Annotated in this window: 51 protein-coding genes (1 of these 51 only partly in view); 33 read left to right on the top strand and 18 right to left on the bottom strand. The window is 71.1% G+C overall.

What is annotated here, in order from left to right:
- The first annotated feature begins 68 nt into the window (after nt 1–68).
- Genes AC2D8W_RS08975 through AC2D8W_RS08960 form a run of 4 tightly spaced genes read left to right on the top strand, consistent with a single transcriptional unit; the run spans nt 69 to nt 2,858 of the window.
- Nucleotides 69–548 carry a tRNA (cytidine(34)-2'-O)-methyltransferase gene (locus AC2D8W_RS08975; RefSeq protein ID WP_293484139.1) on the top strand — a complete coding sequence of 160 codons (480 nt, stop codon included), beginning with the start codon at nt 69–71 and terminating at the stop codon, nt 546–548.
- Nucleotides 545–1,429, top strand: coding sequence for an oxygen-dependent coproporphyrinogen oxidase (gene hemF / locus AC2D8W_RS08970; RefSeq protein WP_484671262.1), 885 nt, complete (start codon nt 545–547; stop codon nt 1,427–1,429). The genes AC2D8W_RS08975 and hemF overlap by 4 nt, the downstream gene beginning before the upstream one ends.
- Before the next feature lie 2 nt (nt 1,430–1,431).
- Complete coding sequence (locus AC2D8W_RS08965) at nt 1,432–2,265, top strand: ChbG/HpnK family deacetylase (protein ID WP_484671261.1); 834 nt, start codon at nt 1,432–1,434, stop codon at nt 2,263–2,265.
- On the top strand, nt 2,262–2,858 hold the full coding sequence (locus AC2D8W_RS08960) for a GNAT family N-acetyltransferase (protein WP_484671260.1): 597 nt from the start codon (nt 2,262–2,264) through the stop codon (nt 2,856–2,858). The genes AC2D8W_RS08965 and AC2D8W_RS08960 overlap by 4 nt, the downstream gene beginning before the upstream one ends.
- Before the next feature lie 2 nt (nt 2,859–2,860).
- Here AC2D8W_RS08960 and AC2D8W_RS08955 read toward each other — a convergent pair whose 3' ends face one another.
- The 6 genes from AC2D8W_RS08955 to AC2D8W_RS08930 all read right to left on the bottom strand — a co-directional run bounded on the left by AC2D8W_RS08955 (nt 2,861) and on the right by AC2D8W_RS08930 (nt 7,853).
- The gene (locus AC2D8W_RS08955) at nt 2,861–4,033 is read right to left on the bottom strand and encodes a serine hydrolase domain-containing protein (protein ID WP_484671259.1); all 1,173 of its coding nucleotides are present in this window, start codon (nt 4,031–4,033) and stop codon (nt 2,861–2,863) included.
- 108 nt (nt 4,034–4,141) lie between these two features.
- Nucleotides 4,142–4,837: a type 1 glutamine amidotransferase gene (locus AC2D8W_RS08950; protein ID WP_484671258.1), complete on the bottom strand. Its 696-nt coding sequence runs from the start codon at nt 4,835–4,837 to the stop codon at nt 4,142–4,144.
- Nucleotides 4,837–6,087 (bottom strand): CCA tRNA nucleotidyltransferase, encoded by a 1,251-nt coding sequence (locus AC2D8W_RS08945; protein WP_484671257.1) that lies wholly within the window; start codon nt 6,085–6,087, stop codon nt 4,837–4,839. Before AC2D8W_RS08945 ends, AC2D8W_RS08950 begins: the two co-directional genes overlap by 1 nt.
- A gap of 11 nt (nt 6,088–6,098) precedes the next feature.
- Nucleotides 6,099–6,752, bottom strand: a complete 654-nt coding sequence (locus AC2D8W_RS08940) for a CoA pyrophosphatase (RefSeq protein WP_484671256.1) — start codon at nt 6,750–6,752, stop codon at nt 6,099–6,101.
- Nucleotides 6,749–7,303 (bottom strand): DUF1285 domain-containing protein, encoded by a 555-nt coding sequence (locus AC2D8W_RS08935; protein WP_484671255.1) that lies wholly within the window; start codon nt 7,301–7,303, stop codon nt 6,749–6,751. Before AC2D8W_RS08935 ends, AC2D8W_RS08940 begins: the two co-directional genes overlap by 4 nt.
- A 31-nt stretch (nt 7,304–7,334) precedes the next feature.
- Nucleotides 7,335–7,853, bottom strand: a complete 519-nt coding sequence (locus AC2D8W_RS08930) for a GNAT family N-acetyltransferase (protein WP_484671254.1) — start codon at nt 7,851–7,853, stop codon at nt 7,335–7,337.
- 212 nt (nt 7,854–8,065) lie between these two features.
- Here AC2D8W_RS08930 and AC2D8W_RS08925 point away from each other — a divergent pair, with 212 nt between their 5' ends.
- The 5 genes from AC2D8W_RS08925 to AC2D8W_RS08905 all read left to right on the top strand — a co-directional run bounded on the left by AC2D8W_RS08925 (nt 8,066) and on the right by AC2D8W_RS08905 (nt 12,430).
- Nucleotides 8,066–9,322, top strand: a complete 1,257-nt coding sequence (locus AC2D8W_RS08925) for an MFS transporter (RefSeq protein WP_484671253.1) — start codon at nt 8,066–8,068, stop codon at nt 9,320–9,322.
- Between the two features lie 33 nt (nt 9,323–9,355).
- Nucleotides 9,356–10,288 carry an SDR family NAD(P)-dependent oxidoreductase gene (locus AC2D8W_RS08920; RefSeq protein ID WP_293484075.1) on the top strand — a complete coding sequence of 311 codons (933 nt, stop codon included), beginning with the start codon at nt 9,356–9,358 and terminating at the stop codon, nt 10,286–10,288.
- Nucleotides 10,289–10,407: 119 nt separating this feature from the next.
- On the top strand, nt 10,408–10,593 hold the full coding sequence (locus AC2D8W_RS08915) for a hypothetical protein (RefSeq protein ID WP_484671252.1): 186 nt from the start codon (nt 10,408–10,410) through the stop codon (nt 10,591–10,593).
- Between the two features lie 46 nt (nt 10,594–10,639).
- A complete protein-coding gene (gene aroC, locus AC2D8W_RS08910) occupies nt 10,640–11,758 on the top strand; it encodes a chorismate synthase (RefSeq protein ID WP_484671251.1) in 1,119 nt (372 codons plus the stop codon).
- A gap of 171 nt (nt 11,759–11,929) precedes the next feature.
- Nucleotides 11,930–12,430, top strand: coding sequence for a response regulator (locus tag AC2D8W_RS08905; protein WP_484671250.1), 501 nt, complete (start codon nt 11,930–11,932; stop codon nt 12,428–12,430).
- On the opposite strand, the gene AC2D8W_RS08900 is transcribed toward AC2D8W_RS08905, so the two are convergent.
- Genes AC2D8W_RS08900 through queC form a run of 3 tightly spaced genes read right to left on the bottom strand, consistent with a single transcriptional unit; the run spans nt 12,427 to nt 14,182 of the window.
- On the bottom strand, nt 12,427–12,798 hold the full coding sequence (locus AC2D8W_RS08900; RefSeq protein ID WP_293484067.1) for a 6-pyruvoyl trahydropterin synthase family protein: 372 nt from the start codon (nt 12,796–12,798) through the stop codon (nt 12,427–12,429). The two genes, AC2D8W_RS08905 and AC2D8W_RS08900, sit on opposite strands and share 4 nt — an antisense overlap.
- A 29-nt stretch (nt 12,799–12,827) precedes the next feature.
- Entirely contained in the window at nt 12,828–13,460 is a 633-nt protein-coding gene (gene queE / locus AC2D8W_RS08895; protein ID WP_484671249.1) for a 7-carboxy-7-deazaguanine synthase, read from the bottom strand.
- Nucleotides 13,457–14,182, bottom strand: a complete 726-nt coding sequence (gene queC / locus AC2D8W_RS08890; protein WP_484671248.1) for a 7-cyano-7-deazaguanine synthase QueC — start codon at nt 14,180–14,182, stop codon at nt 13,457–13,459. The genes queE and queC overlap by 4 nt, the downstream gene beginning before the upstream one ends.
- Before the next feature lie 263 nt (nt 14,183–14,445).
- Between queC and AC2D8W_RS08885 the strand changes: the two genes are divergently transcribed.
- The 8 genes from AC2D8W_RS08885 to AC2D8W_RS08850 all read left to right on the top strand — a co-directional run bounded on the left by AC2D8W_RS08885 (nt 14,446) and on the right by AC2D8W_RS08850 (nt 27,806).
- Nucleotides 14,446–17,274: a TonB-dependent receptor gene (locus AC2D8W_RS08885; RefSeq protein ID WP_484671247.1), complete on the top strand. Its 2,829-nt coding sequence runs from the start codon at nt 14,446–14,448 to the stop codon at nt 17,272–17,274.
- 299 nt (nt 17,275–17,573) lie between these two features.
- Nucleotides 17,574–20,294, top strand: coding sequence for a TonB-dependent receptor (locus AC2D8W_RS08880; RefSeq protein WP_484671246.1), 2,721 nt, complete (start codon nt 17,574–17,576; stop codon nt 20,292–20,294).
- Between the two features lie 368 nt (nt 20,295–20,662).
- Nucleotides 20,663–23,149, top strand: a complete 2,487-nt coding sequence (locus AC2D8W_RS08875) for a TonB-dependent receptor (RefSeq protein ID WP_484671245.1) — start codon at nt 20,663–20,665, stop codon at nt 23,147–23,149.
- 214 nt (nt 23,150–23,363) lie between these two features.
- Nucleotides 23,364–24,473: a hybrid sensor histidine kinase/response regulator gene (locus tag AC2D8W_RS08870; RefSeq protein WP_484671244.1), complete on the top strand. Its 1,110-nt coding sequence runs from the start codon at nt 23,364–23,366 to the stop codon at nt 24,471–24,473.
- Nucleotides 24,474–24,570: 97 nt separating this feature from the next.
- Nucleotides 24,571–25,377, top strand: a complete 807-nt coding sequence (locus tag AC2D8W_RS08865) for a chorismate mutase (protein ID WP_484671243.1) — start codon at nt 24,571–24,573, stop codon at nt 25,375–25,377.
- Between the two features lie 35 nt (nt 25,378–25,412).
- Nucleotides 25,413–26,543: a pyridoxal phosphate-dependent aminotransferase gene (locus AC2D8W_RS08860; protein WP_484671242.1), complete on the top strand. Its 1,131-nt coding sequence runs from the start codon at nt 25,413–25,415 to the stop codon at nt 26,541–26,543.
- A gap of 3 nt (nt 26,544–26,546) precedes the next feature.
- Nucleotides 26,547–27,482, top strand: coding sequence for a prephenate/arogenate dehydrogenase family protein (locus AC2D8W_RS08855; RefSeq protein ID WP_484671241.1), 936 nt, complete (start codon nt 26,547–26,549; stop codon nt 27,480–27,482).
- Nucleotides 27,483–27,554: 72 nt separating this feature from the next.
- Nucleotides 27,555–27,806: an EF-hand domain-containing protein gene (locus tag AC2D8W_RS08850; RefSeq protein WP_293484056.1), complete on the top strand. Its 252-nt coding sequence runs from the start codon at nt 27,555–27,557 to the stop codon at nt 27,804–27,806.
- 71 nt (nt 27,807–27,877) lie between these two features.
- On the opposite strand, the gene AC2D8W_RS08845 is transcribed toward AC2D8W_RS08850, so the two are convergent.
- Both AC2D8W_RS08845 and AC2D8W_RS08840 read right to left on the bottom strand, forming a co-directional pair.
- Nucleotides 27,878–29,464 carry a S1C family serine protease gene (locus AC2D8W_RS08845; RefSeq protein WP_484671240.1) on the bottom strand — a complete coding sequence of 529 codons (1,587 nt, stop codon included), beginning with the start codon at nt 29,462–29,464 and terminating at the stop codon, nt 27,878–27,880.
- Nucleotides 29,465–29,555: 91 nt separating this feature from the next.
- On the bottom strand, nt 29,556–32,366 hold the full coding sequence (locus AC2D8W_RS08840; protein WP_484671239.1) for a helicase C-terminal domain-containing protein: 2,811 nt from the start codon (nt 32,364–32,366) through the stop codon (nt 29,556–29,558).
- Between the two features lie 404 nt (nt 32,367–32,770).
- Here AC2D8W_RS08840 and AC2D8W_RS08835 point away from each other — a divergent pair, with 404 nt between their 5' ends.
- On the top strand, nt 32,771–33,865 hold the full coding sequence (locus AC2D8W_RS08835; protein ID WP_484671238.1) for a helix-turn-helix transcriptional regulator: 1,095 nt from the start codon (nt 32,771–32,773) through the stop codon (nt 33,863–33,865).
- Nucleotides 33,866–34,061: 196 nt separating this feature from the next.
- Here AC2D8W_RS08835 and AC2D8W_RS08830 read toward each other — a convergent pair whose 3' ends face one another.
- Nucleotides 34,062–34,913 (bottom strand): PEPxxWA-CTERM sorting domain-containing protein, encoded by an 852-nt coding sequence (locus AC2D8W_RS08830; protein ID WP_484671237.1) that lies wholly within the window; start codon nt 34,911–34,913, stop codon nt 34,062–34,064.
- Between the two features lie 244 nt (nt 34,914–35,157).
- Here AC2D8W_RS08830 and AC2D8W_RS08825 point away from each other — a divergent pair, with 244 nt between their 5' ends.
- The 4 genes from AC2D8W_RS08825 to AC2D8W_RS08810 all read left to right on the top strand — a co-directional run bounded on the left by AC2D8W_RS08825 (nt 35,158) and on the right by AC2D8W_RS08810 (nt 38,544).
- Nucleotides 35,158–36,231 (top strand): helix-turn-helix transcriptional regulator, encoded by a 1,074-nt coding sequence (locus tag AC2D8W_RS08825; RefSeq protein ID WP_484671236.1) that lies wholly within the window; start codon nt 35,158–35,160, stop codon nt 36,229–36,231.
- A 176-nt stretch (nt 36,232–36,407) separates the two neighbouring features.
- Complete coding sequence (locus tag AC2D8W_RS08820; RefSeq protein WP_484671235.1) at nt 36,408–36,806, top strand: hypothetical protein; 399 nt, start codon at nt 36,408–36,410, stop codon at nt 36,804–36,806.
- 293 nt (nt 36,807–37,099) lie between these two features.
- The gene (locus tag AC2D8W_RS08815; protein WP_484671234.1) at nt 37,100–37,294 is read left to right on the top strand and encodes a hypothetical protein; all 195 of its coding nucleotides are present in this window, start codon (nt 37,100–37,102) and stop codon (nt 37,292–37,294) included.
- Between the two features lie 470 nt (nt 37,295–37,764).
- Nucleotides 37,765–38,544: a terminase small subunit-like protein gene (locus tag AC2D8W_RS08810; RefSeq protein WP_484671233.1), complete on the top strand. Its 780-nt coding sequence runs from the start codon at nt 37,765–37,767 to the stop codon at nt 38,542–38,544.
- Here the strand turns inward: AC2D8W_RS08810 and AC2D8W_RS08805 are convergent.
- Nucleotides 38,541–39,587: an alpha/beta fold hydrolase gene (locus AC2D8W_RS08805; protein WP_484671232.1), complete on the bottom strand. Its 1,047-nt coding sequence runs from the start codon at nt 39,585–39,587 to the stop codon at nt 38,541–38,543. The genes AC2D8W_RS08810 and AC2D8W_RS08805 overlap by 4 nt on opposite strands.
- A gap of 435 nt (nt 39,588–40,022) precedes the next feature.
- Here AC2D8W_RS08805 and AC2D8W_RS08800 point away from each other — a divergent pair, with 435 nt between their 5' ends.
- Nucleotides 40,023–40,811: a calcium-binding protein gene (locus AC2D8W_RS08800; protein WP_484671231.1), complete on the top strand. Its 789-nt coding sequence runs from the start codon at nt 40,023–40,025 to the stop codon at nt 40,809–40,811.
- Here the strand turns inward: AC2D8W_RS08800 and AC2D8W_RS08795 are convergent.
- The gene (locus tag AC2D8W_RS08795) at nt 40,801–42,060 is read right to left on the bottom strand and encodes an MFS transporter (protein ID WP_484671230.1); all 1,260 of its coding nucleotides are present in this window, start codon (nt 42,058–42,060) and stop codon (nt 40,801–40,803) included. The two genes, AC2D8W_RS08800 and AC2D8W_RS08795, sit on opposite strands and share 11 nt — an antisense overlap.
- A 161-nt stretch (nt 42,061–42,221) precedes the next feature.
- A complete protein-coding gene (locus AC2D8W_RS08790; RefSeq protein WP_293482787.1) occupies nt 42,222–43,019 on the bottom strand; it encodes an SDR family NAD(P)-dependent oxidoreductase in 798 nt (265 codons plus the stop codon).
- Nucleotides 43,020–43,144: 125 nt separating this feature from the next.
- Here AC2D8W_RS08790 and AC2D8W_RS08785 point away from each other — a divergent pair, with 125 nt between their 5' ends.
- The 4 genes from AC2D8W_RS08785 (at nt 43,145) to glcF (ending at nt 48,222) form a co-directional block, all read left to right on the top strand.
- Complete coding sequence (locus AC2D8W_RS08785; protein ID WP_484671229.1) at nt 43,145–44,632, top strand: FAD-linked oxidase C-terminal domain-containing protein; 1,488 nt, start codon at nt 43,145–43,147, stop codon at nt 44,630–44,632.
- Nucleotides 44,632–45,801, top strand: a complete 1,170-nt coding sequence (gene glcE, locus AC2D8W_RS08780) for a glycolate oxidase subunit GlcE (protein WP_484671228.1) — start codon at nt 44,632–44,634, stop codon at nt 45,799–45,801. The genes AC2D8W_RS08785 and glcE overlap by 1 nt, the downstream gene beginning before the upstream one ends.
- Before the next feature lie 84 nt (nt 45,802–45,885).
- On the top strand, nt 45,886–46,926 hold the full coding sequence (locus tag AC2D8W_RS08775) for an HWE histidine kinase domain-containing protein (RefSeq protein WP_484671227.1): 1,041 nt from the start codon (nt 45,886–45,888) through the stop codon (nt 46,924–46,926).
- A 15-nt stretch (nt 46,927–46,941) separates the two neighbouring features.
- On the top strand, nt 46,942–48,222 hold the full coding sequence (gene glcF, locus AC2D8W_RS08770) for a glycolate oxidase subunit GlcF (RefSeq protein WP_484671226.1): 1,281 nt from the start codon (nt 46,942–46,944) through the stop codon (nt 48,220–48,222).
- Between the two features lie 40 nt (nt 48,223–48,262).
- Here glcF and AC2D8W_RS08765 read toward each other — a convergent pair whose 3' ends face one another.
- Nucleotides 48,263–50,455, bottom strand: a complete 2,193-nt coding sequence (locus AC2D8W_RS08765) for a TonB-dependent receptor plug domain-containing protein (RefSeq protein ID WP_484671225.1) — start codon at nt 50,453–50,455, stop codon at nt 48,263–48,265.
- Nucleotides 50,456–50,562: 107 nt separating this feature from the next.
- On the opposite strand from AC2D8W_RS08765, the gene AC2D8W_RS08760 reads away from it, so the two are divergent.
- Complete coding sequence (locus AC2D8W_RS08760) at nt 50,563–51,018, top strand: winged helix-turn-helix transcriptional regulator (RefSeq protein WP_484671224.1); 456 nt, start codon at nt 50,563–50,565, stop codon at nt 51,016–51,018.
- A gap of 50 nt (nt 51,019–51,068) precedes the next feature.
- The gene (locus AC2D8W_RS08755; protein WP_484671223.1) at nt 51,069–51,491 is read left to right on the top strand and encodes a RidA family protein; all 423 of its coding nucleotides are present in this window, start codon (nt 51,069–51,071) and stop codon (nt 51,489–51,491) included.
- Between the two features lie 10 nt (nt 51,492–51,501).
- Here the strand turns inward: AC2D8W_RS08755 and AC2D8W_RS08750 are convergent, their stop codons facing one another.
- Nucleotides 51,502–51,927: a PaaI family thioesterase gene (locus tag AC2D8W_RS08750; protein WP_484671222.1), complete on the bottom strand. Its 426-nt coding sequence runs from the start codon at nt 51,925–51,927 to the stop codon at nt 51,502–51,504.
- Between the two features lie 107 nt (nt 51,928–52,034).
- On the opposite strand from AC2D8W_RS08750, the gene AC2D8W_RS08745 reads away from it, so the two are divergent.
- Nucleotides 52,035–52,283: a hypothetical protein gene (locus AC2D8W_RS08745; RefSeq protein ID WP_484671221.1), complete on the top strand. Its 249-nt coding sequence runs from the start codon at nt 52,035–52,037 to the stop codon at nt 52,281–52,283.
- Between the two features lie 642 nt (nt 52,284–52,925).
- Nucleotides 52,926–53,219: a hypothetical protein gene (locus AC2D8W_RS08740; protein WP_484671220.1), complete on the top strand. Its 294-nt coding sequence runs from the start codon at nt 52,926–52,928 to the stop codon at nt 53,217–53,219.
- A 71-nt stretch (nt 53,220–53,290) separates the two neighbouring features.
- Here the strand turns inward: AC2D8W_RS08740 and AC2D8W_RS08735 are convergent, their stop codons facing one another.
- Entirely contained in the window at nt 53,291–54,112 is an 822-nt protein-coding gene (locus AC2D8W_RS08735) for a carbonic anhydrase (RefSeq protein ID WP_484671219.1), read from the bottom strand.
- 477 nt (nt 54,113–54,589) lie between these two features.
- Between AC2D8W_RS08735 and AC2D8W_RS08730 the strand changes: the two genes are divergently transcribed.
- Both AC2D8W_RS08730 and AC2D8W_RS08725 read left to right on the top strand, forming a co-directional pair.
- The gene (locus AC2D8W_RS08730) at nt 54,590–54,748 is read left to right on the top strand and encodes a DUF3309 family protein (protein ID WP_293481571.1); all 159 of its coding nucleotides are present in this window, start codon (nt 54,590–54,592) and stop codon (nt 54,746–54,748) included.
- Nucleotides 54,749–54,824: 76 nt separating this feature from the next.
- On the top strand, nt 54,825–55,873 hold the 5' portion of the coding sequence (locus AC2D8W_RS08725) for an MFS transporter (protein ID WP_293481570.1). The gene runs 286 nt beyond the window's last position; the window shows 1,049 of its 1,335 coding nt (coding positions 1–1,049); it begins with the start codon at nt 54,825–54,827; its stop codon lies off the right edge, out of view.

The raw sequence follows: 55,873 nt of genomic DNA, 5'->3' as shown, positions 1-55,873 counted from the left end.
CTCGCGTCCGCGCCCCAATGATTCGTGCCCTGTCGCCCCGGCCACTCCCGATGGCGAGAGGCCTTAGAATGCGTTTGGCGCTTTTTCAACCGGACATTCCGCAAAACCTGGGCGCGGCCCTCCGCCTGACGGCCTGCCTGGGCGTTCCGCTCGACGTGATCGAGCCCTGCGGCTTCCCGCTCAGCGACGCCGCGATACGCCGCGCGGCGATGGACTATGCCGCCCTCGCCCAGGTGAAACGGCACGCCGGCTGGACCGATTTCCGCGCCGCGTCCGCGGGCCAGGGGCGGCTGGTGCTGTTCACCACGCGCGCGGCCGAGCCCTTCCACGACTTCGCCTTCGCCGCGTCGGACATCCTGCTCTTCGGCCGCGAAAGCGCGGGCGTCCCCGAGGATGTGCACGTCGCGGCCGATGCGCGCCTGCGCATCCCGATCGCGCCGGGCGCCCGCTCGCTGAACGTGGTGACCGCCGCCGCGCTGGCGCTCGGCGAGGGCTTGAGGCAGATCAGGGCCTTCCCGGCCGCATCCGCCGCAGAACAGGCCCCATGACCGACACGACCCTGCCCCCGGAGATCCTCGAACGCCGCGGCCGCGCGCAGGCGTGGTTCGAGTCGCTGCAGCGCCGGATCTTCGCCGCCCTGGAAACCCTGGAGGACGAGGCGCCGCCCGAACTCTATCCCGGCCCCGCCGGCCGCGCCGAGTACAAGCCCTGGACCCGCGAGACGGGCGTGGGCGGCGGCACGGGCGGCTTTCTGCGCGGCCGCCTGATCGAGAAGGCGGGGATCCACACCTCGGCGGCGACGGCCCGGTTCTCGCCCGAGATGGCCGCCCAGATGCCGGGCGCCGACAAGGACCCGTCCTACGTCTCGGCCAGCATCAGCCTGATCATCCACCCGCTGAACCCGTGGGTCCCCACGGTGCACATGAACACTAGGTTCCTCTCGACCGCGGAGAGCTGGTTCGGCGGCGGCGCCGACCTGACGCCCATGCTGGACGTCCAGCGCAGCCAGGACGCCGACGACACCAGGCTGTTCCACGCGGCCATGCAGTCGGCGTGCGATCCCTACGACCCCGAGTGGTACCCGAAGTACAAGGCCTGGTGCGACGAGTACTTCTACCTGCCGCACCGGGGCGAGATGCGCGGGATCGGCGGCATCTTCTACGACCGGCACAACAGCGGCGACTTCGAGAAGGACTTCGCCTTCACCCGCGCGGTCGGCGAGGCGTTCCTGGACGTCTATCCGAAGATCGTCCGCGGCCAGATGTCGAAGCCCTGGGGCGAGGATGAGCGCCTGCAGCAGATGGTCCGCCGCGGCCGCTATGTGGAGTTCAACCTGCTCTACGACCGCGGGACCATGTTCGGCCTGAAGGCCGGCGGAAACATCGAGACGATCCTGTCGTCCATGCCGCCGCGCGTGGCCTGGCCCTGACCTTGGCCAGCCTCGCCGAGCGTCTGGGCGGCCGGCCGGACGAGAAGCTGCTGATCGTCAACTGCGACGACCTGGGCAGTTCGGCGTCCGCCAATCGCGCGATCGGCGACGTGGTCGGCCGCGGCCTGGCGACCAGCGCCACCCTGATGGTCCCCTGCCCCTGGGCGCTGGACGGCGTGGCGCGCGCCCGGGACGGCGGGATCGGCGTGCACCTGACCCTGACCTGCGAGTATCCGGCCTACCGCTGGCGCGCCCTGACCGGGGCGGCCTCGCTCCACGACGCGCAGGGCTTCCTGCCCGCGACGATCCAGGAGGTGTGGGCCAACGCCCGACTGGACGACGTGCGCGCCGAATGCCGCGCCCAGATCGAGCAGGCCCTCGCCTGGGGCGTCGACGTGACGCACCTCGACGCGCACATGGGGACGATGCAGCTCGAGCCCCGCTACGCGGCGCTCTACCTGGAGCTTGCGCTGGCCTACCGGCTGCCGGTGCGGATGATCGGCGCGCGGGGCGCGGCGCTCTACGGACTCGACACCCGCGACCGCGCGGCCGAGGCGGGCGTGGTCTTTCCGGATTCGCTCGTCGATCTGTGGGGCCGCGAACGGGGGACCTTCGCCCAGCGGATGGCCGCGCTGCGGCCGGGCGTCACCGAGGTGTTCTTCCATCCGGCCGAGGACGGACCCGAGCTGCGCGGCTACGACCTGCGCGAGGCGGACCAGCGCGCGGGCGACTACGCCGAGATGCTGTCGTCCGGCTATCGCGACGCCATCGCGCAGGCCGGCGCGCGGCTGATCAGCTTCGCCCCGCTGCGCGACCTGATGCGGGCGGCATCATGACGCAGATCCGGCCCTATCGCCCCGACGACCTGCCGGCGCTCTACGAGATCTGCCTGAAGACCGGGGACAACGGCGCCGACGGCACGCATCTCTACGAGGACCCGCGGATCATCGGGGAGATCTTCGCCGCGCCCTACGGCGTGCTGGAGCCCCGGCATGCCTTCGTCGCCGAGGATGCGGCGGGCGTGGCGGGCTACATCCTCGGGACCGCCGACACCCGCGCCTTCGAGGCGCGGCTCGAGGCCGAGTGGTGGCCGGCGCGCCGGGCCCGCTACCCCGACACCGCCCACGTCCCGCCGCGCGAACGCACCCGCGATCAGTGGGACGCCTTCCTCATCCATCATCCGCCGGCGAACCCGCAGGCGGTCGTCGACCTCGCGCCCGCGCACCTGCACATCGACCTCCTGCCGCGCCTGCAGGGCCAGGGCGTGGGCCGGCGGCTGATGGACGCCTTCCTCGCCACCGTCGGCGGGCGGGCGCACCTGGGCTGCCAGGCGCCCAACCTGCGCGCCCAGCGCTTCTACGAAGCCTACGGCTTCCGCCGGCTCGACGACGTTCCGCCCCGCAGCGTCGTGTGGATGGTGATTGGCTAGGGTCACGCCTGAAGCGCGCGCAGGATCGCTCGGATCAGTAGGACCGTCTCCGCTTCAGCCTCCGGGTCGCTGGGCTGACGCCACGCGCTCTGGATGGCCACGACCAGGCGCTCGCCAGGATTGACGTAGATTCGTTGCCCGAACGCCCCCAGCGCCAGGAACGCGCCGGCGTGCATCCCCTCGGCGAACGGCGCCCCGGGAAGCGCCCACCAATGGTAGCCGTAGCCCGCGGGCGAGCCGGGCATGAGCCGCCCGAAGGCCGTGGCCGCGCTGTCGGGCTGGCCAGCCAGGTCGCGCCACCCTGGCGGCAGGACCCGCTGCCCGGCGAACGCGGCGCCGTTCTCCATGGCCAACAGCCCGAAGCGACCGGCGTCGCGCAGGCGCAGGCTGATCCCGAAGCCGCCCAGCTCCAGCCCGTCGTCGGACTCCAGCTGCCACAGGGCGTCGGCCTCCATTCCGGCCGGTCCCCAGATGCGCGCGGCGCCGTAGTCCGCCAGCGGCCGGCCCACTGCGGCCGCGATCACCGCCGCCAGCAGGCAGCTCTCCCCGGTCGAATAGTTGAACACCGTCCCCTGCGGATGCGCCCGCGGCAGGTCGGCCACGAGCTCCAGGATGGCGCCCGGCCGACGTTCACCCATGGCGCGGCCCAGCCGCCGCACGTCGCGGCCGTCGGAGTTTCCGCCCTCGTCCCACGCCACGCCCGAGCACATCCGGAGGAGGTTGCAGATGGTGACGTCGGCGTAGGCCGAACCGCGCAGCCCCGGTAGGTACTGGGCGCAGGGGTCGTCCAGGCTGGCGATCGCGCCGTCGTAGAGCGCCGCGCCCGCGAGCGTCCCGACGACCGACTTTGCCGTCGAGAAGCTGGTCCAGCGGCTCTGCGGCCCGCTGCCCAGCCCGTATCGCTCCAATGCGACCTCGCCGTCCTTGAGGACGAGGAACCCTGCCGTTCGCCGCCGCGCCATGAAATCGTCCACGCTCACGTCGGCGGCGCCGACGCGGAAGCTCCGGCCCTCCAGCGAGCAGGCATGCGGCGGCAAGGGCCGGACCACCGGCCCGCGCCGCATCGCGCGGTGCGGCCAGACCTGGTGCTGGTTGCGGAAGGTCGCAGCCTGGGTCTGCGGCGTCGTGACCATGATGTTGGGCTCGGCGCGCTCGTTCGACAGCTCGGCAGGCATGCGATCCCCCTGTTTTCAAACAGGGAATTGCGCCCCTCCGCCGCAGCGGCAACACAACGTAATTTGGTTTGCTCCGGCCGCCCCGCCCTGGCACGGTTACGGGGTCGCCTACACCTCCAGGAACGCCCGGATCCAGCCGCCCACCCGCGCGCGGTCGTCGGGGCCGCCGAGGCTCTCGAGCGCGCGATCGGCCTCGTCGTCGGCGTAGACCTTTCCCCGGCGCGCCTCGATGAGCGCGGCGGCGTAGGCCGGGTCGAACTCGGGGTGCGGCTGCATGGAGATCGCCGGCTGGTCCCGCCACGCCAGGGCGGCGATGGGCGTGAAGGCGCTCGCGGCGACCACCTCCGCGCCGGGCGGGACCTCCACCACCTGGTCCTGGTGCGAGGCCGGGAGGCGGATCGCGGCGGCGCCGTCCATCCAGGGCTCGTGCGAGACGATGTCGTAGGCATGCTCGCCGATGCCCCAGCCCTTGGGCGACTTGACCACCTGGCCGCCGAACGCCTGCGCCATGGCCTGGTGGCCGAAGCAGACGCCGACCAGCTTCGCCCGCCCCTTCGCGGCGCGGAGGAAGTCGAACAGCTGGGCGATCCAGGGATCGTCCTCGTACACGCCCGCGGCCGAGCCGGTGACGATGTAGGCGTCGCAGGCGTCGGGCCGATCCGGGTACTCGCCCTCGTCGGCGGCGTAGACCCGCCAGTCGTAGGCGTCGCGGCCCAGCAGGTTCATGAACATTTCCGGGTAGGTCCCGAACCGCGGGATGGCCGGCTTCGGCGGGCGACCGGTCTTGAGGATGCCGATGCGCATCAGTAGGCCATGCCCTGGGCGACCGCCTTCAGCTTCTCGATCGCCGAGAACTTGTCGTCGAGGAAGTCGTGGTCGATCCACCAGTCCTCGACCTCCTTCAGCACCTGGCCGACCAGCGGCCCCTTGGGCACGCCGGCCTTCATGACGTCGGCGCCGGTGAGCGGGAACGGCGGCGGCGTCCAGCCCTCGGCCAGGGCGATCAGGCCTCGCCACTGCATGGTCGCCGCCGTCCCCGGCGCGGCCGCCCAGGCCAGCTTGGCCCGGTCGCGCAGCGTCTTGCCGCCGGTCCTGTAGACCTCGCGGCGGATCTCGCGCGGGCTCATCCAGCTCTTCAGGGCCGGCGTCGGGGCGAGGGCCGCCACCAGGCGGTCCCGGTCGCCGTTGGAAAGCCGCAGGCGGGCCGCCAGGCGCCCGGCGGCCACCTGGTCGTCCGGCAGCAGGGCGGCCAGCCGCAGGATCGGCTCGCACTCGAACAGCTGATCGGTCTCCACCGCGACGAAGCCGTCGAAGCGGGCGAGGTTCGCCGGCGTCTTGAGGATCACCTCCAGCACGCCGGTCTCGTGCATGAGCCGCACCGCGTCGCGCGGATCGTCGGCCGCCAGCAGCTTGAGCAGCTCCTTCGAGATGCGCTCCGCCGCCAGGCCTTCGATGCCGTCCCGCAGCCTGGCGCACGCGGCCACCGCGGACGGATCGGGATCGCCCTTCCCGAACCACGCATGGAAGCGGAAGAAGCGCAGGTTGCGCAGGTGATCCTCGCGCAGGCGCTGTTCGGGATCGCCGACGAAGACGATGCGCCCGGCGCGGGCGTCGTCCACGCCGTGGCCCGTGGGATCGAAGATCGTCCCGTCGCGGCGCGCGTAGAGCGCGTTGAGGGTGAAGTCGCGCCGCTGCGCGTCCTCGGCCCAGTCGGTGGTGAAGGCGACGGTGGCCCGGCGGCCGTCTGTGGAGACGTCGCGCCGCAGGGTGGTGATCTCGTGCGGAACGTGGGCGCTGATCGCGGTGACGGTGCCGTGGTCGATGCCGGTGGGCACGGCGCGGATGCGGGCCGCCTTGAGCGCCAGGATCACGCGATCGGGCGTCAGGGTGGTGGCGATGTCGATGTCGTCGACGGGCCGGCCGACGATGGTGTTGCGGACGCAGCCGCCGACGAACCGCGCGCAGTCCGGGCCGCCCTCGGCCTCGAGCGCATCCAGCACCGCCGCGGTCGCCGGCAGGGTCATCCACGGGCGCTGGCCGAGGCTCTCCGTCATGGCCTGGTCCGCTACTGCGCCATCGCCGCGCCGTACAGCCGCTCGTAGAGCGCCCGCAGGATCCCGGCCGTGGCCCCCCAGATGTACTGCTCCGCGTGCGTGGTGGCGTAGAAGCGGCGCTTCTCGCCCGTGGGCAGTTCGCGCTCGTGCTCCTCGTAGTTGGCCATGTCCATGAGATAGGCGAACGGCGTCTCGAAGATGTGCGCCACCTCGGCCGGGTTGGCGGCGAGGCTGAAGCCCGGCCGGATCAGTCCCACCACCGGCGTGATGAGGTAGCCCGTGCCGGTCTGGTAGGGCGTGGAGAGGCCCAGGGGGCTCACGAACCGCGGTTCCAGGCCGACTTCCTCGTGGGCCTCGCGCAGCGCCGTCTGGACGTGAGTCTCGCCGGGATCGCGCCGGCCGCCCGGCAGTGCGACCTGTCCCGTGTGGCGGCGCAGGGTGTCGGCCCGACGGGTGAGCAGGACGTTCACGCCGGCCTCCCGCTGCACCAGTCCGATCAGCACCGCGGCCGGCTTCAGCTCCTCGTGCGGCATGTCCGACCAGCCGCCGGGGCTGAGGTCGAAGTCCGACCGGAGCGGGCCGCCCTCCACCGCATGGTCGTGCAGCGGGTCGAGGTGCTGGGCGAGCCAGTCGCTGAGCTCGTGGACCGGCGCGTGGGCGTTCATGCGCGCCCCAGCGGGAAGCTGGCCCCGTTCGACGCGACCTCGAGCACCGGCCCCTCGGGCGTCTCCCGTTCCTGCGCCATCTCGACGAGTTCGTAGAACACGGGGCGGGTCACCAGCGCCTCCAGCCCGCGGCGCACGTGGACGTACGGCCGGGGCTCGCCGTCCGCGGCCGTCTCGACCCGCAGGGGATTCTCGGGGCCCGCCTCGACCACGTCGCCCACGTTGGTGGTGAACGTAAGCGCGTCGCCCTCGCGGTCGACGCGGACCGCGACGAACGGAGCGTCTTCGACGGTCACGCGCATCTTCTCGACCGGCGTGACCAGCCAGTAGCCGTCGGGATCCTTCCGCAGGACGGTCGAGAAGAGCCGAACCAGCGCTTCGCGCGAGATCACGGCGCCTTCGTGGACCCAGCGTCCGTCGCTCTTGATGACGATGTCGATCTCGCCCGAATGCGCCGGATTCCACAGGTGCACGGGCGGCAGGCCGCGGCCAGGAGCCTGCCTGGCGGCCTGGGCGATCGCGTCGAGCGCGGGCTTCGGATCGTTCGTCACCCGCCGAAGGTAGGGGGCGGCGGGAGTCGTCTCAAGCGCGCAAGGATCTGGCGCGGGGACGGACCATGCCCGCCAGCGCGACGTCCGAGAACCTGCGGCTGAGCACCCGCTTCGGGTCGACCGGCCCCGGCAGATCGACGCCGGGCGCGACCTCGAACCCGACCCGCTGGAAGTACGGCAGGTCCCCCACCAGGACGACAGCCGCCTCTCCGGCGGCCCGGCTGGCCTCGCACGCGCGTTCGACGAGCATCGCGCCCAGGCCGGAGCGGCGCTCGGTCTCCTCCACCGCCAGGGGGCCCAGGAAGACGATCGGCTGGTCGCCGACGGCGACGCGCCACATCCGCACCACGCCCGCGACCTTGCCGCCTTCCAGGGCGCAGAAGGAGAGTTCGGGCGCGAACTCGGCGAACTCGCGGACGCGTTCCGAGGCCTTCGCGAAACGGCCGGGCCCGAAGGCGCGGTCGAGCAGCGCCTCGATCTCGGCGCCGTGGGCGGGGGCTTCGTTGACGAAGATGAGCGCCGGCGGCGGCCGGCAGGGCTGGAGAGACATGGCAGGCTCGAAGAAAGCGGCGACGGTGGGGCGGGTTCCCGCCCGGCAGGTTCGGGTGGCCTCAGGCCAGCGGACGTCGTCGCATTCGAGGGCCCTCCGGGCCGCAGGCCCCGAGGGGGCCCAGTTGGGAGCGCGCAGATAGGGCCTTGCGCCCCGCCCGTCAATTGGATTGCGGGGGCGGGCGGCGCACGGCAGGGTCCGTCACGCCCGCGATGTCCGACACCCCCGCCGACGAGCCTGTCCCCTCCGCCCGCGCCCTGCTCAAGGAGCGCGACTATCTCGTATTCTGGGGCTCGCGCTGGACCGGCAGCTTCGCCGCCCAGATCCAGAGCGTGGCCATGGGCTGGCAGATGTACGCCATCGCCCGCGAGACCCGCTCGGTCGAGGAGAGCGCCTTCCTGGTGGGGATGATCGGGCTGGCGGCCTTCATCCCGGTCTTCGTCCTGACGCTGCCGGCCGGCGAGGCCGCCGACCGCTATGACCGCAAGAAGGTGCTGCTGATCTGCCTGACGGGCGAGATCGCGAGCGTGCTGGCGCTTGCGCTGGCCACCGTCAACGGCCTCGCCTCGCCCGCCCTGCTGCTGGTGATCGCCGCCCTGTTCGGGGCCGCCCGGGCGTTCTTCGCGCCGGCGAACACCGCGCTGGGCCCGATGCTGGTGCCGCGCAAGCTTCTGCCGCGGGCGATCGCCTGGAACTCGCTGGCCTGGCAGACGGCCTCGATCGCGGGCCCTGCGGCCGCGGGCCTGCTCGTCGCGCGCTCGGCGGAGACCGCCTACTTCACCACCTTCGCGCTCTACGGCCTGTCGGCGATGTTCGTGCTGTCCATCCGCGGCAACGCCAAGCCGGACGCCAACCCCGGCTCGCGGTGGCAGCTGATGAAGGAGGGGCTGGCCTATGTGTGGCGGCAGAAGATCGTCTTCGGCGCGATCTCGCTCGACCTGTTCGCCGTGCTGCTGGGCGGCGCGACGGCGCTGCTGCCGGTCTTCGCGCGCGACGTGCTGCACGTGGGGCCGGAAGGGTTCGGCATCCTGCGCGCCGGGCCCGCCATAGGCGCCACCATCGTCGCGCTCTACCTGGCGGCCAACCCCATCCGGCGGCACGCGGGCCCGATCATGTTCCTGGGCGTCGCCGTGTTCGGGGCGGCGACGGTCGTGTTCGGCCTCTCGAAGTCCCTCTGGCTCTCCGTCGTGGCGCTCGCAGTCCTCGGGGGGGCCGACATGCTGTCGGTCTTCGTGCGCCAGACCCTGGTCCAGCTCGTGACGCCGGACCACATGCGTGGCCGCGTCGCCTCGGTGTCGTCGGTGTTCATCGGCGCCTCGAACGAGCTCGGCGAGTTCGAGAGCGGCGTCGTGGCGCGTTTCCTGGGACCGGTCGGCGCGGCGGTGTTCGGAGGCGTGGGGGCCATGGCCGTCACCGCCCTGTGGGCTCGCCTCTTCCCCGACTTGCGCCGGGCCGACCGCCTCGAATAGAGGTCTCCCATTCATTCGGGAGGATTTTCGGTCATGGGCGCATTGGACGGACGCGTCGTCCTGGTCACGGGCGGCGGGAACGGCATCGGGCGCGATTGCGCGCTGATCGCGGCGCAGGAAGGCGCCATGGTCGTGGTCAACGACCTGGGCGGTGGCCTGAAGGGCGAGGACGAGGGCTCCGCGGGCCCCGCCGAGGCGGTCGCCGCCGAGATCCGCGCCGCCGGCGGCCAGGCGGTCTCGAACTCCGACAGCGTCACCGACCTCGACGCCTGCTACGGCATGCTCGAGCTGGCGAAGAAGGAATTCGGCGGCCTGCACGCGGTGATCAATCCCGCCGGCATCCTGCGCGACGTCATGTTCCACAAGATGACCGAGGCCGAGTGGGACGCCGTCATCGCCGTGCACATGCGCGGGTCGTTCAACGTGGCCCGCGCCACGATCGAGCACTTCCGCGATCAGAACGACGGCGCCTACATGTTCTTCACGTCCACGTCCGGCCTGTTCGGCAACATCGGCCAGGCGAACTACGGGGCGGCGAAGATGGGCATCGCGGGCCTGTCGCGGATCATCGCCATGGAAGGCGCGCGCAACAACGTGCGCTCCAACTGCCTGGCGCCCGTCGCCTGGACGCGCATGACCCAGTCGGTGCCCGTGAAGGACGAGGCCGCGGCGGCGCGCCGGGCCGTGATGGCCGAGAAGATCCGCCCCGACCAGCCGGCCCGCTTCTCGGTGGCCATGGTCGCCCCGGCGGCCGCGCACGTCAGCGGCCAGATCTTCGGCTCCTCGGGCGAGAACATCATCCTCTACAGCCAGCCGCGGCCGATCGAGACCTGCACCAAGGAAGAGGGCTGGACGGTGCAGTCGATCCTGGACGAGGCCGTGCCGCAGATGGCGCCCAAGTTCTTCGACCTGAACCGGGGCCCGCTGCCCGGCAACCAGAACCAGCAGCAGAAGCAGCCGGCCTGACGGCGCCTGCGCGCTGACGAACGAGCGGCGGCGGACACCGGTCCGCCGCCGTTTTCGCGTCCGGCGCCCGGCTTGCGACGGGTGGGAGCATGACGCTCGGCCTGTCCCAGATTGGCGCAATGCCCCGCCACGCGGCTCCGCCGCCGCGGATGGACGAGCTCGCCCTCTTCCGCATGGGCTCGCAGGACCGCATCCAGGCCGAGACGCAGATGCGGGTCGAGGCGGCCCGCCGCGACCTCGCCCTCGGCAACCAGGCGCGCGCCGAGGTGCGGGCCGTGGGCGCCTTCATCGACCTGCGCGTCTGAGCCGGGGTTTGGTGAGGCCGCGCGGGTCGGCTATCTAGCCTGCGCCATGAGCCACAACACCTTCGGCCACCTGTTCCGCGTGACCACCTGGGGCGAGAGCCACGGACCGGCCCTGGGCTGCGTGGTCGACGGCTGCCCGCCCGGCATCCCGCTGACTGAGGCCGACATCCAGCCCTGGCTGGACCGCCGGCGGCCCGGCCAGGGCAAGTTCGTGACCCAGCGGCAGGAGCCGGACGCGGTGCGCATCCTGTCGGGCGTCTTCGGCGACGATCGGACCCCGGGGCCCGTCACGACCGGCACGCCGATCTCCATGATCATCGAGAACGTGGACCAGCGCTCGCGCGACTACTCCGAGATCGCCCAGGCGTTCCGCCCGGGCCACGCCGACTACGCCTACTTCGCGAAGTACGGCGTGCGGGACTACCGGGGCGGGGGCCGGCAGTCGGCCCGCGAGACGGCGGCGCGCGTGGCCGCCGGCGCGGTCGCCCGCAAGATCCTGGAGGGGATCACGATCCGCGGCGCGGTGGTGCAGATCGGCCCGCACGCCGTCGACCCCGGGCGCATCGACTACGGCGTCACCGGCGACAACCCCTTCTGGGCGCCCGATCCCGACATCGTCCCCGTCTGGGAGGAGCATCTGGAGAAGATCCGGAAGGCGGGTTCCTCGACCGGGGCCGTGGTCGCGGTCGAGGCGGTTGGCGCGCCGGCCGGCTGGGGCGCGCCGCTCTACGGCAAGCTCGACGCGGAGCTCGCGGCGGCCCTGATGTCGATCAACGCCGCCAAGGGCGTGGAGATCGGGGCCGGGTTCGCCGCTGCGGCGCTGACGGGCGAGGAGAACGCGGACGAGATGCGCATGGGCAACGACGGCCCGCTGTTCCTCTCGAACCATGCCGGCGGCGTGCTGGGCGGCATTTCCACCGGCCAGGCGATCACCGCCCGCGTCGCGTTCAAGCCGACCTCGTCCATCCTCACGCCGCGCCGGACGCTGAACGAAGCCGGCGAGGAGATCGAGCTGCGGACCAAGGGCCGCCACGATCCCTGCGTCGGCCTGCGCGCGGTGCCGGTGGTCGAGGCCATGGTCGCCTGCGTGCTGGCGGACGCGTTCCTCCGGCACCGGGCTCAGACGGGCGGCGCGGCCCATCCCTTGGCAGCCCCCGGCGGTTGAACCGCCCCATGGCGACTACCAGGAGGGGTAAGTCGCTGATCCTGCATCTGAAAGCGGCTCGGATACCGCCGATATCATCGTTGACCGGTCGTATCCGGCTATCCTATTCCAGCGCACTGCTTCACGGTTGACGGCCTCGAAGCGCCAGTACCCCAGCCGGCAGGGAGCCGCGTGCGTTACGACCTCCTCAGAATCCTGCTGGTGGACGACAACCACTACATGCGCATTCTCCTGGCCGAGATTCTGCGCGCGCTGGGCATCACCCAGATCCGCGAGGCCAACGACGGCGCCGAAGGCCTGCAGATGATGCGGGACCACCCGATCGATCTCGTGATGACCGATCTTTCCATGCAGCCGCTGGACGGGATCGACTTCGTGCGGCTGCTGCGCAATTCGCCGGACAGCCCCAACCAGATGGCGCCGGTGATCATGATCACCGGGCACTCGACCCTGCAGCGGGTCAACGAGGCGCGCGACGCCGGCGTGAACGAGTTCCTGGCCAAGCCGCTCACCGCGCGCGGGGTGGTCGAGCGGCTGCACAACGCGATCGAGAAGCCCCGGCCCTTCGTGCGCACAGACGACTATTTCGGTCCCGACCGGCGGCGGCGCAGCGATCCGGACTACAAGGGCCCCCTGCGCCGGTCGGACGACGCCAAGCAGAAGACAGGCTAGAGCGCGAGCGCGCAGCTCTCGCCGATCGTGGGACGCGACACCACGATGCGCGACAGGCCCGGGAACTGAGGCCTCAGCCGCTGGGCGAAGTAGACGCAGAGGTGCTCGAGGGTCGGCCGTTCCAGGCCCGGCTTCTCGTTCAGCAAGCCGTGGTCGAGTTCGCCGGCGACGCCCTTGAGCGCAGCCTCGAGGTCGGCCAGGTCGGCCACCCAGCCCACCGGTTCCTGCGCGGGCCCGCTGACGGTGGCTTCCACGCGGAACGAGTGGCCGTGCAGATTGGTGTAGGGACGGTGCTTCGGCCCCTCGGCCAGGTAGTGGGCCGCATCGAAGGTCGCGGCCTTGGTGATCTCGAACGTGGGCTGGTTCATAGCGGATGGTCGCCGAGGCGGGTCGGGCCTCAGGCGATGCCGAGGTACTTGTGGGTTTGCACGCTTAAACGCCACCGAGGGTGGGCGAGGCAATAGTCTATGGCGGCGCGGGTGTTGGCTTCGCGCTCCGGGCCGTCCATCGGCTGCAGCAGGAACCGCTCGAAATCCAGGTGCTCGAAGCGTTCGGGCGAGGCCGTCGCCTGCGGAAAGACCAGCTTCAGCTCCTGGCCCGAGGTCTGCGCCAGCGGCGCATCGGCCTTCGGGCTCACGCAGATCCAGTCGATGCCCGGCGGCGCCGGCAGGGTCCCATTGGTCTCCAGCGCGATCGAGAATCCCCGCGCGTGCAGCGCGTCGATCAGGGCGGCGTCGACCTGCAGCAGGGGCTCGCCGCCGGTGAGCACCGTCAGCCGCGACTCGGGTCCGCCCGCCCAGGCCGCCTCGATGGCGGCCGCCAGGGCCGCGGCGTCGGCGAAACGTCCCCCGCCCGGCCCGTCCATCCCCACGAAGTCGGTGTCGCAGAAGGCGCACACGGCCGAAGCGCGATCGCGTTCCAGCCCGCTCCAGAGGTTGCATCCCGCAAACCGGCAGAACACCGCCGGCCGGCCCGCCTGACCGCCCTCGCCCTGGAGCGTCAGGAAGATCTCCTTCACGGCGTAGCTCATGACTCGAGCGCCGGACGTCCGTCGGCGACCCAGGCCTCGAAGCCGGCGCGACGGAGCTCGCACGCCGGGCAGGCGCCGCAGCCGAAGCCCCACGGGTGCAGCTCCCCGCGCTCCCCGAGGTAGCAGGTATGGCTCTCCTCGACGGTCAGGGCCACGAGCGGCTCCCCGCCAAGCCCCTTCGCCAGCGCCCAGGTTTCCGCCTTGGTGAGGCGCATCAGCGGCGTCTCGATCCCGAAGTCCTGCGCCATGCCCAGGTTCAACGCCTGCTCCAGGGCGTCGAGCGTATCGCGGCGGCAGTCGGGATAGCCGGAGTAGTCGGTTTCGCACATGCCGCCGACCAGCCGGCCAAGTCCGCGGCGGTCGGCGAGCGCGGCCGCGTAGGTCAGGAACACCAGGTTGCGGCCGGGCACGAAGGTGGAGGGCAACCCCTTCTCGGTGATCGCGATCTCGCGCTCCGTCGTCATCGCGGTGTCGGACAACGCCCCGAAGCTGCGGATGTCGATCATGTGGTCGTCGCCCAGGCGCGGCCCCCATGCGGGGAACTCGCGCGCCAGACGCTCGCGCACCGCCCGGCGCGCCTCCAGCTCGACCGCGTGCCGCTGCCCGTAGTCGAATCCCACCGTCTCGACGCGCGCGAACCGGCTCAGGGCCCACGCGAGGCACGCCGTGGAGTCCTGGCCGCCGGAGAAGAGCACGAGCGCGCCGTCGTTCATGGGCGCCATATGGCGCTTTCGGCCTTCGCAGGGAAGCGACGCTAAGGAAACTTGGGTGTCCGCGGCGCCACACCTCCGCAACGCAATCCCTTACCGGGCAAGGCGTCCGTTGACATAACACCGTCGCATCGCGAGCTTGGCCGCGCCGATTGGGGGGCGCGCCGCCACCCCGTCGGCGTCCGCTATGGCGGCGTATCGGCGATCACGGGCCGCTGACAAGAGCCTGGACGCCCTGGGAGAACAGGATGTCAGAATCTCGCGCTCTTCGGAGCTTGCTGGCTGTTGGCGTTTCCGCCGCGGCCCTCACTGCGTTTGCCGGTCCGGCCTGGTCGCAGACCGCCGGCTCGAACGTGATCGAGGAACTCGTCGTCACGGCGCAGAAGAAGGAGGAAGCCCTCCAGGACGTGCCGATCGCGGTTTCCGCGTTCGACCAGAACGCCCTCGAGAAGTCCAAGATCGACGGCGGCCCGAACCTCGTGCTCGCGGTGCCGAACGTGAACTTCTCCAAGGGGAACTTCACGGGCTACAACTTCCAGATCCGCGGCATCGGCTCGAAGCTGGTGGCGGGCTCGGGCGACGCCGGCACCGGCATTCACCTGAACAACGCCCCGCTGATCGCGAACAACCTGTTCGAGACCGAATTCTACGACGTCGAGCGCGTCGAAGTCCTGCGGGGCCCGCAGGGCACCCTCTACGGCCGTAACGCCACCGGCGGCGTGGTCAACCTGATCACCGCCAAGCCCACGGACGTCTTCGAAGGCAATGTCCGCGGCGAGTACGGCAACTACAACTCGATCAAGGTCCGCGGGATGATCAACATCCCCCTGGGCGAAATGTTCGCGGCGCGCCTGGCGGGCAACTACCTGAAGCGCGACGGCTTCGGCGAGAACCTGGTGACCGGCAACGACGCCGACGACCGCGACCTCTACGGGGTGCGGGCTTCGCTGTCGTTCAAGCCCAGCGACCGCTTCCGCGCCTGGGGCGTCTGGGACCACTTCGAGGAAGACGACAACCGCTCGCGCATCGGCAAGCAGTACTGCACGAAGGACGTGGGCCCGGCCAGCGTCGGCGGCCTGGGCTTCTCGGCGGTGCCGGTGATCGCGCAGATCCAGCGCGGCCTGTTCAGCCAGGGCTGCTCGCCCACCTCGCTCTATTCGGCCAACGCCCTCGGCACCGTGAACTCCCAGGCGACGCTGGGCGGCCTGTTCGGCGCGCTGGGCGGCTTCCAGACGGGTGACGCCTACGCCGGCAAGATCCAGACGCCGAACATCCGCGACATCGAGTCGACCTTCGATCCGATCTACAAGTCGAAGACCGACATCTATCAGTTCAACGCGCAGTTCGACGTCGCCGACAACCTGACCCTGAACTGGCTCACCAGCTACACGTTCTACAAGCTGTACACGCGGCAGGACTACAACCGCTACACGCCCAGCGTGCCGTTCAACACCACGCCGAACCCCGTGAACGCGTTCGCGGCGGTCCCGGGCTTCGCTTCGATCTATGCCGGCCTGTTCCCCGGCGGCGTCATCCGCGACCCGCAGAACGGTCCCTTCAACCGGTTCACCACCAGCGACATCTCGTCGGCCTACACGGAGAACTGGAGCCACGAGGTCCGGCTGCAGTCCGACTTCGACGGGCCGTTCAACTTCAACGTCGGCGTCTTCATGCTGCGCTATCAGGCGACCGGCGACTACTACGTGATGTTCAACACGGGCACCGGCTTCTACCAGTTGAACAACCTGCTCACGACCGGCAACGCCAACTGCGTCGGCGCCGCCCCCTGCGTGAGCATCGACCCGAACGTCGATCCGAACCGCTCGGGCCACAACTACTATGACAGCTACGGCCCGTACGACCTGACCAGCTACGCCGCGTTCGGCGAGTTCTACTGGCAGATGACCGACACGTTCAAATGGACGCTCGGCCTGCGCTACACGGTCGACAAGAAGGACGTCGAGAACCACGGCGTCGTCCTGGGCACGCCCGGCGTCGGCATCGGCGGGCCTGCGCCCGGTCAGCCGGCGAACCTGAAGGCGAAGTTCAAGGAGCCCACGGGCCGCTTCGGGTTCGACTGGAAGCCGGACCTCGACTTCACCAACGACACCCTGGTCTATGCCTTCTACTCGCGCGGCTACAAGGGCGGCGGCCTGAACCCGCCGTTCAGCCCCGGCATCGGCACCGTTCCGCAGTCGCCGACGTTCGAGCCCGAGTTCATCAACGCCTACGAGATCGGCACGAAGAACACGCTGCTCGACGGCACGATGCAGCTGAACCTCACGGGCTTCTACTACGACTACAAGGGCTATCAGGTTTCGAAGATCATCAACCGGACCTCGATCAACGAGAACATCGACGCCCGCAACATGGGCCTCGAACTCGAATCGATCTGGCAGCCGATCGATGGCCTCCGCCTGAACGTCGCCCTCGGCTACCTCGACACCAAGATCAAGAACGCGACCTCGATCGACACGTTCAACCGGACGCAGGGCAACCCCCTGCTGACGCTGATCAAGTCGGGCAGCGCCTCCAACTGCGTCGTCTCGACGGCGCATGCGGCCCAGGCGCTGGCGATCTCCAGCGGCCTCGTGCCCGGCATCGCCGCCAATCCGTTCAACCTGCTCGGCGTCTGCACCCCGACCACGGCGGCGGGCTTCGGGACGAACATCCTGGGCACCGGCGCGCTCGCGGCGGGCACCAACGTGTTCGGCGGCCTGCTCTCGGAAGGCGTTCCGGTCGATCTGTCGGGCAACGACCTGCCGAACGCGCCGAAGTGGACCATCTCGCTGGGGGCCCAGTACACCTGGACCTTCGGAGAGTGGGACGCGACGCTGCGTGGCGACTATTACCGCCAGACCAAGACGTTCGCCCGGATCTACAACTCCGACGCCGATCGGATCAAAGGCTGGGATAACGTCAACCTGACGCTCACGGTGGAGAACCGTGACCTGGGCGTCGAGGTCGGCGGCTTCATCAAGAACGCCACCAACGAGAAGGCGATCACCGACTTCTATCTGACGGACGACAGCTCCGGCCTGTTCCGGAACGTCTTCTACACCGAACCGCGCACCTACGGCGTCTCGGTCACCAAGCGCTGGTAAGACCCGGCGCAACTCCCAGGGAATGCCTTGTCGGGGGCGGCGGAGCGATCCGCCGCCCCTTCCTTGTGCGAGGGCAGGCGCAGCACGGGCTCCGTCAGTTTCTGCGGCCCGGCGCCCTTACTGTGTAAAGCGTCGATTGACAGGCGCTACTCCGGCGGGCGAGCTTCGTCATGTTGGACGGGGGGCGCGCCGCCACCTCTTCAGCATCCGCGATGGCGGCGCATGGGCGATCACGGGCCGTACAAGAGCCTGGACGCGCTGGGAGGAAATTGATGTCGGAAACTCACGCTCTTCGGAGCTTGCTGGCCGTTGGCGCATCCGCGGCGGCCCTCGTCGCGCTCGCAGGCCCCGCGTGGTCGCAGAGCGCCAGCTCGACCCTGATCGAGGAACTGGTGGTCACCGCCGAGAAGCGGGAACAGAGTCTGCAGGACGTTCCGGTCGCGATCTCGGCCTTCACGAGCGAACAGCGCGACATCGTCGGCATCAACACGGTTCAGGACCTGACGAACTTCACGCCGGGCTTCGTCTACCAGTCGTCGAACGACCGGGCGAGCATGCGCGGCATCGGACGCCTGACCAACGTGCACTCGGTGGACGGCGCGGTGTCGATCTACATCGACTCGCTGTTCACCACGTCGACGGTTCTGGCCGGCGGCCCGCCGCTGGATGTGGACCGTGTCGAAATCCTGCGCGGTCCGCAGGGCACGCTCTACGGCCGCAACGCCATCGGCGGCACCGTCAATGTCATCTCGCGCCGGCCGACCGAGGACTTCTACGCCGAGGTCCGGGCCATCGCCGAGAACTACAGCTTCACCAACCTGCAGGCGGCGGTCTCGGGCCCGATCAACGACAAGCTGCGGTTTCGCTTCTCGGGCTACAAGCTGGACCAGCGCAAGGGTTACTTCACGAACATCGCCGGCGGCCCGTCCGAAGGCAGCAAGCGCGACGAGTACCAGGCGCAGTTCCAGATCGAGGCCGACCTCGGCGAGAACGCCGACCTCTGGGTGTCGTACAAGACTCTCGTCTGGCACAACCGCGGCGGCCCCGGCGCGCGCTCGGGCTATCTCGGGGATCGCTACGAGACGGGACGCACCGATCCCAACTTCTCGATCGTCTACAACTCGGCCCACGCCTTTACGCCCGAGACCGGCCTGAACGGCATCGTGCCGGGCAGCCTGCGCACCGTCGGAACGGGCATCAACACGAACCCGGCGCTCGACGACTCCCGCGACTTCCAGACGAACATCCCGCAGCGGGTGCGCCTGCGCGACGTCAACTCGCTGACGACCAACTTCGTCTACCACCTGCCGACCGTCGACATCCGCTATGTGGGCGGCATCCAGGAGTACAAGTACGACCTCTACGGCGACACCGACGCCACCAACGTCCTGTCGTACCAGATTCCGCTGGCCCCCGGTTCGGTCTGCGGCAATGTCGCCGCCCTGTTCGCGGCCGGACGGTCGACGGTGAACTGCTCGCCGCTCACCGTGAACGCCAACAATGGCTATCACTACTTCGAGTACCCGACCTGGTTCAGCCACGAGATCAACATCTCGTCGACACATGACGGGCCGGTGCAGTGGATCGTCGGCGCGTTCTACTACAACGAGGAATACACCGGGACTGGCAGCACGGCCGACTTCTTCCTGGTCGGCCCCTCTTCGCTGCAGACCCCGGTGCTCGGCGCCGCCCCGAACCCTCAGAATTTCTGGTCGACTGGCAACTACTCGCTGACGACCCGAAGCAAGGCGGTGTTCGGCCAGGTGGACTGGCAAGCGACCGAGACGCTGAAGATCACCGGCGGGCTGCGCTACACCAAGGACAAGAAGTTCGGCACCGAGTTCCGGCGGATCGTCTGCAACTCGGACGCCTGCTACCCGGGCCTCTATGCGGCTCTCGGCCTCGGGTCCCTGGGTCCGGGGACCGCGGCCAACTACGGCAGCCTGCTGGGCAACCTGAGCGCCTTGCCGGCGGTCGGCCAGGCCTTCGGCCTCGGCAATGCGCTGGCGCCGCTCGGCGCTCTCGGCAACGGCGCCTTCGATCTCACCGACACGCTTGCGCCCAAGAGCACGGCGGGACTGATCGAGGGCGTAAAGACGCCGTCGGTCTGCGTCTCCGGCGTCTGCCGCCAGTACGTCATCGGCCCCAACGGCGTCGCCAGCCGCGACCTCAGCGACACCTCGTCGGCGGTCACCGGCACGGCGGGCATCCAGTGGGATCCGGATCCGGACACCATGGCCTATGCCCGCTACAGCCGAGGCTACAAGGCGTTCGGCTTCTCCGCGGGCGGCTTCTTGGCCGTGCCCAAGGCCGACAAGGAGACGGTCAACTCCTACGAAATCGGCCTCAAGAAGAACTTCGGCCGCGCGCTGCAGGTGAACGTCGCGGCCTTCTACCTCGACTACCGCGACCTGCAGGCTCCGGTCGCCGTGCGCGTCGGGGCGACCAACGTCACCCAGTTCGTGAACATCGCGAAGTCCGAGTCCTACGGGGTCGAACTGAGCACGATCTGGCAACCCACCGAGGCGCTGCGCCTGAGCCTGGACTACGGCTACAACCCGACCAACATCAAGAAGAGCAGCCTGCTCGTCGATGTGAACGACAACGTGAACACCGGCGCGGTCAGCGTGGTGGGCAACGCCCTGCCGCAGGCCCCTGAGCACAAGCTGGCCCTGAACGGCCTCTACACGTTCAACATGGACGCCGGGAAGCTGACGTTCGGCGCGACCTACCTCTACCGCTCCAAGTCGTACGCCAACGTGTTCGAGCGCCAGTACAACGCCGCGCCGTCCTGGGATCAGGTGGACCTGCGCGCCATCTGGCAGCCCGAGGACGACAAGTACACCGTCATTGCCTACGTGAAGAACGCGTTCGACACCGAGGGCTACGCGGCGGCGGTCGCGGCCTCCCAGAGGAACAACAATCCGCTGGTGCCCTCCGACCAGTTCCGTAACGGCGCTCGCAACTACGAGCTGACCCCGCCGCGGCTCTACGGCATCGAGCTTCAGTACCGCTTCTGACCACAGCGGCTTTTGACGCCATACCGGGGCGGCGGAGCGATCCGCCGCCCCGTTTTCATGCCCAGGTGGACACCGGCTCTCCGATTTTGAGGATGTGGTATGGGGCGACTGGGATTTCTGCGTTCGCCGAACCCTTATGCGGCAAAGGATCGCGGAGCTGCGTCCGGAATTGTACTCGCAATTCGAAAATGCGGTCTTTCGGCCACAGTGCGTCCGAAAGTCATGCTGCAGCCACGGCATTCCATTTGACGGCTTGACCGCGGCGCCCTGAGGGTCCGCGCCCCGGTGCGCCTCCCCGCGCCCGTTCCGACAATCAGCAGAAACACGGGGCTCGGCGCGTGAGCAGCGCGGACCCCGGGAGGACCTTCATGTCTCGCAAAACCACGCCGGCTCGCGCGGCCCTGACCGCCAGCGCCTCGTTCCTGGCCCTATCGGCCATCGCCCTCCCCGCCCTGGCGCAGACTGCCGACGATGGCGGCGCGGTCGTCGAGGAACTCGTCGTCACCGCCGAGAAGCGTGAGCAGTCGCTGCAGGACGTCCCGGTGGCGGTGTCCGCCTTCACGTCGGAGAGCCGTGACGTTCGCGGGATCACCGGCATCCAGGACTTCGTGAACTTCACGCCCGGCATGAACTATTCCGGCACGGACCGCGTCAGCCTGCGGGGCGCCGGCCGCAACACCTTCTACATCGGCAACGACCCGGGCGTGGCGTCGTACTCGGACGGCTTCTACTCGGCCTCGTCGTCCGAGCTGTTCAAGACGCCGCTCTTCATCGAGCGCACCGAAATCCTCCGTGGGCCCCAGGGCACGCTCTACGGGCGCAACGCCATCGGCGGCGCGATCAACCAGGTTTCCAAGCGGCCCGCGAAAGAGTTCGGCGGCGAGATCCGCGCCAGCTACGGCAACTACGACCGCACGCGCATCGAGGCCGTCGTCTCGCTGCCGGTGGCGGAAAACCTGCGCTTCAAGGTCGGCGGCAGCCAGGACCACCAGCGCGACGGCTACATCAAGAACATCGGCCCCGCGAACGAGGGCGCGACCATCAAGCGCACCTACTTCGAGTTCATGATGGAGGCCGAGCCCACCGAGCGGCTGTCCATCTTCGCCCGCTACAACCGCTCGTCCTGGGACGACACCCTGGGCGTTGGCGACCGCCTGAACAACCTGGTCACGCCCTACGACACCACGCGCGCGTTCGGCCTGATCGGCGCCCTGCAGCCGAACCCGCAGTTCGGCTACGCGACGCCGAATCCCGGCGTCACCGACCCCTACGTGATGAACACCAACACCGACGGCTACGGCCAGCTGCGCGGCAACCACCTGCTCACCACGACGGTGACCTATGACCTCGGCTTCGCGGAGCTGAAGTACATCGGCGGCTTCCAGCAGTACAACTTCCAGACCGGCGGCGACTACGACGGGACGAGCCGGACGGGTCCCATCGCCATCCCGGGCATGGCGGTCCCCTACTTCCCGACCCAGACCACCGACTTCAATGAAAAGAAGCGCTACTACTCGAACGAGGTGAACCTCACCTCGACGGGCGACGGGCCCCTGCGCTGGATCCTCGGTCTCTACCAGTACGAGGAGGAGTACCGTCAGCGCATCCAGCTCGCCAACCCCAACCAGGTCCAGCTGGCTACGCCGCTGACCCTGGCGGGCACGCCGGCGGCCGCGAACCCGCTGCGCAACTTCTTCGACGCCCAGGCCACGCTGAACTCCAAGGCCTACGCGGTGTTCGGCCAGGCCACCTACGAGTTCAGCGACCAGTTCGCCCTGACGGCCGGCCTCCGCTACACCAAGGACAAGAAGTCGGGCACCGAGTTCCAGCGCCTCATCATCCTGTCGCCGGCGATCGCCTTCGGCGCTGCGGCCTTCGACGTGTCGACCGACGCGGATCCCGCCACACCGGGCGTGCAGAACTTCCGCGCGCTGAAGGACAGCTGGGACGCCGTCACCGGGACGCTGAACCTCGACTGGACCCCCGATGCCGACACGCTCGTCTACGGCAAGTACAGCCGCGGCTATAAGTCGGGCGGCTTCCTGCTGGGCACGCTGGCCCCGCAGCCGCAGGCCGACCAGGAGCAGGTGGACGCCTTCGAGCTCGGCCTGAAGAAGACCATCGGCCGCCGGCTCCAGGTGAACGCCGCCGCCTTCTACAACGACTACAAGGACCTGCAGCTGAACCTGTCGCAGCTGAACCCGGCCGGCACGGCGGCGTCCAATAACTTCGTCAACGTCGACGCCGAGGCCTACGGCCTGGAACTCGAGGCGGTGTGGCGTCCGATCGGGGCGCTCGACCTCTCGGCCAGCTATGGCTACCTGCACACCGAGATCACCCGGGGCTGCTGCTTCTACGATCCCGCCGACCCGGGCGCGCTTGACCCCAACGCCACCCCCGCGGGCGGCTCGGTGATCTCGAACGGCACGCGGCTGGTGTTCCAGACGCTGAAGGGCTCGCGCATCTACCAGTCGCCGAAGCACAAGTTCGCGGGCAATGCGAACTACACCTTCGACTTCGCGCCTGGCTCGCTGATCCTGTCGGCCACCTACACCTGGACCGACGAGACCTACTACCAGCCGTTCAAGAGCGCGGCGAACAAGGTGAAGGCCTACGACACCACGGACTTCCGGGTGCTGTGGAACGACGCCGACGACCGCTTCACGATCATCGGCTTCGTGAAGAACGCCTTCGATCAGAACGGCTTCACGTCCAACGGATCGACGACTCCGACGGCGATCTTCGACGTCCCGGGCTCGGGCGTCGCGCCGAACATCACGCAGACGCGGACCGCCATCACGCGGGGCCTGATCCAGCCGCGCACCTACGGGGCCGAGCTGCAGGTGCGTTTCTAAACCTCTGATCTGACGCGACCTTCTCTCCCGCTCGCGTCGACCTTGGGGCGGCGGACCTTCACGGTCCGCCGCCCTTGTTCTTTCTGGCGCGGCCGCCCCTGGAGCCCCAGGCGCCTGCCGGCCAGCGCAATGCACGCACCCGCTGCCCGGATTTAACCTATGGGCAAGCGCTATCACTCAGAATGAGTATTCAGTTTCGTCGCGCCGGCGGGTCATGTCGCTTCCCGACTTCTTCTTCGATCGCGTCACCGCCGACATCCGTCAGCAGATGGACGGCGTGATCGCCCTGACCGAGCAGCTGGCCCGCCAGCGGCTGACGGCGGATGGCGAAGCGTGCCTGGCAAGCGTGGCCGAGGCGGCGGCGGGCGTCAGCCGCATGCTGGACGCTGCGCGCGACCTGCGAAGGACCACCTCCAAGGACGTGCAGTTGGACCTCGAGCCGATCCGGCTCCGAGAGGTGATGGACGAGATCCATGACCGCTGGCAGCCGCGGGCGGCGGCGGCCGGGGTGACGCTGCTGGTGTCGTATGACGGCGAGCCCGAAACGGCGGCCATGGCCGACCGCAAGCGCCTGTTGCAGATCTTCGACGGCTTCATCGGCGAAGCCGTCGGCGCCCAGGCGCGCGGCGCCGTGGAAGCCAGCCTGCAGGCGCGCTCCGGCCCGGATGGCGTGACCCTCCTGGGTCGGGTTCGCGGCCCTCGGGACGGCGGCTGGGACGAGCAGGACGTGGAGGCCCGGATCCGCAGCATCGAGGGTCGGCTGGGGCTGGAGGCGGCGATCGGGGCGATGCTCTCGCGCCGCCTGCTCGCCGGCATGGAAGGCCAGCTGCGGCGGGAAGCCAACGCCGGCGCCTCCGACACGGCCGCCTTCGAGATCCGGCTCGCGCCGGTCGTGGAAGCGGCGGGCGAGGCTCCTGCCGAGGATGCAGGCCGTCCGGCCCACATCCTCGTGGTGGACGACAACGCGACCAACCGCATGGTGGCGCAGTCCCTCGTCGAGATGTTCGACTGCACGAGCGAGGCGGCCGAGGACGGCGAGGAGGCCGTCGAGGCGGCGCGCTCAGGCCGCTTCGATCTGATCCTCATGGACATCAAGATGCCGCGCATGGACGGCGTCGCCGCCACCCGCGCGATCCGCGCGCTTCCCGGTCCCGTCGCCCAGACGCCGATCATCGCCCTGACCGCGAACGCCGACCCCGAGGACGCGGAGAGCTATCTCGCGGCCGGCATGAACGGCGTCGTCGAGAAGCCGATGAAGCCCGAGCACCTGCTCCAGGCTCTACAGGATGCGCTGGCGCCCGGCGCCGCGGCCGCGGCGGCCTAAAGCCCCGTTACAACTGCAACTTTCTTGCTCTGGGCGCCGCTATTGCACGGGCGTCCGCAATGACATAGGTCGCGGGCTGCTGTTTCGGGGTTGGATTATGTCCGAGGCGAAGTCGGCGGCTCAGCCGCCCTCATTGGAGGCCGTGCGCCAGCGCATCGACGCGCTGGACACTGAGCTTCTGCGCCTCATCGACGAGCGGGCTGCGCTCGCCCGGGTGGTCGCCGAGGCCAAGCGCGCGGCCGGCGACGGCGACAAGTTCGGGCTTCGACCCGGCCGCGAGGCGGCGATCCTGCGGCGGCTCATCGCCACCGAGCGGCGGGCCGCCAGTCCGGCGCTGATCGTGCGCATATGGCGCGAGCTGATCGGCGACAGCCTGGCCTCGCAGGGCCCGTTCCATCTTTCGGTCTGGGGCGGGAAGGATCCGGGCCGCGCCGTCGAGCTGGCGCGTCACAGGTTCGGCGCCGCCCCTCCCATGGTGCAGGTCGCCAAGGCCGAGGACGCGGTCGCCGCGGCGCGCACCCGCGGCGGCGTCGGGATCTGCGCGCTCACGGCCGACAGCGCCTGGTGGGGCCGGCTGCTCGCCGAACCCCGCCTAAAGGTCTTCGCCGCCCTGCCGTGCCTGGGCGCCTGGGGTCCCCTGTCGGCGCTCGCCGTGGCCGAGGTCGCCGTGGAGCCCACCGGCGAGGACGTGACCTTCTGGGTCACCGATGCCGCGGGCGCAGCCGACGCCGTCATCGACGCCCTTTCACGCGATGGGGTTGCGGCCGAGCTGCTGGCCGAGGCGGGCGGTCTGAAGCTGTTCGGCCTGGCAGGCTTCTATCAGGCCGAGGATGCGCGGCTCGCCCGCGCGCCGGGGCGCCTCGCAGGCGTGATTGGGGCTGCGCCAGCGCCGCTGGACGTGTAGAGCGTCCAGATTGGTTTCATCTGAAACGAACCCCCATGACCCATACCTCCGAACCCGATGATCGGGCCCGCGCCGCCCGCCCGCTGCCCAAGCCCGGGATCATGGAGATCCACGCCTATGTCCCCGGCAAGGCCAAGGCCGACAGCGGTGTGGAAGCGGTCAAGCTCAGCGCGAACGAGAATGTCCTCGGCTCGAGCGAGAAGGCCCGCGAGGTCTATGTTTCCGCGGCGAGCCAGCTCCACGTCTACCCGGACAGCCGCACGACGATCGTGCGCGACGCCATCGCGGAACACTACCGTCTCGAACCCGAACGGCTGATCTTCGGATGCGGGTCGGACGAGGTCTTCGCGCTGCTCAACCAGACCTTCCTCGAGCCGGGCGACAACATCGTGCAGGGCGAGTACGCGTTCGCGGCCTTCGCGATCGGCGCCCGCGCGTGCCAGGCCGAGGTCCGCAGCGCCCGCGAACCGGGCTACCGGATCGACGTCGACGAGATCCTGAAGTGCGTGGACGGACGGACACGGCTCGTCTTCCTCGCCAACCCCGGCAACCCCACCGGCACGTGGATCCCATTCAGCGAGGTGCGGCGGCTGCATGAGCGCCTGCCGCCCAGCGTGGTGCTGGTGCTGGACGGGGCCTACAGCGAGTTTGCCAACGATCCGGCCTTCGACGACGGCCTCGACTATGCGCGGACGTCCGAGAACGTGGTGGTGACGCACACCTTCTCGAAGCTGCACGGCCTGGCCGCCTTGCGGGTGGGGTGGGGCTATGCGCCGGCCGCGATCGCTGCGGCGGTGGATCGGATCCGGCTCCCGTTCAATGTGTCGATCCCCGCGCAGCTCGCCGCCGTCGAGGCGCTGAAGGATACCGAGTTCCAGGCGCGGTCGATCGCTCACGTCGACCAGTGGCGCGCGTGGCTGACCCAGCAGCTGGGCGGCCTCGGGTTCGAGGTCGTCGGGCCGTCGGCCGCCAACTTCGTGCTCGTGGGCTTCCCTGACAGGCCGGGGCGGACCGCCGCGGACGCCGACGCCTTCCTCAGTGCGCGGGGCCTGCTGACGCGCCGGCTCCTGAACTACGGGATGCCGGATCACCTGCGGATCACGATCGGTCTCGAGGCGCACAACCGCGCGCTGGTCGAGGCGCTGACCGACTTCATCAAGGGCTGAGGAATGAACGAGCCGATCTACGCGAAGATGGCGGTGATCGGCTGCGGCCTCATCGGCTCGTCTGTGGCGCGCGCCGCGCGCGAGGCCGGCGGAGCGGTCGGCGAGATTGCCATCGCCGAAACCTCGGACGCCGCGCGGGCGCGGATCCTGGAGCTGGGGCTCGGCGACGTGGTCACGTCCGACCCGGCCGAGGCGGTGCGCGACGCCGACCTGGTGGTGTTCGCTGTCCCGGTGATGTCGATGGAGGCGGCCGCGCGCGCGGCGGCGCCCGGACTGAAGCCGGGCGCCACGGTGACCGACGTGGGTTCGGTGAAGGCGCATGTGGCGGACGCCCTCGCCGCGGCGTGTCCCGAAGACGTCTTCATCGTACCCGGCCACCCCATCGCCGGAACCGAGCAGTCCGGCCCCGACGCCGGCTTTGCAGAGCTGTTCCAGAACCGCTGGACGATCCTGACGCCGCAGGAGCGCGACGATGCGGCCTATCGCTCGGCCGTTGACCGGCTCAGCCGCTTCTGGACGGCGCTCGGCGCCCGGGTGGAGGAGATGGAGGTCAAGCACCACGACCTGGTCCTGGCCATCACGAGCCACCTTCCTCACCTGATCGCCTACAACATCGTCGGCACGGCTCACGACCTCGAGGGCGTCGCCGAGGCCGAGGTGATGAAGTACTCCGCCGGCGGCTTCCGCGATTTCACCCGCATCGCCGCGTCGGACCCCACCATGTGGCGCGATGTGTTCCTGACCAACAAGGACGCGGTGCTCGAGGTGCTGGGGCGGTTCACCGAGGACCTGCAGGCGCTGTCGCGCGCCATCCGCTGGGGTGAAGGCGACAAGCTGTTCGACCTGTTCAGCCGCACCCGCGAGATCCGCCGCGGCATCGTCGCCATGGGGCAGGAAAGCGCCGAGCCCAACTTCGGGCGCGACCGCGGGAAGCACTGAAGCGCCACAATCGCGAAACACGGCCGCAATGGGCGTGGCGCGAGATCAGGCGACACAAGCTGGAGACACTCGATGCGCAACACGATCCTTGCTGCTGCCGCCCTGCTGGCCGCCGCGGGCGCAGCACAGGCGCAGATGCCGGCCCCGGCCGACCTCATCAAGCGCTGGGACACCAATGGCGACGGCGCGGTCGACAAGGCGGAATGGACGGCGGCGGGGCGGCAGGCCGACCGGTTCGACCTGATCGACGCGAACAAGGACGGCAAGGTCACCGCCGCCGAGCTCGAGGCCGCGATGGCGGCGATGCGCCAGCGCGGAGGCTGACGCGCCCGAACACCGCTGCCAACCCCGAACTGAGCCGTGGGGGCGCGGGACGCCCCCGGGCCGCTCGACGTTCAGCGCCGGCAGACCAAGCTGAAGGTGACACTCGTCAGAGGCGCGGCCGCGGGACCGTTCGGAGCGCCTGCGCCGCCCACCGTCCTGTAGGCCACCCCGTTCTCATCCAGGAAGGCCTGCAGCAGGGTCACGGGGACCGCGAAGTTGATGTTCTGCGGGAACTCGCCGGTGGCTCGCAAGAGGGTTACCTCATCTAGCTTGGACACCGTCACGCCGATCAGCCGCCCGTTCGCATCGACCACGGGGCCACCGCTGTTGCCTGGCTGAATCTGGGCCGAGATCTGGACGAGGCTGCGGTCGCCTTCGGGGCCGCTCAGGCCGCTCACGACGCCCGTGGTGATCTTCAGGCCTGACCCGATGAGGCCGCCCAGCGGATAGCCGCCCGCGGTGAGCGACTCTCCGAGCCGCGGACCGCGATCGCGCAGCATGAGGAACTGGCCACCCGCAGTCGACGTCTTAAGGATGGCGAGGTCGGCCCGCTTGTCGAGCGCGACGACTTTGACGGCGCCCCAACGCGGAGATTCGACCGCCTTGCAGTTCGCGACGACGTGGGCCGCCGTCATGGCGAGCCCGTCGGCCGAGATGAAGAATCCCGTACCGCTGCCGTCGCCGGCATCGTCCTCCGAGCTCCCGGCGGCGTCCGCGCCCTCGGAACCGAGACCCGGCCCCCACCATCCATCTTCGCCGGACGCGCAGTCGACCAGAGCGTCGAGCACGCCATCCACGCCGGAGCCCTCCAGCGTCATATCTGCGATCCGCCGTCCATCCACGGAAATCCGCAGCACCCGCGCAAGCCGGAGCGCCGCCAGCGCTTTCTGGCCGATAGGGCCGTCAAGGTAGAGGTAGTTGTCGTCATAGGACGGCTCGAAGTCGAAAGCATAGGCCTCTGTCGAGAAGAGTCCCTTTCGGCCCGGCTTGAGGGTCTTGTTGGCGCTGACCCCGAAGGAGGTGCCCTCCTTGGTCGTCACCAGGACGATCGCGGGTCCACCCTTCATGGCGGCGTAGGCGGTGCAGGACTCCTCCTCCGCGTTGGCGCGAACCCGCCAGAACCCCTCGGGATTGAGCGCCCCCCGCACGTCCGCGGTCGAAGGCGAGGCCACGCCGGCCCCCCACCACCCCTGCTGGCCCTTCGAACACGCGATGACGGCGTCGAGCGCGCCCTCGAGCCCGGTTTTCTCCACATCGGCGCTGAACACTACGCGGCCATCGAGCTTGACGGCGATCTCGCGGGCCAGCCGCAGCGCCGCGATGGAGCTCTCGTTCATCTCCTCTTCGCTCACCAGTACGCCGCCGCGGCCGAAGGCCGGCGTGAATGAGAAACTATAGGCTTCAGTCGAGAACGCCGCCCGTCGGCCCTTGAGCGGCCGCTTTCCACCCACGGCGAGCGCGAGAGCTCCGTTTTCCGCGTGCAGCATGAACACCTGGCCGGACTCGGCCTCCAAGGTGGCCAGGCAGCTGGTGCTGTCGCTCTCTCCGCGGCCGACCGTCCAGAAGCCCTCCTTGTTGAGTGCGCTCTCGTCTGCCGCCACAGGTCCGGCGACCGCCAAGAGCCCGACGACCAGCGCGGTCAGCAAACTGCGAAACACGGCACACGCCTCCAGATTGAAAGCTCGGCCTTAGCACGCAGCGCGCGGCGAGAACATTAAGCGAACGGATAGCTTGACAGATGGCGCGCGGCTAAGCAGCCAGGAAGGCGCCGACGGTCTCGATCGCCTCCACCAGGGTGACCCGCTTCAGCTCAACCCCTTCAGGCAGGCCGGAGAACAGCCGCGTGGGCGAACTCGCGTCCAGCATGACGAAGCAGCCCCGGTCGTCGGCCCTGCGGATGAGCCTTCCAAAGGCCTGCGCGATGCGGGCGCGGGCGATGGCGTCGTCGTAGCTCTTGTTGCCAAAGCGGGCGCGGCGGGCCTTGTGCAGGATGTCGGGGCGCGGCCAGGGGATGCGGTCGAAGACCAGCAGGCGCAGACTGCGGCCCGGCACGTCGACCCCGTCGCGCACCGCGTCGGTGCCCAGCAGGCAGGCGTCCTCCTCGGCGCGGAAGATGTCGACCAGCGCGCCCACCTCGAGGGGGTCCACGTGCTGGGCGTAGAGGGCGAGGCCGCGATCGGCCAGCGGGGCCGCGATCCGCTCGTGCACCGCGCGCAGGCGGCGAATGGCGGTGAACAGGCCGAGGCCGCCGCCGCCTGCGGCCAGGAACAGCTCGCGCATGGCCGCGGCGATCTGGCGGGCGTCGTCCTTGCTCACGTCGGTGACGACGAGGGCGCGGGCGTTGGCGGCGTAGTCGAACGGCGAGGCCACCTTGAGCGTCTTCGGACGCTCGGGCAGGCGCGCGGCGCCTGTGCGCATCTCGGCCAGGGCGAAGGGGTCCTCGAGCGTGGGGTCGGCCAGCGTGGCGGAGGTGACCAGCACGCCGTGCGCAGGGGCGATCACGGCGTTGGTCAGGGGCTCGGTGGGGTCGATCCAGTGGCGGCGGCAGGCGGCGTCGACGACCCTCCCGAACATCATGTGCGCGTCGAACCAGTCGACGAAGTCGGGGTCGTCCTCGGCGCCCTCGTCGATGGCCTGCAGCATGGCGCGCCAGGCGGGCAGCTGCATGCGGGCGCGGCGGTCGAGGCCCCGGAGGGCGCCTTCGATGCGGGCGCGCTCGGAGGCCGAGAGCGTCTCGGCCTCGGCGTCCATGACGTCCTCGAGCGCCCGGGCCAGCGCCAGCAGCGGCGCCTCCACGGCCGCCAGCGCCGCGGCCGCCTCGCGCGCCGTGTCGCGCACCAGGTCCAGCGCCGGCCGCGCCTGGCACTCCATGCCCACCTCGGACGGCGCCGCCCGCGCGCGCAGCTGCTCCAGCACCGCCACCAGGAACGCCTCCACCGGCCCCAGCGGGTTCACCTCCCCGGTCGGCGGCGCGATCCGGCCGCTCCAGCCCTCCCCCGGCAGCGCCGAGGCCGCCCCGATGCACCGCGCCAGCGCCTCGCGCGCGTCCTCCCGGTCGCCCAGGATGTCGAGCAGCCGGTTCTCCAGGCCCCGCCCGCGCCGTCCCCGCCCCTCCGGCCCCCGGATCCAGCGCCGCAGCTCGGCCGCCTCCTGCCCCGACAGCGCCGCCGAGAACGCCGAGTCGGCCGCGTCGAACAGGTGGTGCCCCTCGTCGAACACGATGCGCTTCAGGTGCGTCGTCTCGGCGTCGCCCTTGGATCCGCGCGCCGCCCGCGCCCCGTCGAACGCCGCCTGGCTCAGCACCAGCGCGTGGTTGGCGATCACCAGGTCCGCGCGCCGGCTGCCGCGGATCGCCTTCTCCACGAAGCAGGCGCGGTAGTGCGGGCAGCCGGCGTGGACGCACTCGCCCCGCCGGTCCACCAGGTTGGCGGGCGAGGCCTGGGCCGCGGGCGGCGTGGCGAACAGCGTCGGCAGCCAGGCCGGGAAGTCGCCGCCGGTCATGTCGCCGTCGCGGGTGGCCCGCGCCCACCGGGCCGCCAGCCCCATGCCCACCAGGTCGCCGCCCCCCGAAACCCCGACGCCCATCTGGGCCGCGTTCGCCTGCTCCTGGAAGTTCAGTAGGCAGAGGTAGTTCTCGCGCCCCTTGCGCACCACGGCCTTCTTCGCCCGCACCGCCGCGTCGGGGTAGACGGCGCGGCTCTCGCGCTCGATCTGGCGCTGCAGCGCGCGCGTGTAGGTCGAGACCCACACCGCCGGCCCGTTGGCCTCGGCCCACAGCGAGGCGGGCGCCAGGTAACCCAGGGTCTTGCCCACGCCGGTCCCCGCCTCGGCCAGCATCATGTTGGGCTCGCCCTCCCGTTCGCGCGTGGCGAAGACGTGGGCGGTCTCGGCGGCGTATTCGCGCTGCGCCGGCCGCGCCTCGTCGAGGCCGGCGGTCTCGAGCAGCGAACGCAGCCGCGCCTGGGCCGCCTCGGGCGCCACGGGCTTGCTGCCCGGCTCGCCGGGCGGCGCCTCGGCCTCCCACTCGGGAATGCGCTGCCAGACGTCGAGGCCGGACGAGCGGAACTGGTTGCCGGCGGGCTGGGACCGCAGCGCGCCGATCGCCGCCGGGCCCCACGGCCAGCCGGCCCGCGCCAGGGTCTCGGCCAGCGCCAGCGCCTCCTCGCGGCTGGGCGTGGGCGCCGCCGCCAGCTCGGCCAGCAGCACGCGCGCGGCCGCGTGCAGGCTGGCGGCCTGCTCTGGCCCGCCCGCGGGCGCCGGCAGGTCCAGCGCCTGGGCCAGGCCCGCCGCGCTGGGGGCGGTGAAGCGCGCGGGCCGCACGAAGGCGAAGAGCTCCAGGACGTCGAAGATGCGCGGCGTGCGCGGCGGCGGGGCTAGGCCCAGGCGCCGCGCCGTCATCGCCGCATGGGCGACCAGCACCGGCGCCGACTGCAGAAGGTCGCGCGCGTCCGGGGGACGGATCTGGGCGGCCGGGCCCTCAGGGGGCGCGAGCGCGCAGCGGGGACCCGGCAGGACGACGAGTGCGGGGGCGAGGGCCAGGGCAGGCGGCGGAGCGGACACCGCCCTGGGCTAGCGCAGAATCGTTGGGAACGGAATGGGAACGGTGAGGGTGGGCGCGAAAGTTCGGCGGTGGAACAACACGGACCGTCCACACTGCGCCCTTAATCCCACGGACAGAGTTTGCCTGGGGGCTGAGCCGTCTCAAGGACGACGCCGCAGGCGTCGCCGCGGCGCGGTCGCGCCGGAGGCGCGATCCTTGACACGGCTCAGCCCCCAGGCTCGCAATCAACCATGGGATCGAAGGACGCCTCCCTGCCCGGTCGGGCAGCGGGGCGGCAGGGTTGGGGGGTAGCGATTGGTCTCCATGCACTGGACGCGACACTGCAGAGGGGAAGCGGGTTGCCTCGACGCACCAAGTTCGGTGAACGTCTGGTTGGAACCCAGCATGGACAGCGGTCTCGAGCGTGTCTGAACCCTCCTCGCGCCTCCTCAATCCCGACGTTCTGACGCGCATCTACGAAGCAGCCGCCCTTCCCGAAGCGTGGCCGGCCATTCTCGGCGAACTGGGTCAGGGCGTGGGCGCCCGCGGCGGCCTGTTGTTCAACATTGGCGGGGCCCGGATGGTGGGATCACGCGACGAGTTGGCGATGGGCAGTGATTTTGTCGCCGCGGGATACATGGACCAGAATCCCCGTCCCCAGAACATTCTGAGACGCCGCACCGCAGGGTTCGATACCGACCTGGACGTGTGCACAGCCGACGAGCTGCGGACGCTGCCGATGTTCACCGACTTTCTGCATCCGCGCGGCTACTTCGCCGCCGCGGGCACGGCCATCCTCGGCGCCGGGTTCGAAGACCTTGTTCTCACCATCGAAGGCTATCCCAGCCATGAGGCGATGCTCGCCAGCGTGCCGACGCTCGATGCGTTGCGGCCGCACTTGGCCCGCGCGGCAGCCTTGTCCGCCCAATTGAGAATGGAACAGGCGCGGGCAGCCGTCGCGGCCCTCGAAGTGATCGATGTGCCGGCCGCCATGCTGTCGGTGCGCGGAAAGCTGCTTGCCGCCAACAGCCTCTTCGGGGACCGGCTGGGCGCTGAGGTCTTCGACCTTCGAGCCGGCGTAAGACTCGGGGACGCCCGCGCGGACGCCCTACTGAAGCGTGTGCTTCGAGCGGTAGAGGTCGGAGAGGTGGTCGGGCGCTCGATCGCCATGCCGGCGACCGAGACAGCAGCCGCCAGGGTCCTCCACGTCGTGCCCGTCTCCGGACTGGCGCGCGACATCTTCACGTCCGGTGCGGTTCTTCTGACGCTGACGTCGACGGATCGTCGGGCGCCCCCCGGAGTCGATCTCCTTCAGGCGCTTTTTGACCTGACCAAGGCGGAGGCCCGCGTTGCGCGGACCCTCGCAGCCGGCGCTACAGTGGCTGAGATTGCACGAGCCACCGGTACATCCGAACAGACTATCCGCGTCCATGTCCGCAGCCTGCTCTCGAAGAGCGGCGTTCGACGGCAGGTGGAGCTGGTGCAGATATTGACCGGCCTCGCGCTGTCGCACACCTAAAATGGCCAGTTGCGAGGTCGCTACCCGACTTTGGGTACGACCGTGCACCGGGTGTACCCAACGAGTGCTCGGGGATTGCGGTGACAGGTCCAGGGTCCTGGGGCGGGGGCTGGGCAAGTGTATCCTTAACCGCCCCCCCAGGCTCCTGGGCATCGCGATGCCTGGGGCGGCGTGTGGCCGGGCGGCGCTCCGCCGCTCAGCAGGCGCGGGATGTGGCGCCGCAGGGGCGCCGGCGGCGCAGGGTTGCGCCGGCAAACCCGAAACCCAGGATCATCAGCGCCCAGGCAGACGGCTCCGGCACGCCGCCGGGCGTCGGCTCGGCGATCCCCGCAGCGTAGGCCAGTCCGCCAACCGTGCTGTCCAGGCCCGTTGCACCGACGAGCGTCACCGCCGCTGTCGTGGGGTCGATCCGGTAGAGGTTGCGGTCACGGTTCGACACCATGAAGAGCGTGCCGAGGTCGGAGTCATAGGCCAGGCCGGCGCCGTTTGCGTTGACGCCAATGCTGCCGATAAAGGTGCGGGCGAGCGTAGCGGGGTTGGTCGCGTAGAGCGCGCCAGCGTTCGAGAGCGTATAGAGGCGGCCGTTGCCCATATCCGCGCCCTCGTAATCCCCGGCCCGGACGTCGCTTGTCACGGTGGTGAACGCGCTCCCGTTGAAGCTGTAGACCGCGAGCACCCCGTCGGTGGTGGCATAGAGGCGGTTGGTCGCCAGGTCGTAGGCGAGGCCTTCCGGCGGATAGAAGAAGCCGCCGACGTGGGGCAGGCCGAAGCTGGCGATCTGGTTGCCGGCGGCGTCAAGTTGTAGGATCTGGGCTTGCGCGGCCGGGGCGCCGGGAGAGGCCGCAAAAAGCGTGTCGCCCGGGCCGACCGCCAGACCCACGTTCTGCTGCAAGACTCCGTTGTTGGCGACGAAGGTCGCGGCGCCGGTGGTCCTGTTCAACCGGTATAGACCCGTGTCGGTGTTGAAGAACAACGTCCCGGCCTGGGCGGCGGGAGCGGCCAACAGGCCGACGGCGATCAGAGACGAAACCCACAGGTGCTTTTGCATTGCCCCCCCAAGGCGCGAGCGCCGGCCCGGCCGGCATCGGCCCACGCTTAAGGGGCGGCGGCGCGGGGCGCATACCCAGTATTGGGTAGGCGGAGAGATGCCCGGCCACGCAGATGCCGAGGCTGCCGGTAGGATCACGGGGACATCAGGATCCCTAACCGGATGCCTCTAGCGAATCCCAGACAGCCCGTGCGCATAGTCTGGCGACGCTTCAACCGAAACGGCGCGTTGCGTGGAAGACTTGTTGGACAGAATCTATGAGGCGGCCGCGGTCCCGGAGATGTGGCCAGGAGTGCTCAGCGCCCTGAAGGACCGTCATGGGGCCAAGGTGGCCCACCTCTTCCGCATCACACCCCACGGTGTGGGCAACGTCTCGGTGGGACATACCCAGGCGGAGTTGGACTTCATGTTCGGCCATCCGCTATTGCGCGAGAACCCGCGACTGAAGGGTGTGGTCGGCCGACAACATGCCGGCTTCCTGTCGGATTCCGACATGTACACCGACGCAGAGATCCGCCACCTGCCCTACTACACCGAGGTGGTGATGCCATTCGGCGCCTTCCCGGGCGTCGGGACGCTGCTGCGCGGGGCCCTGGACGACGCCGTCGTGCTGAGCCTGGAGGGTTTTGCCGGCCACCCGGAAAGCCGCGCGGCGGTCCCCGAACTCGATCGACTGCGACCACACCTCGCGAGAGCCGCCGCATTGGCGTCGCAACTGTACGGACAGCGCGACCGGGCGGTCGTGAACGCCCTCGGGCGCATCGGCGCCGCCGCCGGCGTCCTGGACCGGCGCGGCGTGTTGCGAAGCGCCAACGAGGCCTTCGGGGCCGACCTCGGCGGCCGCTATTATGACCACCGCCAGCGCCTCCGGCTGGACGACCCCGACGCCGACAGGTTGTTGCTGGACGCCCTGCAGCGACTGGACCAGGGCGGATGGGGAAGTCGCTCGATCCCGCTGCCCGGCAACGATCAGCATCCTCCAGCCGTGCTTCACCTCGTGCCCATTCGTCGCGCGGGGCAGGACATCTTTGGCGACTCCGCGATCCTGGCGCTGCTGTGCGAAGCCCGCCCGGGGCCGTTTCCAGGCCTCGATCTGCTTCAGGCGCTCTTCGACTTGACCCCCGCTGAGAGCCGGATCGCCAGGGGGCTGGCCGAGGGGGTCAGCCCTGCCGAGCTGGCCACACGCTTCAACCTGTCGCTCCTGACCGTTCGCACACACGTCCGCGCCATACTGGCCAAAACCGGCCAACGGCGCGCGTCCTCGCTGATTGCGCTCCTGTCGAACCTGGCCATCCCCGCCCAGCCCGACGACAGGTGATCGTCCTCCGCAGGTGCGCAGGTTTCCGAGACGCGACGCCCACCTCGCGCCCGGGGCTCGCCCCCTCCACCATCCGCTCTTCGGCGGATGGTCCCCCTCCCCGCTTTGCGGGGGAGATGCGGCGGGTGGGAAACCTGGGGGTGGTGTCCGGGGTTGCTGAGGCAGGAGGGACGCCGATGACGCTGGAAACCGAGCTGTACCGCATCGAGGAGGGGTTCTGGCTGCTGGGCGAGGCGCATTTCCTGGCGCATCTGGACGCGCATTGCCTGCTGGCCTTTCCCCAGGCCGGCGAGATGCACGGGGTCTTCGACCGGACGGACGTGGCCGCCACGGCGACGCCCTCGAACCGGTGGCGGGACCTGCGGATGAGCGGCCGGAGCCTGCTGGAGGCCGGAGAGGTGGCGATCATCAGCTACCGGGCTGATGTGACGCGCGCCGACGGCCAGCCCTACGCCGCGCTGGTCAGCTCGGGCTACGTGCGCCGGCCCGACGGGTGGAAGCTGGCGTTTCACCAGCATTCGCCGGTTCCGGTCCAGGAAGGGGGCGGTGCGGCCCCGGCGGAGGCTCAGGGGTGATCGGGGTGGGCGTCGCGTCTCGGGCGCACTCTGTATTGATGAGCGTTCGGACGCCGGAAGGTGCAGACCTACTTACGGTAAGTATCCGGAAGACTGTCGATCCAGGCGAGTTAAGGATAACCGATCGTTTACGTTTTCATCTGGAAAACTTTCTCCCAATTTGGGTAATCAGGTCGAGGTAACAGGATTACATTCCCGCGATATGAGTTCTATGTCGCACTGCTGATGACACGGGGGCTGAGTTGCATATCTTGTCGGGAGAGCAGATCCGCGCGGCGCGTTCCATCCTGAGGATGGACCAGGTGGACCTCGCCACCCAAACGGGGCTGAGCGTGGAGACGATCAAGCGTCTCGAGAGCATCCGGGGGCCGATCGGCGCCCACGTCACCACGCTGCGGGCGCTGGTGGCGGCGTTCCGGGAGCTGGGGGTGAACTTCGACGCCTCGCCCGAGGGCGAGGGCGTCTGGCGGGTTCATACGGCGGCCTAGGGGGCGCCCCCTCCACTATCCGCTCTTCGTCGGGGAAGAAGCGATGCGGGCGGCCGGTTTGGGCCCTTCAATCCATGGACGGAGTTTGCCTTGAGGCCGAGCCGTCTCAAGGACGAGCCCGCAGGGCTCGCCGCGGCGCGGCGCGGGCAGGCTGCCCGCGTCCTTGACACGGCTCGGCCCCAAGGCTCGCAATCAACCATGGGATTGACGGGGGGCTCCGCGCCCCTTGGGCGCCGCAGCGGCGGCCCTGGGCGGCGCGCTCAGCGCTTGGGGCTCGCCCCCTCCACCATCCGCGCTTCGGCGGATGGTCCCCCTCCCCCGCGCGCGGGGGAGGAGCAGGGGGCGGAATGTTCTATTTTTGTTCTTGACTCCGCGACACGTTTCCGGCAGGTTATGGGCAGGGTTCGGTGGTGCGCCTGCGGGCGGCTCCGGGCCCTTTTCGTTTCCGGACAGAAGCAGGAGGGCCTCGGATGGAAGAGGAGGTTTTGGCGCGGCCGCCGCAGCGGGGGCTGTTGCGGCGGATGGGCGGGCCGGCGAATGCGGTGCGGTTTTCGGCCACGGTGGCGCGGCGGATCTGCGCGCGGCTGGAGTCGGGCGACAACCTGCGCAACATCTGCCGCGACGCGGACATGCCGCACCGCTCGACGGTGACGGCCTGGGGCAAGGCGCTGCCCAAGTTCGGCGAGGCGATGGAGCGGGCGCGGCGGGCGGCCGGCTGGCACGGCCGCGGCGGGCATCCGCCGAAGTGGTGTCCCTACACCGCCATGGAGGTGTGCCGGCGGGTGTCGGAGGGCCAGCGGCTGCGCGACATCTGCGACGACCCGGAGATGCCGTCGCTGGGGCTGGTGGAGAAGTGGCGGCGCGAGCGGCCGGAATTCGCGGCGGTGATGCGCGAGGCCCGCGCGATCGTGGCCGAGCGGATCTGCGAGGACAGCTGGGAGACGATGCGGGCCGTGACGCCGCAGACCGCGTTCGCCACGCACGTGCAGCTCCTGCACATGCGCTGGATGAGCGCGTGCTTCGACCCCTCGCGGTTCGGGCGGTTCCGGGCCGTGCCGCACGAGAGCGCCGAGGCCGTGGCGGCGCGTGGCGAGCCCACCGAGGTGGTGTTCCGCGCCCGGCGGTTCGAGAAGTACGTGGACGAGACGGGCCGCGCGCGCCTGCGCGAGCTGTTCCCGGACGGGGAGGCTCCGGCGCTGAGCGACGGCCAGGGCGCGGCTGGGGTGAGCGAGCCCCCTGCCCGCGCCTAGCCGCCGCAGGCGAAGCGGGCGAGGTCGGCGGCGGTGTCGCGGCTGATCTCGGGGCAGGCGATGGAGAAGATCTCGGTCCCGTGGATCGTGCCCATGAGCTGGCGGCAGCGGGCGGGCTGGCCGGCGCGCAGGAGCAGCCGGTAGAAGTTCACGCCCTCGTCCCGCAGCGGATCGCACTCGTTGACGCTGATGACCACCGGCGGGAGCCCGCGCACGTCGGCCTCGGTGGCGAAGCCGGGCCAGGCCAGCGGGTTCTTCGCGTGCAGCTGCTCGATGCCGTAGGCCATGGCGCCGCGGTTGTTGTGCAGCTCCAGCAGCAGGCCGTTGTTCTCGACGGACGAGGGGTTGTCGGGGTGGGGCCACTGGCCGGCGATGTAGGGGCACAGGGCGTAGAGGCCCTGGATCAGGCCGATGTCGCCGTCCTTCAGCAGCTTCAGCCCGGTGGCCAGCGTGAGGTTGCCGCCGCCGCTCTCGCCGGCGACGACGATGCGGCCGGGGTCGATGTTGAGCGCCTCGGCGTTCGCCGCCACCCACTTCACGGCCGAGACGCAGTCGTTCAGGCCGGCGGGGAACGGCAGCACCTCGGGCGCGGACGACGGCCGCAGGGCGTTGCGGAAGTCGGGCATCACCACGCAGACCCCGGCGGCGGCGATGATCCGGCCCCAGGACGCGTACATGCCGTTGAAGGCGCTCATGGACTGCATGCCGCCGCCGTGGAGGTAGACCACGCAGGCGAGGCGCTCGGCCGTGTCGGGGCGGATGACCGCGGCCTGGATGGTGTTGCCGTCGGGCTGGGAGACGTAGGTCTCGCGGCGGATGGAGAGGCCGGCGCTCGACGCGTTGGCCTCGCTGTCGCACGCGTCGAACAGCGCCTGCATGGCCGCCTCGGCGGCCAGGGCCGCGGGGGTGTTGGCCTCGGCGATCAGGGCCTCGCGCGAGGCGATGTCGCCCACGGGCGGACGGTCGGGCCAGCCGAAGACCGCCTTGATGCGCGGATCGATGCGCGGGTCGCGGGCGAGCTTGGAGGCGGGCACGTCGTTCATGGCGAAGGTCCTTGGCGTGGGTCCTCGGCACCTTCGCAGGGCGACGACGGGGAAGTCCAGGCCCACGGGGTCGGCGCCGCCCCGTGGTCTTCCGCCGCAAGGTGAAGAGTCGCCGGCGCCCCGGCGGGCCACCTCCGCCGCCTTCGGCTGCTCCTCCCTGCGGGGGTAAGCCGGGCGGGCGTGAGGGGCGGTAGAGCCGCCCCGTTCAACCGCAGAGATCGCGGAGGCGGCGCGGAGGGCGCGGAGATCTCTGCGCGCTCTGCGTCTTCTCTGCGTCCTCCGCGGTTCAACCGAGCGCCTGCGGCGGCCGCAGGGGGGCCGTCGAATCTGCAACGGCTCCGCCACCCCTGATCGGGGGAAGCTGCGGGCCGCGGGCGCCTGTACCCAGGGCGCCGGCGCGGGACGGGCCGCGCACAGTGGCATGGGGCAGTTTCGATGGCGCGCATCACCTACAATCCGGCGACGACGACCGTGAACTTCGGCGACATCGCCGCGCTGCAGATCGGGCAGGCGCAGATCGTCACCTCCAACGCGACGACGCTGGCGGTGCGGACGACGGTCTCCGGGGTGATCAACGGAACCCTCGACGTGGTCTTCACGGGCGACTTCCAGGTCCTGGGCGGCGTGCCGGTGGGCGGCGCGTTCACAGGGCTGCGGGTGGACTTCAACGGCCAGACCCTGCTGACCATCACCGACTTCTCGCTGCCGCTGTCGGCCACCCAGGCGCCCGACCTGGACAGCCTGATGGCCACGATCCTGGGCGGCAGCGACGTGCTCACGGGCGCGGGGCTGGCCGACGTGCTGGAAGGCTTCGCCGGGCTGGACAGCATCGACGCGGGCGCAGGCGCCGACTTCGTGCAGGGCAACGCCGGCAACGATTCGCTGGTGGCCGGCGACGGCGACGACGTGGTCCGAGGCGGCCGCGACGACGACGTTCTGGCGGGCGGCGCGGGCAACGACTTCCTCTCCGGCGACCGGGGCTCGGATACGGTGACCGGCGGAACCGGGGCCGATATCTTCCACACCTTCGCGGGCGCGGGCGTGGACCGGGTGACCGACTTCAACCGCGCCGAGGGCGATCGTGTGGCGGTGCTGTCGGGCCAGACCTACACGGTGAGCCAGCAGGGCGCCGACGTGGTGATCGACCTCGGCAACGGCGACCGCATGACCCTGGTGGGCGTGCAGCAGTCGGCGCTGACCGGCGACTGGATCTTCAGCTTCTGAGCTGGAGCAGGCGCGAGCGGGCGGCGACGGCGGCGACGATCGCGCCCATCAGCAGGGCCGGCGCCACGATGGCCAGGCGCGGCCCGACCGCGTGCGCCAGGACGCCGTAGACGACAGCGCCCACCGGCGCGCCGCCCATCTGGCCGAGGGTGAAGATGGACAGCACCCGCGCCCGCGTCTCGGGCGGGGCGTGTTCCTGGACGAAGCCGCGGCCCAGGGTCATGGCGACCCCGCCGCCGAGACCCCAGGCGAAGTTCAGCGCGCAGAGGGTCCAGAGCGGCATGGGCAGGGCGCAGGCGAGCAGCACCAGCGCGCCGGACGCCAGGGCGGCGAGATAGGCCGCGCCCTTCCGGCGCGGCGCGCCGCGGCGCATCAGCAGCACCGCCGAGACCGTGGAGCCGCCCCAGAAGCAGAGCGTGAAGGCGCCGAGGGCGGTGGCGATCGCCGGGTTCGCGCGGCCGTCGGCGGTGTCCGGGAAGTATCCCTGGACGATGAGCGGCAGGAGCACCGAGAAGGCGCCGAAGAAGCAGACGCCCATGCCGATGGAGAGCAGCAGCACCGGCGCGATCACCGGCGAGGCGAGCACGGCGGCGAAGCCTTCGGCGATCTGGCGGCCGAGGAAGCGGAACGGATGGCCTTCGCGCGGCGGCCGCTCGCCGCTCGCCCGGGGCCGCATGCGCGTGGCCGCGACGCCCGCGAGCCCCAGCAGGCCAGCCTGCCCCAGCAGCAGCGCGGTCACCCCGATGATCGGCGTCGCCATGGCGAGCAGCATGCCGAGGATCTGCCCCACGAACTGGGCCAGGAAGGCGCCGGAGACGGCGCGCTGGATGTTCGCCGGGTCGGGCGCCACGTGGCTGAGGAGCGCGTCGCGGGCGGGGGTGGCGAAGGCGCCGATCACGCCCACGATCAGGGCGTAGGCGATCATCAGGCCGTAGGTGAGCCGTCCGGCGGCGACGGCGAGGCCGAGCCCCAGGAAGGTGACGGTGGCCGCGACGCAGGCGACGACGACGATGCGGCGGCCGTCGGCGCGGTCGGCCACGAAGCCCCCCAGCAGGATCAGCAGCGTGGTGGGCAGCTGCAGGCACATCTGGGCCACGCCGAAGCGGACCTCGTTCTCCTGCAGGACCACCCGCACGAGGTAGGGGAAGATGACCATCTGGACGCCGAACGCCAGGAACCAGGCGCCGTGCGCGAAGAGGTAGGCCGGAAAGCCGGCGGCGTTGCGGGCGGTTGCGCCGCTGCTGTTCATCGCCCCACCCCGCTCATGTCCAGGCCGCGAGCCCTCGCCCGAAGCGGCATGGCAGGCCGCGGCCCGGCGGACAAGCGCGACGCCCCGGCCGCGTCGCCGACGCGGTCATTCCGCCGACCGCGAAGCGCCGCGCGGGATGACAGCGGTTGGAGGCAGACGTCCTACAGCGCGAACGAGAAGCCGCCGTTCACGGGATAGACCTGGCCGGTGATCCAGCTGGAGGCGTCGGAGGCCAGGAACAGCACCATGTTGGCCACGTCGTCGGGCTGGCCAGGGCGGCGGATGATGTACTTCTCCAGGGTGCGCTTCAGCCGCTCGGGGTCGCCCTTGAGGGTCCGCTCGACGGCCGGCGTGGCGGTGAGCGCGATGGCCACCGAGTTGGCAGTGATGCCGTAGCGGCCCAGCGAGCGGGCGCAGCTGCGCATGAAGCCGGCCGCGCCCGCCTTGGCGCCCGCGTAGATCTCGAGACCCGCGTCGCCCCAGCGGCTGGCGTCGGAGATGATGGTGACGATGCGCCCGGGGGCCTGGCGCTGCAGCATGCCCGGGATGACCGCCGCGGTGCAGTTCATGACCCCGTACAGGTTGACGCCGATGAAGCTCTGCCAGACGTCGGGGCCGGTCTCCCAGAAGGGCTTGCCCAGTTCGGCCGAGGGGGTCGCGCCCGCATTGCCGGCGTTGTTGACCAGGATGCCGATGGGGCCGAGGTCGGCGGACGCCTTGGCCACCATGGCCTTCACCGCCTCGTGGTTCGAGACGTCGCACTGGGCGGCGACCGCCTTGCCGCCGGCGGCGCGGATCTCCTCGGCCACCGCCTCGGCGCGGTCGAGGACGTAGTCGTTCACCACCACGCCGCCGCTGCCGGTGGCGCCGCCCAGGTGCAGGGCGATCTGGCGGCCGACGCCCTGCCCGGCGCCGGTGACGAGGGCCACGCGGCCCGAAAGGTCGAGGATGTCGGTCATGGATGCCTTCCTGCAGGGGTCTGGAGCCGCGCGAGCGCGAGTATTCCGGCCCTGCCGTGGGGTCACGCCAGAGCCTGGCGCCGGCGCGCTGGCGCGGGGTCGAGTCTGCGCCTACGGTCCCGCGCATGAGGATGCCCGCGCCCGACGATGCGCTGATCGCCCGCAAGGCCGAGATCGTCCGCGCCCTGCGGCGGATCGTGCCCGGCGAGGGCGTGGTGTCGGACCCCGCGTCGCTGGTCCCGTTCGAGAGCGACGGCCTGTCGGCCTATCGGCAGACGCCGCTGGCCGTCGTGCTGCCCGAGACGACGGCGCAGGTGTCGCAGGTGCTGCGGTGGTGCCAGGCGAACGGCGTGAAGGTGGTGCCGCGCGGGGCCGGGACCTCGCTGTCGGGCGGGGCGCTCCCGCTGGCCGACGGGGTCGTGCTGGGCCTGTCCAAGTTCAACCGCGTGCTCGAGGTGGACTACGCCAACCGCTGCGCCGTGGTGCAGCCGGGGGTCACGAACCTGGGGGTCACCGCGGCCGTGGAGGCGCAGGGCTTCTACTATGCGCCCGATCCGTCCAGCCAGATCGCCTGCACCATCGGCGGCAACGTGGCCGAGAACTCGGGCGGGGTGCACTGCCTGAAGTACGGGCTGACCACCAACAACCTGCTGGGCTGCGAGCTGGTGCTGATGAGCGGCGAGATCGTCCGGCTGGGCGGCAAGGCGATGGACGCCGACGGCTACGACCTGCTGGGCCTGGTGACCGGATCCGAGGGGCTGCTGGGCGTGGTCACCGAGGTGACGGTGCGCATCCTGCCGAAGCCCCAGACGGCGCAGGCGCTGCTGCTGGGCTTCCCGTCGGTGGAGGCGGCCGGCGCCTGCGTGGGCGACATCATCGCCGCAGGCGTGATCCCCGCCGGGCTGGAGATGATGGACAATCCGGCGATCCGCGCGGCCGAGGCCTTCGTGGGCGCCGGGTACCCGGTGGACGCCGCCGCGCTGCTGATCGTCGAGCTGGACGGCCCCGAGGCCGAGTGCGCCGAGCTGACCGGCCATGTGCGGGCGTTGGCGGCGCAGCGCGGGGCCGATTTCGTGAAGGTGTCGCAGGACGAGGCCGAGCGGCTGGCCTTCTGGGCGGGCCGCAAGGCGGCGTTCCCGGCCGTGGGCCGGATCGCCCCCGACTACTTCTGCATGGACGGCACCATTCCGCGGCGGGCGCTGCCGCAGGTGCTGACCCGCATCGGCGAACTGTCGGCGCAGTACGGGCTGGGCGTGGCCAACGTCTTCCACGCCGGCGACGGCAACCTGCACCCGCTGATCCTGTACGACGCCGACAGGCCGGGTGATCTGGACAAGGCCGAGGCGTTCGGGGCCGATATCCTGAAGCTGTGCGTGGCCGTGGGCGGCGTGCTGACCGGCGAGCACGGCGTGGGGGTGGAGAAGCGGGACCTGATGGGCGAGATGTTCGACCCCACCGACCTCGCCTGCCAGCAGCGGGTGAAGTGCGCGTTCGATCCCGGCCTGCTGCTGAACCCGGGCAAGGTGTTCCCGACGCTGCATCGCTGCGCCGAGCTGGGCCGGATGCACGTGCACCGCGGCAAGCTGGCGTTCCCGGAGCTGCCGCGGTTCTGATGCCGGACGAGGCGATCAAGGTCCTGAAGCCCTCCAGTCCCGAGGAGGTCTGCGCCATTGTCGCCGAGGCCGGCGCGGCGGCGCGCCACGTGGAGGTCGTGGGCGGCGGCACCAAGCGGGGCCTGGGCGGCATGGACCCGGTCGACGCGGTGCTCTCGACGGCGCGGCTGGACCGGATCGTGGACTATTCGCCCGAGGAGCTGACGCTGACGGCCCAGGCCGGCGTGCGGATCGCGGACCTGGAGCGGCTGGTGGCCGCCAAGGGCCAGATGCTGGCCTTCGAGCCGCCCCGCTGGACGCGGCTCCTGTCGGCGCGCGGCGAGCCGACGCTGGGCGGCATCCTGGCGGCGAACCTGTCGGGGCCGCGGCGCATCCGGGCGGGCGCGGCGCGCGATCACTTCCTGGGCTTCGAGGCCGTGTCGGGCCGGGGCGAGGCGTTCAAGGCCGGCGGGCGCGTGGTCAAGAACGTCACGGGCTACGACCTGATGAAGCTGATGGCCGGGTCGTGGGGCACGCTGGCGGTGCTGACCGAGGTCACGATCAAGGTGATGCCCGCGCCGCGCGCCGAGGCGACCCTGCTGCTGTTCGGCCTGGCCGACGTGCGGGCGAGTGAGGCGATGACCGCGGCGCTGAACGGGCCGTTCGAGGTGTCGGCTGCGGCGCACCTGCCCAGCTTCGCCGCCCGCGCGCGCCCGCTGAAGGCCGAGATGCCGGTGACGGCGCTGCGGCTGGAGGGCTTCGACACGTCGGTGGCGGCGCGGGCCGAGGCGCTCTACGGCGCGCTGAAGGGCTTCGGCCGGATCGACGAGCTCTCGGGCGCCCACTCGGCCGAGTTCTGGGGCCAGATCCGCGAGGTCGAGGCGTTCGCGGGCGACCCGCGGCCGCTGTGGCGGCTCTCGCTGCCGCCGGCCTCGGGCTGGAAGGGACCGCACGGGCTGCCGGGGGACGCGCTCTACGACTGGGGCGGCGGCCTGGCCTGGCTGCTGACCGAGGAGCCGGCGGCGAAGGTGCGGGCGGTGGCGGCGGGCCTCGGCGGGCACGCCCTGCGCCTGCGCGGCGGCGAGGCCTTCGGCCCGCGGGAGGGCGCGCTGGGCGCGCTGCAGGCGCGCGTCAAGGCGGCGTTCGATCCCCTGGGCATCCTCAATCCCGGGCGCATGGAGGGCGCCTGAATTCGAAAACCTGTGCTATCTGGCACGGCCCCCCGGGACGAGCGCCGACATCGGCGCGGATGCAGGGAAAGCCCGCCGAAGGACATGAGCAGCGACGCCGCTTCCGAACTCGACGACCTGCGGCGCCTGGACACCGACCTCGTGGAGCGGGGCGTGCTGCTCAACGACCTGATGTCGGCCAGCCACGACTGCGTAAAGCTGATCGACCGGGAGGGCCGGCTGCAGTTCATGAGCGAGGGCGGCCGCCGGGTGATGGAGGTCGACGACTTCGCCCTCCTGCGCGGCGTGTACTGGCCCGACAACTTCCCTGAGCCGGGGCGCACGGCGGCGATGGCCGCCCTCGCCGCCGCCGCCGCGGGCGAGGTGGGCCGCTTCCAGGCCGAGGCGCCGACCGCGAAGGGGACGATGAAGTGGTGGGACGTGATGGTCTCGCCGATCCGCAGCGGCGACGGCCGTGTCGGACACCTGCTCTCCATCTCGCGCGACATCACCGACATGAAGCGGATCGAGGCCCAGCACGCGCTGCTGGTGCAGGAGCTGCAGCACCGTGTGAAGAACACCCTGAGCGTGGTGCAGTCGCTGGTCCGCCAGACCCTGCGCGCCGCGCCCGATCCGCAGGCCGCGGCGGCGTTGATCGACGAGCGGCTGGCGGCGATGGCGGAGGCCTACGAACTGCTCTTCGCCGCCCACTGGCAGTCGGCCCCGCTGCGCGCGCTGACCGAGGCGACGCTCCGGGTCCCGCGCATCGACCCGGCGCAGGTGGAGCTGGACGGACCGGACCTAACGCTGGCGAGCGGGGTGGTGCTCGGCTTCACGCTCGTGCTCTACGAACTGGCGACCAACGCCATGAAGTACGGCGCGCTCACGTCGCCGGGCGGCCGGGTCTCCATCTCGTGGCGTCCGGAAGGATCGAAGCTGATCGTCGACTGGGTCGAGAGCGGGGGCCCGCCGGTCGCGGCCCCGCAGCGCCTGGGCTTCGGGTCGCGGCTGATCCAGACGGCGCTGCGGGGCGCGGGGCGCAAATCCGAGGTAAGCTACGCGCCTGATGGCCTGCGCTGGAGATTCGAGTCGCCCCTCGAGGGCCTTGCGGCCGACGTCCCGCCGCCGGCCGGTCCGGCCGCCTGACACGCGGGACCCCGCGTGAGGACGGCGTTCACCCCGGCGCAGCTCGCCGATCCGAAGACGGCCGCGTCGGCCGCCGCCATCCGCACCTGCGTGCACTGCGGCTTCTGCACCGCGACCTGCCCGACCTATGTGCTGACCGGCGACGAGCGGGACAGTCCCCGGGGCCGGATCGAGCTGATCCGCGAGATGCTCGAGCACGGCGGCCCGCCGGCGCCGTCCACCGTGACGCACATCGACCGGTGCCTGTCGTGCCTCGCCTGCACGACGACCTGCCCCTCGGGCGTCGACTACGCGCAGCTGATCGACCACGCGCGGGCGCACATCGAGGCGCACCATCGCCGGCCGTGGTTCGAGCGCACCCTGCGGGCGCTGATCCCGGCGGTGCTGACCAACCGGACACGGCTGCGCTGGGCGCTGCGGCTGGGACGGCTGGCGCGGCCGCTGGAGCCGGCGTTCGCGCGGCTGAAGCTCGCGCCCCTGGCGGCGCTGCTGCGGCTCGTGCCGGCGCGGGCCCGGGCCGCGCAGGCGCCCGCGCCGCCGCGCGGCAAGGTCCGCGGGCGGGTGATCCTGCTGCAGGGCTGCGTGGAGCCCGCCATGACGCCGCAGGTCCGCGCCGCGGCGATCCGGCTGATCACGCGGGCCGGCTACGAGGTGACGCTGGCCGAGGGCGAGGGGTGCTGCGGGGCGATCTCCGAGCACCTGGGCCGCGCGGACGAGGCCCGGGCGATGGCGCGGGCCAACCTGGCCGCCTGGGCCCGCGCGGGACGGGTGGACGCCATCGTCACCACGGCGGCGGGCTGCGGCACGGCGCTGAAGGCCTACGGCCGGCTGCTGGGCGAGACGGGGGCAGGCGCCGCGGCCCAGGCCCGGGACGTGCTGGAGTTCATCGCCGAGGCGGGCCTGCCCGAGGTGGTCCGCATCCGCCGCCCGACGGTGGCCTACCACGCGGCCTGCTCGCTGCAGCACGGCCAGCAGATCAAGGCGGCGCCGCCGCGGCTGCTGGCCGAGGCCGGCTTCGAGGTGCGTCCCATCGCCGAGGGCCACCTCTGCTGCGGCTCGGCCGGGGTCTACAACATCCTGCAGAGCGAGATGGCCGGGCGGCTGCGCGACCGCAAGGCGGCGAACATCCGCGCCACGGGCGCCGAGGTGCTGGCCGCCGGCAACGTGGGCTGCATGGCGCAGCTTTCGCCCGCGGTGGACATGCCCGTGGTGCATCCGGTCGAACTGCTCGACTGGGCGACCGGCGGACCGATGCCCGCCGCCATCGCCCCCACGGCCGTGCGGGCCCCGGAATAGACCGCCGCCTCCTCGGAGGGGGCCGCATCGGGCGGCCGCGTCAGAAGCGGCCGGAGACCTGCAGGCCGAGCGAGCGGGTGCCTTCCGGGCCGCCCCGGAACACGCGGACCTCGGCGCGCTGCACGACCCCCGAGGCGCGGCTGCCCTGGAAGAAGGTGCGGGTGCGGTCCTCGGACGGCCCCAGGACGTTGTTGGCGAAGACGCGGACCGTCACCGGCTTCAGCGCCGTGGTCTCGACGAAGAGGTCGAGGCGGGGCTGCGCGCGCTCGTACGCGTAGAGCTCGGCGCGGCGGTACTCCTTGCGGCCGGACCACTGGACCAGGGCCGCGCCCCAGGACGAGGACAGCTCGGGCAGGTTCTGGCGGAAGTTGAGGACGTAGGCCCAGCGCTTGTTGCCGGCGTTCAGGACCGGGGCGCCCGAGGCCGAGCCCTGGCGCTCGAGCGGCACGGAGAATTCGCGGCGCTCGCCGGTGACGGGGTCGGTGACGCGGGTGCGCTGGTAGAGGCCGTTGAAGCGCAGCTCGGCGTTGGGGAGGCCGAACGCGGCGAGCGGCATGGCGCCGCGCAGCTCGATCCCGATCCGCGAGCCGTCGCCGATGTTGCCGTAGGCGTCGAAGCCGCCGATGTCGACGAGGTCGTGCACGTCCTGCACCCGGTCGGCGAAGGCGGCGACCGTGAGCGCCGTGCGGGCGCCGAAGCGCCGCTCCCACTCGACGCGGGCCTTCCAGGCCTTCTCGGGCACGAGGCCGGGGTTGCCCTGGATCGTCGAGGTGTTGACGAAATCGACGGCGCTGGAGAACTCGGCGAAGTCGAGTTGGGCCACGTCGCGCAGCAGGCTGAAGCGCAGGCTGGTCTGCGGGTCGACGGCATAGGTTCCCGACACGCGCGGCTTCACGAAGCGGAAGCTGCGCTGCTTGCGCTGGTCGCCGGTCTGGGTGATGCGCGAGAGCTCGAGGTTGACGCCGGATTCCAGGGTCAGCCGGGGCGACAGCGTCCAGATGTCGGAGGCGAAGACCTCGCCGCGGGTCTCCTCGACCCGGGCGTCCGAGACCGCCAGGGGCACGGGGACCACGGGGCCGCCGCGCGGCTGGTTGGCGATGTCGAGGGTGGTGTCGCGGTAGTTGAACGCGCCCTCGGCCCCGACTTCAAAGGTGTGCGCCTTCGAGGCGGTCCACTTCAGCTGGCCGCGGACGATGCGTTCGCCGCCGCGGGTGGACCGGTCCTGGGTGCGGGTGAGGAAGGCGTTCGGGAAGGTCTGGATCTCGAAGCGGTCGTGCTGGTCGACGCTGGTGGCGGAGACGAGCGTGATCAGCTTGAGCGACAGGCCGCCGTCGAAGCGGCGCTCCCAGTCGCCGCCGAACTCGGCGGTGAAGTTGCGGTCGAAGTCGGAGCGGCCGAGCAGGAACTGGCGCGGCGCGTCCTGGGCCGACACCTCGGCCTGGATGATGTCGAGCGTGTTCCAGGTGGGCGCGGCCTGGAGGCTGAGGTTCACCGAGTCGCGCGGGGTCGGCTGCCAGCGCAGGTTGGCGGCGCCGGTGATCCCGATGTTCTGCGGCTTCTGCAGCTGGCGGCGCGCGCCGGCGGGCGCGGCGGCGGGGCCGGTGGTCAGCCGCTCGCGGACGTCGCCGCGGCCCAGCAGGGTGGGCAGCTGGACGTCGAGGGCCAGGACGGCGTTGGGGGCGAGCGCGATCGAGCGCGACGCCTGGCCGACCCAGCCGATGCGGTTGGAATACTGGATGTGCCGGACGCCCACGGTGTAGGTGGTCGAGCCGCCGCGGCGGCCGGCTTCGCTGACCACCACGTTGACGATCTGCGCCTGGCCGCGGACGTCGACGGCGGCGTCGCTGCCGGAGAGCAGCTCGATGCGCACGACGCTGCCGGCGGGGATGCGCTTCAGGAGCTCGGCGGCGAGGGTCTTGGAGCTGGGCCGCTCGCCGTTGATCAGCAGGTTGCCGGCGGTGGCGCCGAAGCCGCGCCGCTCGTCGCCGTCGCGCAGCTCGAAGCCGGGCACCCGGGCCACCATGTCGGCGGCGGTGACCGGGTTGTAGGGGGCGAAGAAGGCGGCCGGGAAGGACGTCGCGCCGGGCGCCCCTGCGTCGGAGGCGGGCGGCGCGGGCGCCGGGGCGGTCGAGGAAGGCGCCTGGGCGAACGCGGGCGCCGCGAGCGACGCTCCCAGCGCGGCCAGGGACGCCGCCCGCAGCCACGCGGCCCTGCCCGCTCCGATCCTGCCCATGCCATCCCCGCCCATGAGTGAGTCTATTTTTTGTACTCTTAAATTGAACGACGTTCCCGGATGGGTCAATCTCGCCACGGGGCGTCGGCCGCAGGGATGGGATCGCCATGCGCTGGGATGAACTCGACACCGACAACTGCCCGGTGGCGCGGACCATGGCGGTGATGGGCGACCGCTGGACGGTGCTGATCCTGCGCGACTGCCTGCGCGGGGTGAGCCGCTTCGACGACTTCTGCGCGCGGCTGGGCTGCAGCCGCACCACCGTCTCGGACCGGCTGGCGCGGCTGGTCGAGGCCGGGGTGCTGGAGACCGAGGCGTACCAGGCGCATCCGCCGCGGCACGACTATCGCCTCACCGCACAGGGGCGCGACCTGGGCGGGGTGCTGATGCTGATGGCGCGCTGGGGGGAAACCTGGCGGCCGAAGGCGGGGACCCGCCCCCTGCAGCGCCGTCACCGCGCTTGCGGCCGCGCGTTCCAGCCGGTCCTGGTGTGCTCGGAATGCGGCGAGCCGGTCGCCCCCGGCAGCGTCGAGTACGGCGACACGGCGGCGGCGGCGGGCTGACGCGCGCCGCGGGCGCGGTAAGGTGGCGGCGGAACAGGGAGGATCGGGCGATGAGCGAAGGCGCGGGGATCGGGTACGAGACGGTGCTGCCGGCGGGCTGGAGCCGGCCGCGCGGGTTCGCCCAGGCGGTGAAGGCCACGGGGTCGACGGTGCTGCGGGTGTCGGGCCAGCTGGGCCGCGCGCCGGGCGCGGCCGGCGTGGAGGCCGGGGCGTCGCTGGGGACACAGTGGCGGCTGGCGCTGGAGAACCTGATCGCGGTCGTGCGCGCGGGCGGCGGCGACATCGGCAACATCGTGCTGCTGCGGGCCTATGTGACCGACATGGCCGAGTTCAACGCCGGCGGCGCCGAGGTGGGCGCGGCCTGGGCCGCGACGCTGGGCCGCCACTTCCCGGCCATGACGCTGGTGGGCGTGACCGGGCTGGTGGACCCGAACGCGCGGGTGGAGATCGAGGCCGAGGCCGTGTTGGCCTGACGGGCCCCGGCTACTTGTCGGTGAGCGCGCGCTTCGCCTGGGCCTCGACGGTGTCGCGGGGGATCAGGCGGATGGTGGAGCTGGCCTTGGCCAGCACGTTGCCGGCGGGGTCGAGCAGGCGGCCCTCGGCGAAGCAGGTTGCGCGGCCGCGGCGCTCGATCCAGCCCTCGGCGGTGACCCGGCCGGGGCGCGCGGGGGCGAAGTAGCTGACCTTCAGCTCGAGCGACATGGGGGTCATCTCGGGCATCAGGCCGATGGAGGCGTGCGCCATGGCCGCGTCGATCCAGCCGCAGACGAAGCCGCCCTGGGCGACGCCGCCCGAGTGGCACATGTGGGGGCCGCACTCGTACTCGATGGCCGCGCGGCCCTCGGCGTTCTGGAGCACGCGGACCTGGCCAAGGGCGGTCTGCAGGGTGGGCGCAACGGCGTCGGACATGGCCGGAAAGGAGCTTGCGCGCGCGGCTTAGTCAAGGCGGCGGCGCTTGAGTTCCCCGGGAAGGCGGGCAAACTGGACGGCGTGCGTTACGGGTGGAGACCGGGAAGATGGCGTTGGGTGTGGCGGCTCTGGCCGCGGCGTTGATGATGCAGGCGGGGGACCCGGCGGCGGCCGCCGCGGCGGCGAAGCCCGCGAAGGCGGAGAAGGCCAAGCCCGAGAAGGTCTGCGTGACCGAGGCGCAGCTGGGCTCGCACTTCAAGCGGAAGATCTGCGCCACGCCCGAGGAGTGGGAAAAGCGCCGCCAGCGCGACCAGGACGAGATCACCCGCGCCCAGGGGAACCTCCCGAACAACTAGAGGCGGCCGGGGGGCGGAGCCCTGCCCCTTCAGCTGTCATCCCGGTTTCCGCGGCAGCGGAAGACCGGGACCCATACGCGCCAGACTTCGGTGGTCGTGGCGCGGCGGGGGCGGCTGGGGTGGTCCTGAAGCGCGGAGTCTATGGGTCCCGGTCTTCGCCTTGCGGCGAAACCGGGATGACAGGGGGATATGGCGGCGCTCCCACCTTTCAGCTGTCATCCCGGTTTCCGCGCTGGCGGAAGACCGACCCATACGCGCCAGACTTCGGGGGTCGTGGCGCGGCGGGGGCGGCTGGGGTGGTCCTGAGGCGCGGAGTCTATGGATCCCGGTCTTCGCCTCGCGGCGAAACCGGGATGACAGGGGGATGTGGCTGCGCTCCCCCCTTTCAGCTGTCATCCCGGTTTCCGCGCAGCGGAAAACCGGGACCCATACGCGCCCGATCTCGGAGGTCGTGGCGCGGCGGGGGCGGCCCGGGGTTTGCCTGAGCCGCGGAGTCTATGGGTCCCGGTCTTCGCCTTGCGGCGAAACCGGGATGACAGGGGGGCGTTCGCGGAACGGTTTGGCTTGTTGGGGGTTTAAGGGGGTGGGCCCGGGGCGTGCTTTCGCTTGCCTGGACGGGTCGACGACCAGGGAGAGACCCCCATGCGCATGACCCTTCTCATCGCGGCCGGCGCGGCCGCGCTGGCGCTCGGCGCCTGTCAGCAGAAGCAGGAAGAATCCCCGGCCACCACCGATGCGGCGGCGGCGGCGGACGCGGCGGCGGCTTCGGCCCAGAGCGCGGCGGCCAACGCCAGCGCCGCGGCGGCCGATGCGGCCCAGTCCACGGGCCAGGCGATGGAGAACGCCGCCGAGGCCGCGGCCGACCGCGCCGATGCGGCGGCCGACCGGGCGGGCGCGGCGATGGAGTCCACGACGACCCCGCCGCCCGAAAAGTAGGACAGTCAGACTTCGACGTCAGGGCTTCCGGCGGGGCGACCTGCCGGGAGCCTTTTCGTATGCGCGGGCCGTCAGGCCGTGGGGCCGCCGCGGGCCGGGCTGACCCGGCCGTCGTCGAGGTCGTAGCGGGCGGCGACGATCTTGAGCTGCCCGGCCAGCACGCGCGCGCGCAGCGGCGCGGACTGGGCGAAGATCTCCTGCGCGGTCCGCGCGGCGTTCAGCGAGATGGCGGCGTCGACGGTGTCGACCGCGCCCGGCGGGACGGTGCGCACGGCAGGCGCGATGAGGCCGGCCAGAGCGGCGATCCGGGTGCCCTGGTCGGCGGGGTCGCCCTTGCCGGCGAGCGCATCGGCGGTGGCGCGCACGGCGCCGCAGCGCTCGTGGCCTAGCACCATCACCAGCGTCGAGCCCAGGTGGATCACCGAGTACTCGATCGAGGCGAGCACCGCGTCGTCCACCACATTGCCCGCCACCCGCACGGTGAACAGGTCGCCCAGGCCCTGGTCGAAGATGAGCTCGGGCGCGACCCGGCTGTCGGCGCAGGCGAGGATCACGGCGAAGGGCGCCTGGGCCGCGGCCACCTGGGTGCGGCGCGCCAGCGAGCTGTTGGGATGCGACGACTGGCCCGCCACGTAGCGCGCATTGCCGGACATCAGGCGTTCGAGCGCCTCCTCGGGCGGCACGGACGGCGCGGCGTGGTGCGCCGCGGCGGCGGGCGGATGGGCCTCGGCCGCGGGCGCGGCGGGCGCGGCCTTGCCCTTGGGCTTGGCCTTGGGCTTGGCCTTGGGGCGCGGCTTGGCGGCGTGGACGGCTTCCTCGGCCAAGGCGGGCAGCGCGAAGAGCGCGGGAGCCGCGAACAGGAGGGCGCGGCGGCGCGACAGGAGGTTGGTCATGGTCGTCCCCGGATTTGTCGCGCGCGAGCATACGGACGAGAGGTTAGGAAGACCTTTGCCGTGACTGGCGCTGACCGAGCGCGCCGGACGGGCGCTGGGGGCGCGGGTGGACCGCTGGGTCGCCCGCACGCGGGCCGCGGTCTAGCGTCGGGTCGGGGCCGGGTTCCGGCTGGCGCGGCGGGCCGGCCCCCTCTCGCTCCGCGAGCTCCCCAGGCCCGCGCACCCCCTCAGCTGTCATCCCGGTTTCGCCGCAGGCGAAGACCGGTACCCATACGCGCCCGATGACCGTGGCGGCCCGCGGGCGGCGCCTCCCGCGCCTCATCCGGACCCACGGAGTCTATGGGTCCCGGTGTTCCGCTTGCGCGGAAACCGGGATGACAGCCGTGGGGGTGGGCCGGCCCCCTGCGGGGAACTGCGGCTTGGCTGTGGGCGTTGGTTCGCCACGGCCCAGGTCGGGGGACCACGAGGAGCGCCCGCATGTCCCTGGGGACCATTCTCATCATCATCCTGATCCTGGCCCTGATCGGCGCGCTGCCGAGCTGGGGCTATTCGCGCGGCTGGGGCTATTTCCCGAGCGGCGGCCTGGGCCTGGTGCTGGTCATCGTGATCATCCTGGTGCTGCTGGGACGGATCTGACGCCCGCGGGGCGGGGCTCCCTCGCCTCGCCCCCCGATTGCCCTTAGCATCCGCTCCACGCTGACGGGGAGGATGCATGACCGCGACGGAAACCGGGGCTGACGCGCAGGTTCCGCCGGCGGCGCTCTCGCCGCAGCTCACCGCGGGCCAGCGGCTCCGCGCGATCCTCGGCGGCTCGTCCGGAAACCTGGTGGAGTGGTACGACTGGTTCGTCTACTCGGCCTTCGCGCCCTATTTCTCGGCCCAGTTCTTTCCCAGCGACGACCCGCTGACGAGCCTGCTCGGCACGATGGCGACCTTCGCGGTGGGCTTCTTCGCGCGGCCCGCGGGCGCGTGGCTGATGGGGCTGTACGCCGACCGGGCGGGCCGCCGCACGGCGCTCACGGCCGCGGTGGCCCTGATGTGCTTCGGCTCGCTGATCATCGCCGTGCTGCCCGGCTACGAGACCATCGGGATCGCCGCGCCGATCCTGCTGGTGACCGCGCGCATCCTGCAGGGCCTGTCGGTGGGCGGGGAGTACGGGGCCAGCGCCACCTACCTCTCGGAGATGGCCGGGAGGAAGCGCCGGGGCTTCTGGTCGAGCTTCCAGTTCGTGACCATGGTGATGGGGCAGCTGATCGCGCTCGCGATCCTGGCGCTGCTGCAGACCACGCTCTCGGACGAGGTCCTGCGCGACTGGGGCTGGCGCATCCCCTTCTTCATCGGCGCGGCCATGGCCGTGATCGTGTTCTGGGTGCGCGCGCGGATGGACGAGAGCGCCTCGTTCGAGAACTCCAGGGCGCGGGGCGAGGAGCGCGCCCGCACCATGCTGCTCTTCCTGCGTCATCCCCGCGAGACCGTGGCGATCTTCCTGTTCACGGCGGGGGGCTCGCTCGCCTTCTATTCCTACACGACCTACATGCCGAAGTTCCTGAAGGGCTCGGGCGGGCTGCCCGACGCCACGGCCACGGCGATCTCGGCGGGCTCCCTGTTCGTCTACCTGGCCGCCCTGCCGCTGTTCGGCTGGATCAGTGACCACCTGGGCCGGCGCGCGACGCTGGCCTTCGCATTCGGGGGCTGCGCCCTGATGACCTACCCCGCGATGACGGCGCTGATGAACGGGCCGGACCCGCTGGCGGCCTTCCT

The organism is Phenylobacterium sp. T106 (assembly GCF_057219735.1).
This window is presented reverse-complemented; position numbering and strand designations above follow the sequence as displayed.

Excerpts from the sequence above, each read along its gene's own strand:
- AC2D8W_RS08975 (WP_293484139.1), top strand. The coding sequence starts at position 69 with ATGCGTTTGGCGCTTTTTCAACCGGACATTCCGCAAAACCTGGGCGCG.
- hemF (WP_484671262.1), top strand. The coding sequence starts at position 545 with ATGACCGACACGACCCTGCCCCCGGAGATCCTCGAACGCCGCGGCCGC.
- AC2D8W_RS08960 (WP_484671260.1), top strand. The coding sequence starts at position 2,262 with ATGACGCAGATCCGGCCCTATCGCCCCGACGACCTGCCGGCGCTCTAC.
- AC2D8W_RS08955 (WP_484671259.1), bottom strand. The coding sequence starts at position 4,033 with ATGCCTGCCGAGCTGTCGAACGAGCGCGCCGAGCCCAACATCATGGTC.
- AC2D8W_RS08950 (WP_484671258.1), bottom strand. The coding sequence starts at position 4,837 with ATGCGCATCGGCATCCTCAAGACCGGTCGCCCGCCGAAGCCGGCCATC.
- AC2D8W_RS08945 (WP_484671257.1), bottom strand. The coding sequence starts at position 6,087 with ATGACGGAGAGCCTCGGCCAGCGCCCGTGGATGACCCTGCCGGCGACC.
- AC2D8W_RS08940 (WP_484671256.1), bottom strand. The coding sequence starts at position 6,752 with ATGAACGCCCACGCGCCGGTCCACGAGCTCAGCGACTGGCTCGCCCAG.
- AC2D8W_RS08930 (WP_484671254.1), bottom strand. The coding sequence starts at position 7,853 with ATGTCTCTCCAGCCCTGCCGGCCGCCGCCGGCGCTCATCTTCGTCAAC.
- AC2D8W_RS08925 (WP_484671253.1), top strand. The coding sequence starts at position 8,066 with ATGTCCGACACCCCCGCCGACGAGCCTGTCCCCTCCGCCCGCGCCCTG.
- AC2D8W_RS08920 (WP_293484075.1), top strand. The coding sequence starts at position 9,356 with ATGGGCGCATTGGACGGACGCGTCGTCCTGGTCACGGGCGGCGGGAAC.
- AC2D8W_RS08915 (WP_484671252.1), top strand. The coding sequence starts at position 10,408 with ATGCCCCGCCACGCGGCTCCGCCGCCGCGGATGGACGAGCTCGCCCTC.
- aroC (WP_484671251.1), top strand. The coding sequence starts at position 10,640 with ATGAGCCACAACACCTTCGGCCACCTGTTCCGCGTGACCACCTGGGGC.
- AC2D8W_RS08900 (WP_293484067.1), bottom strand. The coding sequence starts at position 12,798 with ATGAACCAGCCCACGTTCGAGATCACCAAGGCCGCGACCTTCGATGCG.
- queE (WP_484671249.1), bottom strand. The coding sequence starts at position 13,460 with ATGAGCTACGCCGTGAAGGAGATCTTCCTGACGCTCCAGGGCGAGGGC.
- queC (WP_484671248.1), bottom strand. The coding sequence starts at position 14,182 with ATGGCGCCCATGAACGACGGCGCGCTCGTGCTCTTCTCCGGCGGCCAG.
- AC2D8W_RS08875 (WP_484671245.1), top strand. The coding sequence starts at position 20,663 with ATGTCTCGCAAAACCACGCCGGCTCGCGCGGCCCTGACCGCCAGCGCC.
- AC2D8W_RS08870 (WP_484671244.1), top strand. The coding sequence starts at position 23,364 with ATGTCGCTTCCCGACTTCTTCTTCGATCGCGTCACCGCCGACATCCGT.
- AC2D8W_RS08865 (WP_484671243.1), top strand. The coding sequence starts at position 24,571 with ATGTCCGAGGCGAAGTCGGCGGCTCAGCCGCCCTCATTGGAGGCCGTG.
- AC2D8W_RS08860 (WP_484671242.1), top strand. The coding sequence starts at position 25,413 with ATGACCCATACCTCCGAACCCGATGATCGGGCCCGCGCCGCCCGCCCG.
- AC2D8W_RS08855 (WP_484671241.1), top strand. The coding sequence starts at position 26,547 with ATGAACGAGCCGATCTACGCGAAGATGGCGGTGATCGGCTGCGGCCTC.
- AC2D8W_RS08850 (WP_293484056.1), top strand. The coding sequence starts at position 27,555 with ATGCGCAACACGATCCTTGCTGCTGCCGCCCTGCTGGCCGCCGCGGGC.
- AC2D8W_RS08830 (WP_484671237.1), bottom strand. The coding sequence starts at position 34,913 with ATGCAAAAGCACCTGTGGGTTTCGTCTCTGATCGCCGTCGGCCTGTTG.
- AC2D8W_RS08820 (WP_484671235.1), top strand. The coding sequence starts at position 36,408 with ATGACGCTGGAAACCGAGCTGTACCGCATCGAGGAGGGGTTCTGGCTG.
- AC2D8W_RS08815 (WP_484671234.1), top strand. The coding sequence starts at position 37,100 with ATGGACCAGGTGGACCTCGCCACCCAAACGGGGCTGAGCGTGGAGACG.
- AC2D8W_RS08810 (WP_484671233.1), top strand. The coding sequence starts at position 37,765 with ATGGAAGAGGAGGTTTTGGCGCGGCCGCCGCAGCGGGGGCTGTTGCGG.
- AC2D8W_RS08805 (WP_484671232.1), bottom strand. The coding sequence starts at position 39,587 with ATGAACGACGTGCCCGCCTCCAAGCTCGCCCGCGACCCGCGCATCGAT.
- AC2D8W_RS08800 (WP_484671231.1), top strand. The coding sequence starts at position 40,023 with ATGGCGCGCATCACCTACAATCCGGCGACGACGACCGTGAACTTCGGC.
- AC2D8W_RS08795 (WP_484671230.1), bottom strand. The coding sequence starts at position 42,060 with ATGAACAGCAGCGGCGCAACCGCCCGCAACGCCGCCGGCTTTCCGGCC.
- AC2D8W_RS08790 (WP_293482787.1), bottom strand. The coding sequence starts at position 43,019 with ATGACCGACATCCTCGACCTTTCGGGCCGCGTGGCCCTCGTCACCGGC.
- AC2D8W_RS08785 (WP_484671229.1), top strand. The coding sequence starts at position 43,145 with ATGAGGATGCCCGCGCCCGACGATGCGCTGATCGCCCGCAAGGCCGAG.
- glcE (WP_484671228.1), top strand. The coding sequence starts at position 44,632 with ATGCCGGACGAGGCGATCAAGGTCCTGAAGCCCTCCAGTCCCGAGGAG.
- AC2D8W_RS08775 (WP_484671227.1), top strand. The coding sequence starts at position 45,886 with ATGAGCAGCGACGCCGCTTCCGAACTCGACGACCTGCGGCGCCTGGAC.
- AC2D8W_RS08765 (WP_484671225.1), bottom strand. The coding sequence starts at position 50,455 with ATGGGCAGGATCGGAGCGGGCAGGGCCGCGTGGCTGCGGGCGGCGTCC.
- AC2D8W_RS08760 (WP_484671224.1), top strand. The coding sequence starts at position 50,563 with ATGCGCTGGGATGAACTCGACACCGACAACTGCCCGGTGGCGCGGACC.
- AC2D8W_RS08755 (WP_484671223.1), top strand. The coding sequence starts at position 51,069 with ATGAGCGAAGGCGCGGGGATCGGGTACGAGACGGTGCTGCCGGCGGGC.
- AC2D8W_RS08750 (WP_484671222.1), bottom strand. The coding sequence starts at position 51,927 with ATGTCCGACGCCGTTGCGCCCACCCTGCAGACCGCCCTTGGCCAGGTC.
- AC2D8W_RS08745 (WP_484671221.1), top strand. The coding sequence starts at position 52,035 with ATGGCGTTGGGTGTGGCGGCTCTGGCCGCGGCGTTGATGATGCAGGCG.
- AC2D8W_RS08740 (WP_484671220.1), top strand. The coding sequence starts at position 52,926 with ATGCGCATGACCCTTCTCATCGCGGCCGGCGCGGCCGCGCTGGCGCTC.
- AC2D8W_RS08735 (WP_484671219.1), bottom strand. The coding sequence starts at position 54,112 with ATGACCAACCTCCTGTCGCGCCGCCGCGCCCTCCTGTTCGCGGCTCCC.
- AC2D8W_RS08730 (WP_293481571.1), top strand. The coding sequence starts at position 54,590 with ATGTCCCTGGGGACCATTCTCATCATCATCCTGATCCTGGCCCTGATC.